The organism is Flavobacterium sp. MEB061, from assembly GCF_000834715.1.
GTDB classification, from domain to species: domain Bacteria; phylum Bacteroidota; class Bacteroidia; order Flavobacteriales; family Flavobacteriaceae; genus Flavobacterium; species Flavobacterium pectinovorum.
On the sequence record NZ_JXQR01000013.1, the window covers coordinates 1 to 46,477 of the forward strand.

Annotated in this window: 36 protein-coding genes and 1 pseudogene; 17 read left to right on the plus strand and 20 right to left on the minus strand. The window is 34.0% G+C overall.

Annotated elements, in window-relative coordinates; genetic code table 11:
* Positions 1 to 180: 180 nt before the first annotated feature.
* A complete protein-coding gene (locus tag RT99_RS25785) occupies positions 181 to 315 on the minus strand; it encodes a hypothetical protein (RefSeq protein WP_256365459.1) in 135 nt (44 codons plus the stop codon).
* A gap of 189 nt (positions 316 to 504) precedes the next feature.
* On the opposite strand from RT99_RS25785, the gene RT99_RS05330 reads away from it, so the two are divergent.
* The 9 genes from RT99_RS05330 to RT99_RS05370 all read left to right on the plus strand — a co-directional run bounded on the left by RT99_RS05330 (position 505) and on the right by RT99_RS05370 (position 11,470).
* Positions 505 to 1,128: a response regulator transcription factor gene (locus tag RT99_RS05330; protein WP_042563709.1), complete on the plus strand. Its 624-nt coding sequence runs from the start codon at positions 505 to 507 to the stop codon at positions 1,126 to 1,128.
* A 172-nt stretch (positions 1,129 to 1,300) separates the two neighbouring features.
* Entirely contained in the window at positions 1,301 to 2,836 is a 1,536-nt protein-coding gene (locus RT99_RS05335; protein ID WP_042563710.1) for an aspartate aminotransferase family protein, read from the plus strand.
* A 7-nt stretch (positions 2,837 to 2,843) separates the two neighbouring features.
* Complete coding sequence (locus RT99_RS05340) at positions 2,844 to 4,175, plus strand: lysine N(6)-hydroxylase/L-ornithine N(5)-oxygenase family protein (RefSeq protein ID WP_042563711.1); 1,332 nt, start codon at positions 2,844 to 2,846, stop codon at positions 4,173 to 4,175.
* Between the two features lie 2 nt (positions 4,176 to 4,177).
* On the plus strand, positions 4,178 to 5,287 hold the full coding sequence (locus RT99_RS05345) for a heparan-alpha-glucosaminide N-acetyltransferase domain-containing protein (protein ID WP_042563712.1): 1,110 nt from the start codon (positions 4,178 to 4,180) through the stop codon (positions 5,285 to 5,287).
* A 191-nt stretch (positions 5,288 to 5,478) separates the two neighbouring features.
* Positions 5,479 to 7,878 carry a GNAT family N-acetyltransferase gene (locus RT99_RS05350; protein WP_042563713.1) on the plus strand — a complete coding sequence of 800 codons (2,400 nt, stop codon included), beginning with the start codon at positions 5,479 to 5,481 and terminating at the stop codon, positions 7,876 to 7,878.
* Between the two features lie 11 nt (positions 7,879 to 7,889).
* Positions 7,890 to 8,486 (plus strand): GNAT family N-acetyltransferase, encoded by a 597-nt coding sequence (locus RT99_RS05355; protein WP_042563714.1) that lies wholly within the window; start codon positions 7,890 to 7,892, stop codon positions 8,484 to 8,486.
* A gap of 9 nt (positions 8,487 to 8,495) precedes the next feature.
* On the plus strand, positions 8,496 to 10,280 hold the full coding sequence (locus tag RT99_RS05360; protein WP_242607167.1) for an IucA/IucC family siderophore biosynthesis protein: 1,785 nt from the start codon (positions 8,496 to 8,498) through the stop codon (positions 10,278 to 10,280).
* A 72-nt stretch (positions 10,281 to 10,352) separates the two neighbouring features.
* Positions 10,353 to 10,817 carry a plasmid maintenance system antidote protein gene (locus tag RT99_RS05365; protein ID WP_042563716.1) on the plus strand — a complete coding sequence of 155 codons (465 nt, stop codon included), beginning with the start codon at positions 10,353 to 10,355 and terminating at the stop codon, positions 10,815 to 10,817.
* Positions 10,818 to 10,819: 2 nt separating this feature from the next.
* Complete coding sequence (locus RT99_RS05370) at positions 10,820 to 11,470, plus strand: nucleotidyl transferase AbiEii/AbiGii toxin family protein (RefSeq protein ID WP_042563717.1); 651 nt, start codon at positions 10,820 to 10,822, stop codon at positions 11,468 to 11,470.
* A gap of 366 nt (positions 11,471 to 11,836) precedes the next feature.
* Here the strand turns inward: RT99_RS05370 and RT99_RS05375 are convergent, their stop codons facing one another.
* The 19 genes from RT99_RS05375 to RT99_RS05470 form a co-directional block, all read right to left on the minus strand.
* Positions 11,837 to 12,226 carry a RidA family protein gene (locus tag RT99_RS05375; protein ID WP_042563744.1) on the minus strand — a complete coding sequence of 130 codons (390 nt, stop codon included), beginning with the start codon at positions 12,224 to 12,226 and terminating at the stop codon, positions 11,837 to 11,839.
* A gap of 535 nt (positions 12,227 to 12,761) precedes the next feature.
* Positions 12,762 to 13,325 (minus strand): Crp/Fnr family transcriptional regulator, encoded by a 564-nt coding sequence (locus tag RT99_RS05380; RefSeq protein ID WP_042563718.1) that lies wholly within the window; start codon positions 13,323 to 13,325, stop codon positions 12,762 to 12,764.
* 186 nt (positions 13,326 to 13,511) lie between these two features.
* Positions 13,512 to 14,015 (minus strand): hypothetical protein, encoded by a 504-nt coding sequence (locus RT99_RS05385; RefSeq protein ID WP_042563719.1) that lies wholly within the window; start codon positions 14,013 to 14,015, stop codon positions 13,512 to 13,514.
* The gene (locus RT99_RS05390) at positions 14,015 to 14,458 is read right to left on the minus strand and encodes a hypothetical protein (RefSeq protein WP_042563720.1); all 444 of its coding nucleotides are present in this window, start codon (positions 14,456 to 14,458) and stop codon (positions 14,015 to 14,017) included. Before RT99_RS05390 ends, RT99_RS05385 begins: the two co-directional genes overlap by 1 nt.
* 60 nt (positions 14,459 to 14,518) lie before the next feature.
* Positions 14,519 to 15,424, minus strand: coding sequence for a DNA adenine methylase (locus tag RT99_RS05395; protein ID WP_042563721.1), 906 nt, complete (start codon positions 15,422 to 15,424; stop codon positions 14,519 to 14,521).
* 5 nt (positions 15,425 to 15,429) lie between these two features.
* On the minus strand, positions 15,430 to 16,935 hold the full coding sequence (locus RT99_RS05400) for a hypothetical protein (RefSeq protein ID WP_042563722.1): 1,506 nt from the start codon (positions 16,933 to 16,935) through the stop codon (positions 15,430 to 15,432).
* Between the two features lie 305 nt (positions 16,936 to 17,240).
* A complete protein-coding gene (locus tag RT99_RS05405; protein WP_042563723.1) occupies positions 17,241 to 18,395 on the minus strand; it encodes an acyltransferase in 1,155 nt (384 codons plus the stop codon).
* A 102-nt stretch (positions 18,396 to 18,497) separates the two neighbouring features.
* Entirely contained in the window at positions 18,498 to 19,400 is a 903-nt protein-coding gene (locus RT99_RS05410) for a LytTR family DNA-binding domain-containing protein (RefSeq protein WP_042563724.1), read from the minus strand.
* A 241-nt stretch (positions 19,401 to 19,641) separates the two neighbouring features.
* A complete protein-coding gene (locus RT99_RS24605) occupies positions 19,642 to 22,800 on the minus strand; it encodes a T9SS type A sorting domain-containing protein (RefSeq protein ID WP_052483573.1) in 3,159 nt (1,052 codons plus the stop codon).
* A 47-nt stretch (positions 22,801 to 22,847) separates the two neighbouring features.
* A complete protein-coding gene (locus RT99_RS05420) occupies positions 22,848 to 23,609 on the minus strand; it encodes a LytTR family DNA-binding domain-containing protein (RefSeq protein ID WP_042563725.1) in 762 nt (253 codons plus the stop codon).
* A gap of 94 nt (positions 23,610 to 23,703) precedes the next feature.
* Positions 23,704 to 25,638 (minus strand): tetratricopeptide repeat protein, encoded by a 1,935-nt coding sequence (locus RT99_RS05425; RefSeq protein ID WP_165587178.1) that lies wholly within the window; start codon positions 25,636 to 25,638, stop codon positions 23,704 to 23,706.
* A gap of 684 nt (positions 25,639 to 26,322) precedes the next feature.
* On the minus strand, positions 26,323 to 26,730 hold the full coding sequence (locus tag RT99_RS05435) for a response regulator (protein WP_042563728.1): 408 nt from the start codon (positions 26,728 to 26,730) through the stop codon (positions 26,323 to 26,325).
* A gap of 1 nt (position 26,731) precedes the next feature.
* Positions 26,732 to 27,970: an ATP-binding protein gene (locus RT99_RS05440; protein WP_042563729.1), complete on the minus strand. Its 1,239-nt coding sequence runs from the start codon at positions 27,968 to 27,970 to the stop codon at positions 26,732 to 26,734.
* Positions 27,967 to 28,272 (minus strand): circadian clock KaiB family protein, encoded by a 306-nt coding sequence (locus tag RT99_RS05445; RefSeq protein ID WP_042563730.1) that lies wholly within the window; start codon positions 28,270 to 28,272, stop codon positions 27,967 to 27,969. Before RT99_RS05445 ends, RT99_RS05440 begins: the two co-directional genes overlap by 4 nt.
* On the minus strand, positions 28,272 to 28,571 hold the full coding sequence (locus RT99_RS05450; RefSeq protein WP_042563731.1) for a circadian clock KaiB family protein: 300 nt from the start codon (positions 28,569 to 28,571) through the stop codon (positions 28,272 to 28,274). Before RT99_RS05450 ends, RT99_RS05445 begins: the two co-directional genes overlap by 1 nt.
* Before the next feature lie 7 nt (positions 28,572 to 28,578).
* Positions 28,579 to 30,252 carry a circadian clock protein KaiC gene (kaiC, locus tag RT99_RS05455; RefSeq protein ID WP_042563732.1) on the minus strand — a complete coding sequence of 558 codons (1,674 nt, stop codon included), beginning with the start codon at positions 30,250 to 30,252 and terminating at the stop codon, positions 28,579 to 28,581.
* Between the two features lie 188 nt (positions 30,253 to 30,440).
* On the minus strand, positions 30,441 to 31,679 hold the full coding sequence (locus RT99_RS05460) for an RNA polymerase sigma factor (RefSeq protein WP_042563733.1): 1,239 nt from the start codon (positions 31,677 to 31,679) through the stop codon (positions 30,441 to 30,443).
* 162 nt (positions 31,680 to 31,841) lie between these two features.
* The gene (locus tag RT99_RS05465; protein ID WP_042563734.1) at positions 31,842 to 32,186 is read right to left on the minus strand and encodes a YciI family protein; all 345 of its coding nucleotides are present in this window, start codon (positions 32,184 to 32,186) and stop codon (positions 31,842 to 31,844) included.
* Between the two features lie 386 nt (positions 32,187 to 32,572).
* Positions 32,573 to 33,025, minus strand: coding sequence for a carboxymuconolactone decarboxylase family protein (locus tag RT99_RS05470; RefSeq protein WP_042563735.1), 453 nt, complete (start codon positions 33,023 to 33,025; stop codon positions 32,573 to 32,575).
* Positions 33,026 to 33,381: 356 nt separating this feature from the next.
* Between RT99_RS05470 and RT99_RS05475 the strand changes: the two genes are divergently transcribed.
* The 8 genes and pseudogenes from RT99_RS05475 to RT99_RS05510 all read left to right on the plus strand — a co-directional run bounded on the left by RT99_RS05475 (position 33,382) and on the right by RT99_RS05510 (position 46,405).
* Complete coding sequence (locus RT99_RS05475; RefSeq protein ID WP_042563736.1) at positions 33,382 to 34,845, plus strand: glycosyltransferase family 2 protein; 1,464 nt, start codon at positions 33,382 to 33,384, stop codon at positions 34,843 to 34,845.
* A gap of 232 nt (positions 34,846 to 35,077) precedes the next feature.
* Entirely contained in the window at positions 35,078 to 35,455 is a 378-nt protein-coding gene (locus RT99_RS05480; RefSeq protein WP_042563737.1) for a hypothetical protein, read from the plus strand.
* A gap of 131 nt (positions 35,456 to 35,586) precedes the next feature.
* Positions 35,587 to 35,968: pseudogene (locus RT99_RS05485) on the plus strand (IS1595 family transposase); the annotation flags it as partial.
* Positions 35,969 to 36,314: 346 nt separating this feature from the next.
* On the plus strand, positions 36,315 to 36,707 hold the full coding sequence (locus RT99_RS05490) for a response regulator (protein WP_042563739.1): 393 nt from the start codon (positions 36,315 to 36,317) through the stop codon (positions 36,705 to 36,707).
* Between the two features lie 138 nt (positions 36,708 to 36,845).
* Positions 36,846 to 38,288, plus strand: a complete 1,443-nt coding sequence (locus RT99_RS05495) for an ATP-binding protein (protein WP_042563740.1) — start codon at positions 36,846 to 36,848, stop codon at positions 38,286 to 38,288.
* A gap of 4 nt (positions 38,289 to 38,292) precedes the next feature.
* Positions 38,293 to 38,721, plus strand: coding sequence for a response regulator (locus RT99_RS05500; protein ID WP_042563741.1), 429 nt, complete (start codon positions 38,293 to 38,295; stop codon positions 38,719 to 38,721).
* A 167-nt stretch (positions 38,722 to 38,888) separates the two neighbouring features.
* Positions 38,889 to 45,164 carry a HAMP domain-containing protein gene (locus RT99_RS05505; RefSeq protein ID WP_042563742.1) on the plus strand — a complete coding sequence of 2,092 codons (6,276 nt, stop codon included), beginning with the start codon at positions 38,889 to 38,891 and terminating at the stop codon, positions 45,162 to 45,164.
* Between the two features lie 8 nt (positions 45,165 to 45,172).
* Positions 45,173 to 46,405 (plus strand): response regulator, encoded by a 1,233-nt coding sequence (locus RT99_RS05510; protein ID WP_042563743.1) that lies wholly within the window; start codon positions 45,173 to 45,175, stop codon positions 46,403 to 46,405.
* Positions 46,406 to 46,477: the final 72 nt, after the last annotated feature.

Genomic DNA, 46,477 nt, shown 5'->3' on the forward strand with positions numbered 1-46,477 from the left:
AGGAGCTAATCCCGCTATCCGTTCCAATCTTTTATTTTTTTAAAGAAAAAAAATAAAAGGATTTCCTCTTCTATCGGGGCTAGGGCAATCATTTTCAAAAGAATGTTTTCGTCTAGTTTGTCATTTCGACGCAGGAGAAATCTCCGCGAGAAACTCCGCATAGTTATTCATTTATCGGGCTTAAATTGTAAATTCAAAACGCATTGTCTTCAATTCTTCTAATTTATTTGATGTAGTTTTTACAGTTTTGACAATATCTAATTTTTTGTCGATAGAATATTTTGCACCAGTTTTGGCATCTCTAAGTTGCTTCATTTTATTTATAAGATTTTATTTACGAAATTAATATTTAATTTTAAATAAATCCCTTTTGCATTCCCTCATTTTTCTTCCATTTTTTACTATTGGTCACAATGATTATAAGAAAATAACTATTTTTTCACTATAAATTATTATATAAATCAATTTAATTATTAATTTTGTTTAGAACAAATCTAAATAGTAATGAAAAATTTCCTGATTGCCGATTCTGAAAACCTACATATAATTGGATTGAGGCACACACTAAAAAAGATGGTTAAAACACCAAATTTGAGAGTAGTAAATTCAAGAGAAGAATTGTTTAAAAGCTTGGAAAAAAATGATGTCGATTGCCTGATTATCGACCCCAACAATATCTTTTTGTTTTATGATGATGATTTGAAAATTATCAAAACCAATTTTCCTAAATGTAAAATCATTATTCTGTCTTATTTTAAAAACAAACAAACCATTGATAGTTTTTTAAAAGATAATATAAATGGCTTTATATCAAAAGATTGCAAAGAGCAAACCATTTATGATGCGTTGTATAAAATTCAAAACGGAGAACGTTATTTATGTCCCAAAACATTAAATGCGCTTATGGATGTTTTAGTTTTGCCTTCAGCAGATGATGAAAAACTAACGCTTAGAGAATTCGAAATCCTGAAACAAATAGCACAGGGAAACAATGGTAAAAACATCGCTTCTGATCTTTTTATAAGCATTCATACCTTTCGTACGCATCGTAAAAACATTATGAAAAAAACAGGCAGACACACCACTTCTGAATTGATTCTCTATGCTTTAGAAAAGAAAATAGCTTAATTTTCGTATAATTTAAAAATATTTTACGCTTTATTTCCTACTATATATGAGGTATTTTATCTACCTCATATATAGAAACAATTTTCGCTTTTTTGTGGTATTGATTTAATTTTCTGACAAATATACATTTGCTAAAATTATTCTTTAGAATCAATCTAAATAAATACCACAAATGGAAGCACAAGAAAAAGTAATAACATTACCTCAGGAAATTGTAATTGATAATGTGCATGTAAAGCATGTTTTTTCGAACAATAATAAATCGATCGGGATTTATAGAAAAAGCATGAAAAAGGCCATTAAAACAATTGGAAATCACTTAAAAGAGAGAAATACCCCATTTACCGGCACAAGTATTTCTATTATAAAAAGAAAAATTGACAACATTTATCTCGAAGAAAACAAAAAAGGCAAAAGTCTGGATTATGTTTTAGACGAATTAAAAGATATTTATCTCGACGATTGTATTCATTTTCATAATCCCAAGTACATTGCGCATCTTAATTGTCCAATTCTTACGCCAACACTTGTGGCAGAAGCTTTTATATCTTCCCTGAATTCTTCAATGGATACCTGGGACCAAAGTACAGGCGCAACTTTTATCGAATTGAAACTGGTAGAATGGACGCTTGAAAAATTAGGTTATCCAAAAAATGCCGATGGAATTTTTACCAGCGGAGGAACGCAATCGAACATGATGGGGTTGCTTTTGGCAAGAGATCATTACATCAAAAAACATTACGGAATTGACCCAAAAATGGATGGATTACCACCTGAAGCCTCAAAATTCAGGGTTTTATGTTCCGAGGTAAGTCATTTTAGTTTGAAGAAGAACCTGAGTTTGCTTGGTTTAGGACAAAATGCTGTAATTCCGGTTGCGGTAGATCCTGATTTCAGGATGAATACCAATGCATTAAAAAAAGTAATTCAACAGCAAAAAGATTTAGGGAATATTCCGATCGCCATTGTGGGAACGGCCGGAACAACTGATTTTGGTTCGATTGATCCGTTAACTGAAATTGCTTCAGTTGCCAACGAAAACGACATTTGGTTTCACGTTGATGCAGCCTACGGCGGCGGATTATTAATCAGCGAAGCTCACAAACATAAACTCGACGGAATCCAATTATCAGATTCAGCTACAATAGATTACCACAAAACTTTTTATCAGCCAGTAAGTTCAAGCGGATTTTTTATGAGAGACAAATCATTTGTTGATTATATAAAATACCACGCTGATTATCTGAATTCTAAAGAACAGGAAGACGAAGGAATTCCAAACATGGTAAAAAAATCAATCCAGACAACACGTCGTTTTGATGCCTTAAAATTGTGGTTTACACTACGAATGATAGGAACAAAAGGTTTAAGCTCTTATATGGATAAAGCGATTGAAAATGCGCAATTTACAGCCAACTTACTGCGCCACAGAGACGATTTTGAAATCATTCATAAACCAGAAATAAGCGCTGTAGTATTTCGCTACACACCATTCGAAAACGGAACAGAAACTTCGTATTGCGGCGTAAACAGTTACATCCGCAAAGCGATTTTTAATGAAGGAAAAGCCATCATTACAAGTACAAAAGTCTACAATGAAGTATTCCTGAAATTCACCCTTTTAAATCCGCTAACAACGCCTCAGGATATCGAAGAAGTTATCGATTTGATTGTACACCACGGAAACGAATATTCATTAAAAAATTAAAATTATCATGACAAATAAAACATACGATTTCATAGCTGTTGGAGTAGGACCTTTTAATCTTGGTTTAGCCTGTTTGACAGCACCAATCGAAAATCTCGACGGTTTATTTTTTGATAAAAACGAATCGTTCAACTGGCATCCCGGAATGTTGTTGCAGGACACAACATTGCAGATTCCGTTCATGGCCGATTTAGTGACTTTGGCAGACCCGACCAGTCCGTTTAGTTTCTTGAATTATATCAAAGAACAAGGCAAAATGTATTCGTTTTACATTCGTGAAAACTTTTTATTGTTAAGAAACGAATACAATCAATATTGCCAATGGGCTATTAGAAAATTACCAAACGTATTTTTTAATACCGAAGTTACGGCAATAGAATACGATGAAAACCTGGAACTTTATATCGTAAATACCGTTTGTACAAAAACAGATGTAACGACAATTTACAAAACAAAAAGGATTGTTTTAGGAACCGGAACTGCACCGCACATTCCGAAATCCTGTCAAAATTTAAAAGGAAAAGCAATTCATTCTTCGACTTATATTCAGAATAAAGCAGAACTTCAAAAACAAAAATCAATCACGGTTTTAGGAAGCGGACAAAGCGCTGCGGAAGTTTTTAATGATCTTTTGCAGGAAATTGATGTTTACGGATATCAGTTGAATTGGATTACAAGATCATCTCGCTTTTTTCCGATGGATTACAGCAAGTTAACACTCGAAATGACGTCTCCGGAATATGTGGATTATTTCTACAACCTTCCTTCAGACAAAAGAGATCATCTGCTGAAAAATCAAAAATTATTGTACAAAGGAATCAATAAAGATTTGATTGCAACGATTTTTGATACCATTTACAACAAAAAAGTAATCACAGAAATTGATGTAAACCTTAGAACAAATGCAGCTTGTACAAAAGCTTCTTTTGACGAAAACAACCAGTCTTTTGAATTGGAATTACATCAGGTTGAACAGGATAAAAGATACCGTCATAAAACCGATGCATTAGTTTTGGCAACTGGTTACGGTTATAAATTACCCCAGTTTTTGGAGGGAATTGCCAACAGAATTCAATGGGACGAAAAAGGACGTTTTGCCGCCAACAGAAATTACAGCATTGACAATAATGCCAGTGAAGTTTTTGTTCAGAATGCCGAGTTACACACACACGGTTTTGTTACGCCCGATTTAGGAATGGCGTGCTACAGAAATTCTTATATAATCAAAGAAATTACAGGAGTTGAACATTACGCGATAGAAACCAAAATTGCTTTTCAGGAATTTGGTGTTCCAGTGTCAGAAGTTATCGAATCTCCAGTATTTGAAACAATCGAATAATTATGGAAACAATTCAGAGAAAAAAGAGAGTTTTAGCGATCGATATTGCCAGAGGTACAAGTGTTATTTTAATGATGATGATTCATACCATGCTGATTTACGGCACAATTGCGACCCAGACAAATACTGTTTTAGGAGAAATTATCCTGTGGTTAGGCCGCGGAACTACGATGTTTTTGGTTAGTATGGGAATTTCTTTTGTGTTATCAAGACGACAAAGTTTTCTGGCTGTTTGCAAAAGAGGCTTATACATTCTGGCAGTTGGTTACGGAATGAATTTTTTAAAATTCCTCGTTCCCGAATTCATTTTTGGCGGGCTTCCCGAAGCTTTTGTTTCGGCTTACGGCTTAAAATCAGGGACTTTAGAAACAGGAATTTTCTTTTTGCTATTGGGCGATATCTTGCAATTGGCCGGAATCACTTTGTTTATCATGGGATTGATCAATCATTTTAGTAAAAGTAAATACGTGCCACTTGCTGTCGCCTTATTAATCATTTCCGTTTCGAAAGAATTAAGCGGATTTAGAATTGGCATTACAGGTTTGGATTACATCTGCGATTTGTTTTTTAGCAATCAATTTAATGTCTATTTTCCTGTTTTTCCGTGGAGTGCGTTTATTTTAATCGGAATGTTTTTGGGAAGATGGTACAAAGAACTAAACGAAAATCAGGAAGTATTTTTTAAGAAAATGTTATTTGTCGGACTTGGTTTTATGGCTGTTGGCGGAATTTTAAATTTCTCTAATCCTGAATATCATTTTGGAGATTATTACCATTTAGGACCAGGCGGAAGTATTTTATTACTTGGATTAAATCTGGTTTTATATTGGTTTGTTAACATCGTTGTTCATCTGTTTAAAGAAAATAATAATGTATTTAATGTGCTGATTTTCTGCAGTAAAAATGTTACGAGTTTATATGTAATTCAATGGGTTTTGATCAATTGGGGAATGTATGTTTTTGGTTTCTGGCAACACGATCAATGGATTGTTTTAGGTTTATTTCCGGTTGTTATCGGAACCAGTCTTACTGTTCAATTGGTTTACAACGAAATCAAAACACAATTACGCTCTAAACGAAAAAATCGTAATGAAGTGCTTGTAAATAGTTGAAATCATTTTATTAATATGTAAAAAGGTTTTATCGTAGAGGCGCACAGCAGTGCGTCTACGCAAAGTATTTCTGCCACGAATTTCACCAATTACCACAAATCGTTACGCTTAATTAATTAGTGAAAATTAGTGTAATTCGTGGCAAACTTCATTTACGAATGAAGTAAATATTAATTTAAATAGTATAAAAAATGAATACATATAATCCTATTTATAGCACCACAATTCCGGATTTCGGTACGATAGATTTTCGTCCGTTGCAATTGGAAACTGATGCAAGGATAATTCATGATTGGGTCAATCGTGATTATGCCCAATATTGGGGCATGCAGGGAAAAAAATTAGAAGAAGTTCAGTTAGAATATGAAAAAATAACCAAAGAATCGGATGTTTTTATCGGATTGGTAAATGGTGAAGTTTCCTTTTTACTGGAACGTTACAATCCAAAACAAGATATAATCAGAAATTATTATGCCGTTCAGGAATATGATTGCGGTATGCATGTAATTGTAGCGCCGTCAACAAAACCTGTGCATCAGTTTACGTGGCATATTTTTTCGAGCATTATGAAATTTGTTTTCAGGGATTTAACCATTCAGCGTATTGTGGTTGAGCCGGATATCAGAAACAAAAAAATGTTCGACATCTGCCACCGCGTAGGTTTTGAAGATGCACATGTTGTCAATTTACCACATAAAACGGCCTTGCTTGCTTTTTGTACGCGAGAACAATTCATCAAAAAAATAGATTCATTTAACCTTAATTATACCGAAATGAATACCGAAAATCAATTAGAATTTCCCGAAAAAGCCATTATACATATACAGCCCGAAGTTTGGGATAAAGCCAATCGTTTATTGATTAAAAAAGCCATCTGTGAGTTTTCGCACGAGCTTTTAATCGAACCCGTTTTAGAATTTGGTGTACAAAATACAAACAAATATTCGTTGGTTTCTGATGATACTTCGGTGAAATATACGTTTAAGGCGCAAGAGCTTGCTATGAATCATTTAAATATAGAAGTAAATTCTATTTTAAAATACAAAAATGAAAAAAAGGAAGCTTTGGATGCCGTTGATTTTATTCAGGAATTCAAAAACAGTTTAGGAATTTCAGAACAATTATTGCCGTCGTATATCGAAGAAATTATCAGTACACTTTACGGAAGCTGTTATAAGTTATTAAAGGAAAATTCTACTTCAAAATCATTGGCTAATTCTGATTTTCAAACCATTGAACAAGCTATGATGGAAGGTCATCCTGGGTTTGTGGCCAACAACGGAAGAATTGGCTACAACAGCATGGATTACAAAGCCTACGCGCCCGAAGCCGGAAACCCGTTTAAGATTTTATGGCTTGCCGGACATCGCGACAGAACGGTTTATGCGGGAACAAAAAAACTGGATTACGATACTTTGATTCAACAGGAATTAGGCACAGAAACCATTTCAAAATTTAATACTACAATCAAGGAAAAAGGACAAAATCCGAATGATTATTTCTTTATTCCTGTGCATCCATGGCAATGGTTCAATAAACTGGCCAATTTATTTTCGCCGGAAATTGCCAAAGGAAAATTGATTTGTGTGGGTTACGGACCAGATTTATATCAGGCACAACAATCGATCAGGACCTTATTCAACTTAAGTAATCCGAAGAAATTCTATACCAAAACATCACTTTCAATCCTGAATATGGGCTTTATGCGTGGTTTACCGGTATTTTATTTAGGAACTGCGCCGGAAATGGCCGAATGGTTAGATCAGCTTTTAAGCGGTGACGAATATCTGCAAAAAGTAGGTTTTGGAATGTTGGGAGAAGTGGCTTCTGTAAGTTACATCAATCCGTATTTTGAAAGCTTTGGAAAACACAATCCGTACAACAAAATGATTGCTTCATTATGGAGAGAAAGTCCGGTTGCGAAACTCAAAAACGACGAGCAATTAATGACAATGGCGGCGTTTTTACATTTAGATAAAGATGGCAATTCGTTATTGTCAGAAATTATAAAAGCTTCCTCATTATCAATAGATTCATGGCTTGCAGAATATTTTAAAGTTTATTTGAGTCCGTTATTACATTGTTTCTACCAATACGATTTGGTTTTTATGCCACATGGCGAAAACCTGATTTTAGGATTAGAAAATCACGTTCCGGTGCGTTCTTTCATGAAAGATATTACCGAAGAAGCTGTGATTTTAAATCCAGACGTAGAAATCCCGAAAAACATAGACAGAATTTATGCTGAAGTTCCCGAAGACGTAAAACTATTATCGATTTTTATTGATGTTTTTGATGGATTTTTCCGTTTCATGTCTGCCATTTTGGTTACGAGTGATAATTATTCTGAAGATCGTTATTGGGAATTGGTGGCAGAATGTATCTCTGATTATCAGGAAGCTAATCCGCATTTGGAAGCAAAATTTGAGAAATACGATTTGTTTGCCAATGAATTTCAGTTGTCTTGCCTAAACCGTTTACAATTAAACAATAACAAAACCATGATTGATCTTGACGATCCTGTGGCGTTGTTACAATTTCAGGGAAAACTGCAAAACCCAATTGCTCCGTATAAAAAAATAATCGCTTAAAACCTTAACAGATGAATAGTATAATAACGCATCCGGAAAATGATGTCGCGACAGATGTTGTTTTTGTAAAAACGATTCCCGGTTTAGGTGTTTTTGAGCTGCGACCAATTGATATGGAAAACGATATTCCGTTGATTCACAATTGGGTCAATCGCAATTATGCCGTTTATTGGGAAATGAATGGTTTTTCTGTAGAAGAAGTAAAAAACACGTATTACAATATTCTTGAAAAAACGCAGGTTTATATCGGCGTTTTTAATAAGGAAGTGGCTTTTTTATTAGAATGTTACGATCCTCAAAATGATATTGTAGGTAAATATTACGAATCGCAAAAAGGCGATAAAGGTATGCACATACTGGTCGCGCCGTCAGAAAAAGTAATCCCGAATTTTACCTGGAATATTTTTACCGTAATTCTAGACTTCATTTTTTCAGATTCAAAAAGCCAGCGCATTGTGGTTGAACCCGACGCAAGAAATCATAAAATTCATTTACTGAACAAAAGAGCAGGTTTTGTATTTCAACACGTTTTAGAATTACCACACAAAAAAGCGCACTTAGAGTTTTGCACCCGTGAAGATTATTACAAGGCATTACAATCGGTTTAATTTATGAAAATGGAAATACCAACCCAGAATATACAGCACTTAACAAAACAAAATTGGGACAAAGCGAATGCGCTTTTGCTCAAAAAAACGTTAAGTGAATTTGCACACGAATTATTGATTGTTCCTGTTTTAAAAAGCGATAATTTATATAGTATTTCTTCGCCTGATAAAACTGTTGAATATACTTTTAAAGCTTCAATTTTAGCCTTAAATCATTGGTCAATTGCCATTGAATCAATTAAAAAGACAAAAAACGGGATTGAATCTCCATTGCGTTTATTAGAATTTATAATTGAATTTAAAGATCATTTGGGTATCGGCGAAAGCCTTTTACCAACGTACTTAGAAGAAATTACAAGTACGTTGTACAGCACTGCATATAAAATTGCGAACGAAAAATACAATTCAAAAGATTTATTAGATATTGATTACCAAATCATTGAACATGCGATGACAGAAGGGCATCCGTGTTTTGTGGCCAACAGCGGTAAAAACGGTTTTAATATTGATGATTTTACGGCTTTTTCTCCGGAAGCCAATGCGCCTGTACAATTGTTGTGGTTGGCAGGGCATAGGAGCAAGGCTACTTTTACGGCAATTGAAACTTTAGATTACCAAAAAGTATTGCAGCAGGAATTAGATGCTGAAACGATTTTACGATTCGAAAATGTATTAGAATCTCAAAATTTAAATGTTGAAGATTATTATTTCTTTCCCGTTCATCCGTGGCAATGGTTCAATAAACTGGTTTTGATTTTTGCTCCGGATGTTGCTGAAGCACATTTGATTTGTCTGGGTTATGGAGAAGACGAATATTCTGCACAGCAATCGATTAGAACGTTTTTTAATATTTCTTCGCCGGAGAAATTTTACGCAAAAACAGCACTTTCTGTTATCAATATGGGTTTCATGCGCGGACTTTCGCCATATTATATGGAAAGTACGCCTGCAATTACCGAATGGGTGGCGAATCTGGTTGAAAATGATGCGTATCTGCAACAAAAAGGATTTACATTATTAGGCGAAGTCGCAACGCTTGGCTATCGCAATTTTTTATACGAGCCTTTGGGCCGAAGTATTCCGCATAACAAGATGCTGGCCACATTATGGCGCGAAAGTCCGATGCCGAAATTGTCTAAAAATCAAAAGATTATGACAATGGCTGCTCTGTTGCATGTGGATCAGTCAGGGAATTCTTTTGTTAGTGAGTTGATAAAAGAATCGGGAATTAGCGCCAAATTGTGGGTTAAAAGTTATCTCAACGCTTATCTGTCGCCATTATTGCATTGTTTTTACCAGCACGAAATGGTTTTTATGCCACATGGCGAAAACCTGATTTTGGTTTTAGAAAATCACGTTCCCTTAAAAGCAATCATGAAAGATATTACCGAAGAAGTAATGGTTTTTAATGGAGAAATTCCGTTACCGGAAAAAGTAAAACGCATTCAGATCAACATGAAAGAACCGTTGAAAATCTTATGCATTTTTAATGATGTTTTTCAGTTTTATTTCCGTTTTCTTTCGGCCATTTTAGCAGAATCAAAAACACTTTCTGAAGAAGATTTCTGGTCGTGCGTTGCAGATTGTATAACGCAATATCAGGAAGATCAGCCACATTTAAAAGAGCAATTCAAAAAATACAATTTGTTTGTTTCTGAGTTTGATGCTTGTTGTTTAAACCGTTTGCAATTGCGAAATAATAAACAAATGTTAGACTTGGCAGATCCTATTGACAGTCTTCAGTTTGTTGGGAAATTAAAGAATCCTGTGGCGGCTTTTATTCCGGTTGTTTAAAATTATCATGAGTAAAGATGCTAATTCAATTTTTAACATTTTTGTGTAAACAAAATTGTTTATTTTTGTATTATGAAAACAGATATAAATACCATAAAAGGAATTCATCCCGGATTTGTTTTGGAAAGAGAATTGGAAAAGCGTCAACTTCGAAAAGGACAGTTTGCACTTTCTCTTGGAGAATTCCCACAGACTCTCACGGCTATTACAAAAGGTAAGCGAAAAATGAACACATCTTTAGCGCTTAAGATTGAAAATTTGCTTGGAATAGAAGAGGGTTATTTTATGGTATTACAGGTTTATTATGACATTGAACTTGAGAAAAAGAAACAAAATATAACTCAGAAGAATATATCTCCTAATATTGAATTGCTTCGCCCGATATTATTTTGGGATACTGATATGAATAAAATAGATTGGCAAAAACAAAAAAGAGCCATTATAAAAAGAATTTTTGAACGTGGAAATGATATGGAAAAAAAAGAAATTACGCGTTTTTATGGCACTGAAACCATTAATAGTATTTTAAATAACTAAAAATGTCATTGTATTTTAATACCGTCACACCACTTCTTAAAAGTATTTTAGAAGATTTGATGCTTGCTGAAGAATTCTCCTCTTTTCGGCTTGTTGGCGGAACTGCGCTTAGTCTTTATTACGGACATCGTATGTCTGTAGATATTGATTTGTTTAGTGATGCAGAATATGGGAGTTTAGATTTTAAAGCTATTGACAGCTATCTTCAATCTCAATACACTTATGTGGACAGTTTGAATATTGAACCCATAGGAATGGGGAAATCATATTATGTTGGTAACAATGATAAAGATAATATTAAGCTTGACCTTTTTTATACAGATCCTTTTATTGATGATGTACAACAATTTGGAATATTAAGATTAGCCAGTAAAGCAGAAATTACTGCTATGAAACTCGATGTAATTCAAAGAACCGGGAGAAAGAAAGATTTCTGGGATATCGATCAGCTTTGCCAGGATTTCAATATTAATGAAATGTTTGCATTACATGAAAAAAGATATCCTTATATACATGACAGTAAATTTTTGAAAGAAAAATTTACTGATTTTACTTTGGCAGATGATGATTTTGAGCCAATATGTCTCAGAGGTAAACATTGGGAACTTATTAAACTCGATATGATTGATCTTATTGAAACTTTAGAAAATTAATAAGATTTAAACCTGACAATTATTCTCAACTATATCCTTATATACTTTTAATAAAAGTCTTCGTGGGTCTTAGTTTTATAATCTTCTTCATAATTGAATAAAAAATAAGACGACAATTCAGGGATAAGATAAATTTCAATGTCTTTCCAAAAAACGTGACAATATTGAACTTTATCTCGTTATTGATTTTATCTCATTCAGAAACGTCGTCTTACCCTTACATACGATCAAATCGTGAAGTTGGTTTTTGCTTTATCGAAAATTTTTAAAATTTTAAGTTTTATTAAGAACGAAGGGAAATTTAAAACAAAAAATAAGCTGTGTCTTTTCATTAGAAACACAGCTTATTTATCTTTCAGAAAATAATTATTTCACTACAGTAGCTTCAAATTCTACTTTCAGGGTTTCAAACAGGCTTTTTACTTCCATTAAGCTTGTAGCTTGCTGAACACCGTGTTTGGCAATCCAATCCTGAATGATATTGAAATGGGGCCAAAGTTCATTGGTAGCGGTTGTATAAATAGTTAACCTGACAATTCCTTTAGGTTCATATCCGGCTTTGGCGATTACCGTTTCAAGATTATTCAGGGCCAATTTTATTTGCGATTCCATGTTTTCATTGCTTGAAGTTCCATCGGCGTTCACGGCTGCTTGTCCTGATACGTACAATGTTCCTTCCGGATTTTTAACTTCTACGGCCTGGTTATAACTACGTTCATTTTGCCATTCCCAGGGATTGATGATTCTTTTTTCCATTTGTTTAGCTTTTTGTGCGAATATTGGCATCGCGGTTAATAGTAGTAATGCTAAAATTTTTGATGTTTTTTTCACGATTACAGTTTAAAATTAATACTGCAAAGTTGGGTATAACATCAGGAAAAAGCTCTTGACATTTCTCACTATTATGAAGTGAGATATGTCACATTTTGAGAGAATAGAGAATAGAGAATAGAGAATAGAGAATAGAGAATAGAGAATAGAGAATAGAGAATAGAGAATAGAGGATAGAGGATAGAGGATAGAGGATAGAGGATAGAGGATAGAGGATAGAGGATAGAGGATAGAGAATAGAGGATAGAGGATAGAGGATAGAGGATAGAGGATAGAGAATAGAGAATAGAGAATAGAGAATAGAAAAAAGAGAAAAGAAGAAAGAGAAAAGAAGAAAGAGAAAAGAAGAAAGAAAAAGAGAAAAGTATTAATGAAATCTGTGAAATCTGCAAAATCTGCGTGAAACCAATTTTTCAGCCCAATTATAACTGAGACTGAGACTGAAAACGGAAACTAAACTTTAAGAAGATAAACGGCTCAACGTTTCGCGGGAAACGCCAAGATATGAAGCAATCAGGCTTTTTGGAACACGCTGAAAAAGTAAAGGATATTGTTTAAGAAGCTGTTCGTATCTTTCTTTAGAATTTGAAGTTTGCCAGGAAATAATGCGGCGCTGCGATCCCAGAAAACCAGAAGTAGCTTTTTCGAGAAAAAAGCGTTCCATTTTTTGCAAGCCGTCGCAAAGCTTTTTATAATCTTCGAGCGTACAGCAAAGAACTTCTGTATCTTCCAGACATTCGAGGGACATTGTGGCTTCGGTTTGTGTAAAATAGGCATAATAATCGCTTTCCCACCAATCTTCCATAGCAAAAGAAACAATGTGCTGCTTGGCCGAATTATCGGTATAAACCAACTTTAAAAGCCCCGAAATAACAAAATAAGAATATTTAACCGGATCGCCTTCCTGAATAAGAAATTGATGTTTCTTAAACTTTTTAGTGGTAAAATGAGAAGCTACAAACGCAAACTCATCATCGGTAAGCGGAATTATTTTTTCGATATGTTCTCTGAGGTTTGCCTGCATAAGTTGTGGGCAAAGTTATTGAAATTTTTTGGGAATTGGAAGATTTGAAATCATGTTTGATAGCGCTCATTTGTAATCCGTGCTCGCAACGATTGTAAAAATTTAGTATTTTAGAATACTTTGCGGGCACGAATTATAAATCCTTGCTATCGTTATCTATAAATACATCCGAGAGATCGGGATTTATTATATATTTTTAAATAATTCAAATTTATCATATTCTTTTCCCATGATGGAATCAATTATATTATTTTGAATATTTTGTTCAATTTTATTTGAAATATACCTTGGAGTTTCAATAGGAATTATATTTTTAATGTTTAGAAATCCAATATTATCGTGTGGATATGCCACTAAATGATAAAAAGGATCATTACAATCTTCTACTACTGTTTTATCAAATGTTATAATTCCTTTAGATGCAATTCTTTTAAAATCTATAAGATATAAATCCTTTTCTCTTTTATTTTTGAATTGCATAAGTTCATCTAAATAGGGATTAATTAAAATATCAGTCTTATGATCTATATCATATATGATCGATTTATTTTCTATTAATAACTTATCTAGTTGTGATAGTTCATTTGGTAAAATTGCACCAGCAGAAGCAATATGAATTATGTGATGATTATGAATTTTTAAAAATATATCAATGTCATGATCTAGTTGGTAAGATAAACTGTAAGCCATTATTGCCCGAATATATTTAAACAATTATTACATCTTTTGATAACTCTAGCAGTTCGAGGTCTATAAGCCTTTGTAAATTTTATATTTTCGATTTTTTTTGCTTTTTTGAAAAGTAGCAAATAGTTAGCAGTTTGATTTTCGGCACATCTTCCAATAACATTTATTCCATTATCTGTACCTATTTTACCAAGTTTATTTGTCAATTTTGATTTAAGTGATGGATCAATAGGTTCGTTTAAAGTTCTACTTTCGTCAATTTTATAATGTCTATTATAGATAGCTCCAATTATTGTTGCTGGTAGATCTCTTTCTGGAATTTTTATTTTTTTCCCAATATTTCTTATTGATTTACATCGATTAATTATTTCCTTGTCGAGGGTTTCGATATTCGGTTTACACTTAATTCGTAAAATTTGTTTATATAACCGTATATGTTTTTTCATGGTTTTGGACACCTTTTGATTAAATTGTTTTTCTAAAAATTTTATTCTTAATTAATTCAATTAGATATGTTTGTATATAATTTCCTTTCGACTTTTATTTATTTTAATTTTAAAATTAACAGGATTATAATCTTTTACATTAGGTTGTTTTAAATCATTACTAAAAAACATAATTTCTTTTCCAGACTTTGATACTCCGGCGGAATGATTAAATGAATATTTCTTAGTAGGTAGATCTAAATATAATTTTTCAATATTGATATTATCATCATATGAAACTACCCAATGTATATTTTGAATTGCTTTTATCTTATCACTTACACCTTTATGGTGTTCATCCATATAATGATTCATATATAATTGATCTGCTTTAAGATAATATGGAGGGTCAAAATAAAAAATTGTTCCTTCATTTATAGCTTGTAGTTGGATTTTATCTATTAAATCAATAGCATCATCATTTAAGACTTCTATGTTTTCACTATATTTTGCAATAAACTTTATTCTTTGTTTAATTTCGTCTTTATTAAATCGGCAATCAATTTTATAATCTCCATCTTGTTTGATACCACCAATTACGCCACCTTTTATAATACCAGATCTATTAGTTCTATTTAAAAATAATGTTGAAAAGCCAAGTGTTAGTAAATCAATATCCTCTTTTTGTTTTTGAATTTCTTTTTGTTTGTACCAATTTTCTATAGTAATTTCGGTGTCATCAATAAGGTTACAAAGTTCTATACAATTGTTCTTTATTGAATGCCAAAAAGCAAAAATGGAACGATCTTTATCATTAATAGTGATCTTACTAACATAACCTTCTAATAACAGAAACAAAGCAACAGAAGCGCCACCTGCATAAGGTTCTACATAGTGCCCATGTATGTTATTATCAATACAAATTTTAGCTAGGAAAGCAGAAAGCCTGTTCTTTCCCCCAGGATATCTTAATGGTGAGTAGAACATAAATATTATAATTTAGTTAGGTCTAGCGAAAGTAGTAAATCGGCTTCATCTTTGAGCATGAATTCTACTAATTCGATTAAATTCGAACTTACTTGGTCTCCTACTGTACTAATTCCATTTACTTTGTAGTTATGTACAACTTGATGTAAATGATCTAGATCAAAAGATAAAATTGCATTTCTATCTTTTGTTGAAGTAATTAAATCAATAAATTTATGCTTCATTTTTCTGAAATCAGTAAATTTTGTATCACTATAAACTGTATTGAAATAATTAGATTTCGACATTAAAGTTCGACCATTATATTTTGTTTCTTCGATAACAAACTTCATTATACATTCGAATAAAACTCTTCCCATTGCTATTTTTGCATTCGGTGCAGTGATACTATCTAAATTTTTAAAATACTCGTCAATCCTATCTTTTAAACCTGGAGGCAATTGTTTTCGTTTAATATCAGGATATTTTTTAACAGTTCCACGTTTGGAAGATACTATTGGAACTACATTGGATGAAGGTATAGCAGAATTTGAAATGGGTGTTACACTATTGTCCATTGAAGTGTCGGATGTTATTGCATTTGAAGATTGCACATTTAATGCTTGGACAGCGGTAGGTACTTGAGAACTGTTGTTAGATGACTCTTCGCTTGGATAAACTACACTACTTTGATTTGAAAGCATAGGTTTTGCATAAGCATCAAATCCATAATCTTTTAATTTTTTTATAAAAAGTTTATCTTTATCAATGTCAGAAGTTTTAACATCAGGATTTTCCTTAATATATTTAACTAATGCTATAATGTAAGATTTAAATGTATTGTTATCAATTATCTCAATTTTAAATGAGGGTGAGTTTTTGAATTTATATCCACAGAGTTTACTGTCCCTAAATAGGCGTTCATAAATAATAGTTTTGCCTCCGGTTTTACCTCGACCTCTTCTTATTTGCTTTCTAAACTCTTCATCACCATGTGTGACTGCTTCCTTATAAAATGACCCTAATTTTATAAAATCCCCAGGTTTTGAATCTAATGAACTCATTTCTTCATTTTTACCATTATCAGCCAGATCCAATATTTGCAATGCCTTTGCTATTCGTTCCCAACTACGAAATAGAGATGCTGCATGTTCCTCGCTAATCCTTGATTTTAACTCATCTTCATTCTCGTAAATATATACTGGCAATTCTTTAATAATCATTTTATTTCCAGCGAGTAAATATTTTCCAGGTAATTGTAAAGCTTTAACCGCAGCACAACGACGATTTCCATCTCTAACGGAATATCTACCATCAATATCTTTAATTACCCAAAGAGCCTTATCTTCATAAAATTCATTTTTTCTAGCTATGGCCTTTGCAATTTCTTCTGCAGCTTCTTCATTTAATAAGTAAAAAATTAAATCTTCTTCTTCTGTACTTCCTTTATATAATTCAGCAAATCTTGGATTATTGATATCAAGTTTTAAATCTTCCAATTTTATATATTCTAATTTAGATCTTTTTTCCATAAATGATTATTTGTTATTAAATAATTTGATTACTTTTAGTTTAATTGATTATTTGTTTTATAAATTATTTTAAAGAAACCATTACTATAATAATAAAATATAAAAACAAAGGTTAATAATTAATAATCAACCACTTTACGGAAAACCATAATCAACTAAAATTTGTTCTCAACAAGTGTAGTAATAAATAAAAACGCAACGCCAAGTATTTATACCCGTTTTACAAAACACCAAACAAAAAAAGCCCAACCAATATAAGTTGAGCTTTCCACAATTAACAAATCCGTTTTCTGATTAATAATTTTTTAAATAATCTTCCTAACCCCAGGAATCAATATCAACAATCCCCCAAAAACAAAACTCCCCACAACTATCAACGGAGAAACTACAAGAAGTTTTAAAGCAGGATCTACCCCCCAATTTCTTACGGCCAGGGTAAAAGCGACAATAACCACGGGATGAAAAATATAAGTCGCAAAACTGTAACGGGATATTTTAGCTAGCAATGGAGTTGATTGGTTCCATTTTGTTCTTCCTTTAATGAGAATAACGGTTAAGATGGAAAGTCCTATCCATTGTTCCCAGATGGCGTAGAGTAGTTGTTGCCAGTGAAAACCTCCTGAATACCATTCTACAGGCATTTTTACGGTGAGTCTGATTACGAAAAATGCAAGGAAAAAGACCAAACACAACCATGAAGAAAGGGTAAGACGTTTTCTGGTTTTTTCAGAAAGCTGTTGGAACCAATTGTTTTTGGAAGCCAATAATCCGATAATGAAAAAGGCGATGTATTGCGGGAAATGTCCCAATTGAAATCCGAATGGTTTGAGCACCCAGCCTACAGGAAATATAATTCTAACGGCAAAACTTACAAGTCCTAATACGAGTGCAAATAAAAGTATGGTTCGTGATGTGGGAACGGGCAATGTGTTTTCGAAACTGATTTTGAAAACTGTTTTTGCGATTACATAAATAAAGGTAAACACAAGCAAAGCCAATACAAACCACATTACGCCAACATCGATCCAGGTATCGTAACCGCTTAAATACTGCAAAAAGGTAATATGATGTTCCTGAGCAAAATAATACACGAGATAACTCGTAAAAGGTGAAATAACAAGAGAATAAAATACTAACGGAATTCCTAATCGGATTAAACGATCGGTAATGAATTTAAAAGTGCCTTTTTTGGTAAAAGACGAATCGGTAAAATAGGCGGCCAGCATAAAGAAAAAGCCCATAAAAAAAGACTGGTTCACGCTGATAAACATTTTTACGGGAATGAGCACGCCAAAAATAGTAGTGGGTTCTGTATAATACCAGCCGTCTGAATTGCTGTACGCTATAAAAGTATGGTGCAAAATAACCAATATGGTCAATAGTATTTTGATGTTGCTGATGTAAATGAGCTGATTTGGCTCTTGTAAATCTTTAGATAAAGTTGCGTTTTGGTTTGTCATAACAGATTTAATTTAGTGTTTCTGAGGACAAACCTACAACAAGAAAATACGGTTGTAAGCGGCCTTGTTATCACTAACAAGCTTTTGTGACGAACGACAAGCTTAGGCTATCTGTAGGTTTCGGAGTTGGTTGTAACAATTGTTGAAACTCTCAATCTGGTTTCGGGAAACGGGAACTTTTGCATCGGTATTGTGAAAAGATAAAAGGTAACCCTGAGAATTTCCGTTTACTTTTTCGATCTTAAACATATTGACTAAATAAGTTCTGTGGCATCTGAAAAAATGCGGATAATCGGCGATTTGTTTTTCGAATTGTGTGAGCGAAATTCGTTTGAGTTCTACAGTCGCTTCTTCGTTATTTGAATTTGTGAGTTCGATATAATTTCCATCGGCTTTTACAAATAACAAATCTTCTAAGTTTAAAGTAAAATCGTCTTGTTTGACTTGCGTATTGATGAAAAGGGTAGGAGATACTGCTGTTTTTTGTATTTTGATTTCAAGTGGAGTAAACTGAAGTATAAAAGGAGATCCTTTTTTTGACTTAAAATAAAAACCTGCCATTCTGAGGAAAAAATAAAAAAGGATTCCTGCGAGAAAACAGTTTCGTATTTCTTCATACAAATAACGCCATGACCAATTATTTGGATTGTTATATATTAAATCGCGCATTAAAAAACTGGCAATTCCGGACAAAAGCAAAAATAGGCCAACGTGAATATATTCATGTAGTAATGTCCAATTTTTGAGTTTGTTATGCTTGATGTAATTGTAGGTTCCGAAATATAAAAACAAAATCAATGCAGGCGAAAAAGCGTGAAAGAAACAAATCAGGAAATAATTAAGTCTGAATTCAGGCTCATAAACGCCAAATGGTGCAAATAATAAAAGAAACACAAAAATCGCAGCAAATACAATCGCAGAACTTTTCAGGAGATTTTCTGCCTGATATCGGGTTGGATATTCAATTTCGTTTAATAAATGCTCTTTATTGATGTAAAATGGCATGGAATATTTGGCTTTGTTTGGGATTAAAAGTACAAAAATAGTTGTTATGAAAACGGGTGTCATAGCCCTGATAGAAGTGGAAATCCTTTTATTTTTTTTCTTTAAAAAAATAAAAGATTGAAACGGATAGCAGGAAATAGGTCCTAAAATTTTTCCTGAACTTAATTGATATACTTAAAAAGCCTCCCAAAATCTCTCGATTTCAGAAGGCTTTTTAAATGAAATACCTAAATTTATTTCTTTATTCTTTTATTACTTTTTCGACTTTCATGCCGTTTTCAGTTGTGATTCTGATGAAATAAAGTCCGTTTGCTTTGTTTGAAATATCAAGTGTTGTATTGTTGTTGCTTTCTATTTTTGTTTGCAGGATTCTTCCCTGAACGTCAAATAATTCGATGAGTTTTATAGTGTTGTCGCTATTAATATTGATATTTCCTTTTGTAGGATTAGGATATAATGCCACACTTTTATCAACTTCAAGATCTTTGGTTCCTAGATTTTTAAAAATAGTTTCGGCTTTATTGGTTTCAATTGGCGCGTTATAATCAAAGAAAATATCGGCTTGTTTTTCAACCTTGTCATTGGTAATCAGATCGTCCAGTGTTTTAATTTTAAATAAAATATTGCCATGATTGTTAACAGGCGGATCCTTTGCTGTAAGTTTTGCTTTTTTAGCCGTACCTAAATTGATGTTGGTAAAAATAAATTCAGCAACATTGCCGTGAATGTTTATTTGAGACGGATGTGAAGTATCTAATAATTGCAGCGAATTAATATCGTATTTGGTTGGATCGATCGTTACTTTTACCACTACATTCTCTGCAGGAGCCGTTCCTGTGTTCTCAAAATTGATTACATAATGTAAATACTCGCCAATGGTGCTCGGAGAAACATTTTTTCCTTCAAGACATTCAATATCATTAGGATCATAAGAACCTATCACAACCTGATTGTAATTAAATGTATTATCTGCGGGATTAAGATCGCCTGCAATTGGGTTTATTGTCGCTGTAAAATTCAATACATCATCTATATTTACGGGAGGCGTTTGTACGGGTGTGTTTACATTCAGTCCAAAATAATTACTTCTGCTTTCAAATGGAAGTAAGTTGTTGTAATTCCAGCCCAATAATCCCGGACTTTGCACATTTGGAGCCAAAGTTGCCAAACCATAATGCATTAAGTTTTGATTGTAGTTAAAATTAAAACTTCCGCTTGCGGTTTGATTTCCTTTGTTTCGAATCACGATTTCATACCAAGCAATAAAACCGGGCCTTGCAGGTACAATTGGCACAATAACAATTTCGATATCGCTTTGAGATCCGTTTGCGGTAATACAAAAATCCTGAGTTGCAACATGATTGTTACTATCTGCAAAAGAAAGCAACGGATTAATCGGAGAAATACTGAAAAGTGTTGGGTTTTCAAGATGTGGTGTTAGTGAAAAATTTCCTGCACCGGTATAAAAAACATATTTTCCGCTAGCTTTGGTAAAGGTTTCATTTTGCGTCGTGCCGTCATGAAGTCCAACTTTCAAATTTGGCTGTTTGGCATCTGAGGCATCACAACCATTGTTGTCAAGGTCAAAAGCAATTGTTCCTGTAATTGTATTGTAATTTCCGCCCGGCGTAAAAGAGCAATACGAGTTTACTTCTACATTTGATAAGCCTACGGTTAATAAATAGTTTTTTGTTGCAATAATATCTGCTTCGTCCTGACAAACAAAAGCCAGATTGGTATTGGCATTGCCTAAAAATAAAGTTTCCGTTTTTCCGTTTTTGGCAAAAATCATTTTAAGATTTGGATTACTGCTTGCAGATAAAGTCTGGAAATTTGTAAAACCAGAAAGATCAATGTTTTCTAAAGCACTTCCGTTTACGTTTAGCGTCATAATATTTGGCGAATCAGAGAAATCGATGGCTGTAATTGGTGTTTCAATACAAAAAACAGACGTTAAGGCACTGCAGCCCGAAAGGTTAAGAGAAGAAACAGTATTATAACTGCAATCGAGGCTTTTTAAATTGGTTAAACCAGCAACATTCAACGATGTTAACGGTGCTTTTTCAAGCGGTTTTCCACTTATAGAAAGTGTTTCAAGAGCTGTACAGCCCTGAACATTTATTGATGTTAATGCGGTACTAATATTACCAATATACTTTAGTGAACTGCAATTGGAAAAATCGGCAGCAGCAAGATTCGTATCAACTAATGAAACATTATTTAATGCCGTACAACCCGAAAGATTTAGATTTGTGGTTGGGTTTTCGCTTAAATCCAGAATTTCTAAATTTGTATTTCCGGAAAGATTTAACGACGGAATTTGATTTGATTTTAAAAAGGCATTTTTCAAATTTGTTGTTCCTGTTAAGTTTAAATTCGAAATAGCATTTGTCGAAGCCTGAACCTGTACAAGGTTTGGCGATGTACTTAAATTAAGTGCCGTTAATTGATTGTTGTTACAATTTAAATTGGTTAATGCGGTACAACCCGTAAGTGATAATGTTGTTAAGGCATTATTTGACACATTTATATCTTTTAAAGCACTACAGCCTGAGAGATTTAAGGAAGTAAGCGTATTATCCGGAAACAAGATATATTCTAAACTTGAACAGTTTGAAAAATCTGCGGTTGTTAATACTTTCGTTGAATTAAAGGCAGATTGCGGAAAATTAAGCAACGTACAACCCGCTGCATTTATTGAAGAAAGAGTGGTATTGTCTTCGATTAAAAAAGTAGTCAGTTTTGTTAAACCCGAAACGTTCATCGATGTTAACTGATTGTTTACGGCGTTGAAATATTCTACATTCGGACAGCCTGTTATATCCAGAGCTGTCAAAACATTATCTGCCACATAAAACTCTTTTAAAAGAGGAAGATTGCTGACATTAAAAGTAGAAAAATCTGGATTTTGCTGTGCGAGAATAGTCGTTTGCAAAGGATTATTTGAAATGTTTAAAGTTTCAAGTAAAGGATTTTCCATAAAAGATGCGCCTGTTAAAGCATTCATTCCGGAAACGGTTGCTGTTACTAAAGTTGGACTTTTTACAAAAAGCGTTTTTAAATTCGGCATTCCGCTTAAGTTAATCGATGTCACGCTGATTTCCCTAAAACCTAATTCGGTCACATTGGTAAAACCTTCAATTCCCTGAATGTTTGTTACTTGCGGAGCATTGGCGCCTTCTATCCAAAGTTTGTCAATTAAAGCCGCTTCAGAAACTTCGATCTCATTATTAAAATTAGTGTCTATTCTCGTAACGGGAACACCGCCAGAAGATGCTGTAAAATTATTTGCACCGCCATTTACCAGCATGGCCTTAAATGTAGTATCTGTAAAAGTAAGTATCTGGGCATTTACCAGACCGGTAAAAAGCAAGATCAGTAAGAGTAATTTTTTTCTCATAATTATTATGGTTTGAGTTGTTCGTTAGAAAATTTTGGGGATGATTTTTAAAGTGAATTGATTAATTCCTGCAGCTTTTCTTTTTTGCTTTGTGCAATCGGAATATTGGCATTATCCGCCATAATCACATATCCACCATCTGTTTTGATGTACGATTTGAGATACGATAAATTGATTAAATGCGATTGATGAATGCGTTCAAAACCGTGTTCTGCCAATAATTCTTCATATTCCTTAAGTGTTTTTGATATCAAAACAGGTTTGTGATTTTTGATGAAGAATTGGGTGTAATTTATTTTGGCTTCGCATCGAATAATATCCGAAACCTCAAATAAATGAATTCCGTCGCTTGTTGATAAGGCAATTCTCTTAAAATTATCGACTTTTTTACGGATGTTTTCCAATAATAAATCAATGTTTTCAAACGAATTATTTTTTCCCACTGCTTCTTTTATTTTGGCCATTGTAAGCTGCAGTTCTTCGGGATCAACAGGTTTTAGAATAAAGTCTAAAGCACTAAACTTAAAAGCTTTAAGGGCATATTGTTCGTGTGCGGTAATAAAAACAACATGCGATTTCAGTTTTCCGTTTGCTTTAGAAAGACGTTCCAGAATATCAAAACCGGTTCCGTCTGTTAAATGAATATCCAGAAAAATAACCTGCGGATTCAGTTTTTCTATTGCAGCGATTCCGGTTTTTACACTTTCGGCTTCGCCAACAATAAAAATATCATTTGTGTATCGTTCTAAAAGCGCTTTTAGTCCGGTTCGTAAATGCTTGTCATCGTCGATTAATAGTGCTGTTATCATGGTCGGTTATTTATGCTTTTTGAAATTGATTTTGAAATTGAAAATTGAAATTGCAATTGCCTTTTTGATATTGATATTGATATTGTTTTTCGAATTAAGACATATACTGAATTGGCAGGTATAAAGTAACTTTTGTCCCTGTTTTTTGTTGTGCCGAATTAAGTTCGATAATCTCTATTTTAGCCGATTTGGAAGTGATCGATTCCATAATCTTCAAACGCTTTTTTGTAATTTCCAACGCCATAGACTGATGTGCCGTAACGGAGTTTTCTTTTAAAAGTTTGGATTCTGATAAACCAATTCCGTCATCTGTAATCGTGCAGATTAATTGCTCTTTTTGAACATCAAAATTCACACTGATTTTTCCTTTTCCTTCTTTGGGAACCATGCCGTGCAAAATCGCATTTTCGACAAAAGGCTGAATCAATAAAGGAGGTAACCCCATATTAAACTCTACATTTTCTGTGGATTGAATTTCAAATTCAAACTTATCATGAAACCTAAGCTGTTCGAGTTCGAGATAATTCTGTAAACTTTCGATTTCTTTATCAATTGGAATCAATGAACCTTTTGAATATTCGAGCGTGAGACGCATTAATTTTGAAAATTTAGACAGATATTTTAAAGCGGAATCAGTTCCGTTCTGGACAATAAAACTCGAAATCGAACTCAGACAATTAAAAACAAAATGCGGATTCATTTGTAAATGCAGTGCTTTCTGTTCGTATTCGGCTACTTCTTTTTTAAGTGTGAGCTGTCGTTTAACCTGCATTCTGTTATAAATTACAATACTTAAAACAATTAATAACAATATTGCCAAGATAGAAAAGATAACGAATTGCGTTTCTCTTTTATGTTTTTCAAAAAGTAAAGCTTCTTTTTTCTTAAACTCGTAATTCATTTCTGCACGGGCAAACTTCATGTTAATTTCTTGATTTTGAATGCTGTCACGTGAGCTTACGTAATTTTTGTAATGAGTTAACGCTAATTTTGTTTCATTTAATGATTCATACAATTCGCTTAGCAGCTTTTCGGTATGATAGGTTTGATCTTGTACGCCAATTTCTTTTGCATACTTTAATGATTTAAGTGCGAAAGAAAGTGCTTCGTTATATTTTTTCTGTTTTTGTAATAATAAACCAATATTGTACAGAGCAAGCGAAGCCCCAAATTTATTCTGAATTTCCTCGTATAATGTTAGTGATTCCTGATAATAACCAAGTCCCACAGAAAGATTATTTTGTTTGGTATAATAATCTCCCAAATAATTATTTAAAAGTGCAGATCCGCGTTTGTTATTGTTTTTTTCGAAACCTTTTTCTGCTTTTTGATAATATTCAATGGCATTTTTGTAGTTGCCCAATTCAAAATAAATTACACCAATATTAGTCAGCGTCATGGGCGCATTTTGCTCGCCAAGAGCGATTTGTATTTTAGAAGCTTCTTTGAGATAATGCAAAGCTTTAGGATAAATTTGCTGTGATTTATAAAGGACTCCCATGTTATTGAGAACTTTAGAAATGCTTTGCTCTTCCTTAATTTCCTGATATAGTAACAAAGCCTGTTCGTAATTTTTCAACGATAAGAGATAATTGCTTTGTTCTGAATATACTACACCAGAACTTGCATAAGCTCTTGCCAGACCTTTTTTATATTGTTTTTGATCAGGATTTTGGTTGAGACATTTTTGAAATTCGGTTTGCGCTTTTTTAAAATATTGTAGGGCAGCAGGATAATTGCCCAGAATGATAGAGGCATTTCCTTTGTTGTTATAAGCAGTTGCAAGACCAAAATTATATCCTGTTTTAGTACTTAAAAAGGCTGCTTTTTGAGCATAAAATAAAGTGGAATCAGTATCAATTTCCTTATATAAATCAGCGATTGCATTATAATGATTAACTTTTGAAGTATCTATTTTGGTAACACGCAAAATGCGCTGCAAACTATCGATCTGACTATTTTGAGCATTTGTAATACCGCCAATAAAACTGAGCAATAAGAAAATGGTTAAACGTAATTTTAGATTCACCTGGTTTGGTTTTTTGGTTGTTGTGAGACAAATGTATAATTTGTTTTCAACTATCATAACACCAATTATTATTTACACCGTTTTGATTATTATTTGAATGTTTTGGATTATTTGAATGTTTAAGGAAGATGAGAAATGTTTTAAAAACATATAGAGTTTATAAATTTGGGTGTAAATTTTACTCCAAAGTTCGCTATCCTGAAGCCTCGGGATACGCAAGGTGCACAAAGTTTATTTATTTCACGCAGATTTAAAAAGATTAAAGCAGATTGTACAGATTCAAGAAGATAATTTTAAAATTAAATCTGCTCAAATCTGTAGAATCTGTGTGAAAAAAAATCATTTTAATCTTTTAATCTGTGGCTTTAGATATTATTTCAAAGTAGTTTTAATCGCACTACAGCTTGCAAAATTGAATTTTTGGGGAAGATGAGAAATAATTTAAAACTTGTGAGTATAAAATTGAGCTTAATTTTATCGCAAAGTGCGCTAAGGTTTGCGCAAAATCAGGCCAACTTATTTCTCGCGAAGTCGCAAAGTTTATTTATTTCACGCAGATTTAAAAAGATTAAAGCAGATTGTACAGATTCAAGAAGATAATTTTAAAATTAAATCTGCTCAAATCTGTAGAATCTGTGTGAAAAAAAATCATTTTAATTTTTTAATCTGTGGCTTTAGATATTACTATTGCTGTTCGATAATTTTAATAATTTGTTTGGGAATTTCTTCAAAACCTTCAATAGAATAGGGTTTAATGAGGTAACCTTTTATACCAAGTAAATCGCATTTTTCCTTATAAGCAGGATTTATACTCGTCGAATAGATAAAACACGGAATACTTTTTAATGTTTCGGTATTTAAAATTTGCTGTAGCGCTTCAATACCATCGATTATAGGCATATTGATATCGGTAAGAATAACGTCGGGAGTTTCGTTGGAAGTGTTTTTTAAATAATTTAAAAGTTCTTCGCCATTTGACACTAAGCTAACTTTATCAAAATCAGGGTTTTTATTAAAGATTTCAGAGATTACATCGGCGTCATCTTCGTCATCTTCGGCAATAATAATATGTAGATTGTTCAATTTTGTCATTTTATATTGGAAAATAAAGATTAAATGTGGTGCCTTGATTGAGAGTACTTTCTACAGTTATATTCCCGGAGTGATTTTCCATGATCTTTTTGCAAATGGCAAGGCCAATACCATTTCCGGAATATTCATTCTTAGCATGTAAACGCTGGAATATTGTAAAAATTTTGAGCAGATGATTTTTTTCCATTCCAATCCCGTTATCCTTTATTTGAATTTTTACAAATTTATCAGCAGATTCAAAATCCTCAATTTGAAAAATTTGTATAACAGGAGGAATATCTTCTTTACTGTATTTAATTGCGTTTGAGATTAAATTAGAAAAAAGTTGTCGCATTTGCACTTTTGAAGCTTGCAATACAGGCAGTTTTCCTATCTCAAAATTAGCTTTTTTATCATTAATAATAATTTCCAAATCCTCATTAACTTCAGTAATTATTTCAACCAGGTTTACCTGTGTACGCTCTTCCTGTTTAGTATGTGAGGAATAATTTACCAAATCATCCACGAGAGAATTTAATCTTAAAGCAGATAATTTCATTACGTTCAGATATTTAGTGTCTGTTTCTGAAAGATCTGTTTTGTTGATTCTTTCATTATACATTACTATTTTTCTAAGCGGTTCTTTAAGATCATGAGATATTACATGAATAAACTCTTCAAGATTTTTATTGATGCGGTTTAATTCGTTGATTTTTTCCTCAAGATCTTTTTGATGCTGTATTAAAGCATTTTCATGTTTTTTCTTTTCAGTTAAATCTGTTACTACAATACCAAGTCCCTGTACAGAAGGCTCAAGATCAGTAACTGATATGGAGGCAGGAAAAGTCTTTGTGCTATAATTGGTTTTAAATAAAATTTCATGCGTCGAAATACCATATTTCAGTGCTTCAATAAGAGAAACTAAGTGGTCAGGATTATTAAAATATTCCTGTAAATAGTTACCAATTATTTTTTCTGAAGGCACGCCTACAAGTTCAGAAAAATAATCATTACAGTACAAGATCAAACCATTACGTGAAATACTCAAAGCACCCTGCCTGAATTTTTCAATTAAAAGCCTGAAAGTGTAATCTGCAGTTTCAAGAGAATAAAGCTGCGGAATCCCGTTAGTATTAACGACTAATGCATCAACATCTCCTACTTTTATGGCCTCAACAATACTATTAGACTCATGAAGTTCTTCTTTTAATGCTGCTATCTCTTTTAATAAAGATTCGATATGTTTGTTGTTATCGCTCAAATTTGTTCCCTTAAGTTTAGTATTTGTAATACTTTTTCCCTGTCTGACAAATCACCTAAAATGATTCTTCTTGGTGCAGGACCTATCTTAATCAATGTTGGTATGGCTACAATTTGATGTATTACGGCCTGTTCTGTATCCCGACTTATATCTATAATTTCCAGTTCGAAATTACCGGCGAGATATTTATCACATATTATTCGTAAATTTTCAATTGCATGCCCTGATTTTACAGACATACCCGAAACAAAAAGCATAAACTTATGTTTTTCCGGTTTTGTAACATCAGATGAGTTGCTCATTATAACACTTTTAAAGGTTTAATATTGAGCCCCACCAAAACTCTTTCTTCATTAGAAAGATCCCCAATTATTTTACGAATTGGTTCAGGAAATTTTCTGACCAACGTAGGAACGGCGAGGATTTGATCTCCTTCGGCCAACTGCGGACTTTTAAGTAAGTCTATAATTTCGATACTATATTTACCCGCCAAATATTCTTCGGCGTATTTTTTTATATTTTCGAGTGCTTTAATCGACTTTGGTGTCTGACCTGCGATATATAGCAACAATTGCCATTCGGCTACAGTTTCTTTTTTCATTTTATTGCTATTTTTTTTTAGGATTCAGTTTTTCCTGCAATTCTTCTGTTGCTTTTAAGATACTTAATTCTTCTTCTGCCGATTCAAATTCGTTTCGAAGTGCTTCAATATTAGCTTGAAGTACTTTGCGTTTACGCTCAATTTCACGGTCTTTTCTGCTTATTTCGTTTTGCAGTTTAATATCTGAAATTGTTTTTTTGAACAAATATGATTTTCTCGCTGATCCTGTCAATATTCCCTGCGGACCTAATTCTATATCAAGCAGTTCAATTCCTTTATTTGTAATAACAAATTCTCTAACCTGATTAGAATGTCCCATTCCTCTGGCTTTTACAATAAAAATTCCTCGGTTTCTTTCGCCAATTCCTTCCATGTCGCGCACCGTAATCCAGGTATCGACTAAAGACGATACAGATTCTTCGGCAAGATCAGGTCTGAAATTGTCTGTTTGTTTGTTTAAAGAAGTAAAAAGTGCCGTAATATTATTTGCTTTTAGCATATCTATGAGCCTCACCAGCATCGAACGAACTTCCTGCTCGCTGCCAACATTAATAAGATTACTTATAGGATCGATTACTATTGTAGTTGGTTTAAAATCTTTGATAAGTTTTCGTAGTGTAAGCAAATGCAGCTCAAGACCATTTAAGGATGGGCGGGAAGAATGAATTTGCAGATTGCCTTTTTTGATATATTTTCCAAGATCAACACCTATAGATTTCATATTACGAACCAATTGCTGTGGTGATTCTTCAAAGGCAAAATAGATAACACGCTCGTTATTTTCACATTGTTTATTGGCAAAATAACATCCAACCGTTGTTTTTGCTGTACCTGCAGTTCCGGAAACCAATATATTGCTTCCTCTATAAAATCCACCACCCTGAAACATACTGTCTAATCCGGGCACTCCCGTAGGAATTACATCCGAAGAAACTTCATTATTCAGTTTTAATGATGTGATAGGCAATACCGAAATTCCGTCCTCATCAATTAAAAAAGGATATTCATTGGTACCATGTGTAGATCCGCGGTATTTTACAATTCGCATTCTTCTGGTCGAAACCTGTTCGATAACACGATGGTCTAAAACGATAACACAATCCGAAACATATTCTTCCAGTCCCTGACGTGTAAGTGTTGCTTCTCCGCGTTCACCTGTAATAATTGCTGTTACGCCTTTGGTTTTAAGCCAATGAAATAATCTTCGTAACTCAGCTCTAAGAATCCCCTGATTGTCAAGACCTGCAAATAAGGATTCGATCGTATCCAAAACCACTCGGGTTGCTTTTATCGAATCGATGGCATGTCCTAATCTTATAAATAAACCGTCGAGATCATATTCTCCGGCTTCTTCAATTTCCGATCTTTCAACTCTTACATAATCCACTACAAGCTTTTTATCTGCTTTTAGTTTTTCGAGGTCAAAACCAAGTGATTTGACATTTAATGTAAGATCATCCGAAGGCTCTTCAAAAGACATGAAAACTCCGGGTTCGTTATATTCTGTAATCCCTTTAATAAGGAACTGCATAGATAACAATGTTTTTCCGCAACCCGCACCACCGCAGACTAAAGTTGGTCGTCCTTTAGGAAATCCACCATCAGTAATCTCATCCAGGCCATCTATTCCTGAAGGAGTTTTTGGGAAAATAAAACTATGTGATTTTGTTTGTTTTTGCACGATATAAAATATTCTGTTTACTCAAATATACGTTTTCCTACAATATTTAACATTAACATTTATTAAAGATTTAACAGCTGTTTAAATAATTTTGAGGTCATTATTTTAAAAAAAACTGTCATATTCACGAACAATAAATGATAATGCAAATACTCTCGAATTACTATTGAAATTAAGAATTTTTTGAATCAAAAAAAAGAAAGCTGAAGAATATTTTTATTGATGATATTTTTTTCGGTAATTGTTTTGGCTAAGCTAAGAGCAGTTTCAAAATGCTGATGCGCTTTTTTATTGTCAACATCAGTATATAAATTTCCCAGTAAAGAATAATAGAAATGATTATCGGTTAAATTGAGTTTTTCGGCTTCAATAATTGCTTCTTTTTTACCATTTACTTTTGATAAGGCAAAAGTGCGGTTTAAAGCCACAATTGGTGAATATTCTAAAATAATCAGATTATTGTACAATTCCAGAATATGCTGCCATTTTTCGGGAGAATCTTTTTTCTGTGTATGCCAGTAGGCAATTCCGGCTTCGAGATGGTATTTAGAAAGTTTGTTTCCTGACGAAGATTTGCTCAAAAAATAAGTTCCTTTATCGATCAGTTCCTGATTCCAAAGTAATTCATCCTGATCCTGATATAAAATAATTTCTCCATTTTCTGAAGTTCGCGCTTCAAATCTTGAAGAATGAAAACACATCAAAGCCATTAAAGCATTCGTTGCAGGTAAATTGGTACTTTCATTCTGAATCAATAAATAGGTGAGGCGCATCGCTTCGGCACAAAGATCTTTGCGTAAAGTAGTATTTTGCGATGTAGAATAATAACCTTCAGAATACAGCAGATAAATCGTTTTTAAGACCGTCTCAATTCGTTCGTTAATTTCTGCCGAATTGGGATGCTGAATTTTAATGTTTTCTTCTTTGAGTTTTTCCTTGGCACGATTGATTCTTTTGTAAATTACTTCTTTATTAGATAAAAAAGCATCTGATATTTCATTGATTCCAAAACCGCATAATAAGTTTAGCGCCAATGCAATTTGAGCTTCATTTGAATTACAAGGATTACAAACTGTAAAAATCATTGCCAATTGGCTATCGGCAATATTTTGTTCCGATAAATCAATTTCTGTTTCCGGATTATTAAGAGGTGTGTTGTATTTTATTTCGGTTGCAATTTTCTTTTCAAAAACATCATTTCGTTTAAAATAATTCTTGGTTTTATTTTTCGCAACCGTATAAAGCCAGGCAGTCGGATTATCCGGAATTCCTTTTATTGCCCAGGTTTCTGTTGCGGCCAGAAAAGTATCGCTCACAATATCTTCGGCAATTTCGATATGATGAATACCAAACAGATTACTAAGTACCGAAACTATTTTCTGATATTCTGTTCTGAATAAATTTGGTATGAGTTCTTTTTCCATCATAAATATAAAATTTCAAATTTTTTAAATCCCAAATTCCAACATAAACTGCGGTTATTGTAACCGTAAATCTTTGTCAAAGTTTAAAACTTTGACAAAGATGCCTAAACTCTTAAAAAAATTCCAGTCTTCTATAATTGGAATTTGGAATTTAAAATTTGGAATTTAACTATTCACCGCCATTCTAATCTCCACATTTCCGCCTAAATTCAAAACAGGGCAATTTTGTGCGATTTCGGCAGCTTCGTCATAATCCTTTGCTTTTACAGTAATCATTCCGCCAATAGATTCTTTGATTTCTACGTACGGACCATTTGTTACGTTTTTGTTATTGGTTACAATTTTCCCTTGTCCGTCCCAGCGTTGTAAGGGTCTTGCCAGTTTATCTTGTGCAGCCAGACTTCCGAACCAATTTTGCCATTGCTGAAAATGCTGTTGCATTTCTTCCGGAGAAGGCTGTATTTCTTTAGTTGTAAAATCTCTTCTGAAAATTAATAAAAACTCGTTCATTGTTTTATGTTTTTAAATTAAAAATTTAGAATTCAATATTAAAAATCTTTTTAATAACTATGTATTGAATATTTTTTCACGCAGATTTAAAAAGGATTTAAGCAGATTCAGGCAAATAATTTTCCAAACTTAAATCTGCTTAATCTACCAAATCTGCGTGAAATATTTTTTTTCAACGTAATCTTTGGCTTATATTTTTTATGCAGATTTAAAAAGGATTTAAGCAGATCTACTCAGATAATTATCCAATTTAAATCTGCTTAAATCTGCAGAATCTGCGTGAAATAAAATTTTTATTTATGTTTGAATAATTTAGACAAAGACTGTTTTTACATTGAAGACATAAATTTACTATTTTACCTCATATAAAAAACAGCTTGATTTATTTATCCAAATTGCCCAACTCTGTAAGAACCTACATTGTTTGGAAAAGCAAGATTTAAACGGTTCCATGTATTGATTGTTGTAATAGCCAAAGTAAGATCGATCAATTCTTCATCAGAAAAGTGTGCTTTTGCATCATTATAAACATCATCAGATACATGACAAGCGGTTACGGCTTCTGCATAGGCAAGAGCGGCTCTTTCTTTATCTGTATAAAAAGGAGTTTCTCTCCATGCACTTAAACCAAACAAACGTTGTGGGGTTTCGCCTGCCGCCAAAGCTTCTTTTGAATGCATATCCAGACAATAAGCACAACTATTGATTTGTGATACTCTAAAATCTACTAAATCGATAAGTGATTTTTCAAGACCTGATTTTTTTAAATAAACAGTAATTCCAAATAAAGGAGTTAATGCTTTTTGACCTTTTTCGAATAAATTAATTCTAGTTTCCATTGTGTATAATTTTAAATGTTATACCCTAATGACAACCGAGCTTTCAGAATTGGACAAATTTTCAGAAAAAAAATAAAAAAATATTTCAAACGACATTTTTGATAGGAACAAAATACGGTTTTAATTCTAAAATTACCTGTGTTTACTAGTGTGTAAAGTGTATACTGTACCCTGATTTGTGTAAAATTTACACACAAGCTTTTATCGCGAAACCAGGTAAACAGCTCTATAACAGCGAAAAAGCATAATGGCATAAGGGTTGCTTACTGAGATAATGTGATTCTGTATACAATTTTAATAAAACAGGGTACAATTTAATTAAAAGCCATTTCAGATAAAAAATAAAGTAGACAAACATGGAAAGTGAAACAATTATCTCAAAACAATTTTATTCTTCAAGTGACACCAGTAATGTAGAACAAACTTTAAAAAGTTCCATTTTTCGCATTAATAACGACACTACCACTAAAAATATTGCACGAACATCAAACCCATTAAATTTATTTGTACTTGCGGGTACTTTTATCTTAATGTTTGCAGGTGCTTTTGCAGTTTATCTATTACAAGACGACTTTGATCAGTTTCAATTAGACAGAATCAATTCAACATGGGGTTATCCTTTTTTAATTGTAACCATATTATTGTTTTTCTTTCAAATAGGAGCTTTTCTTTATAATGTATATTTATTTTTCAAATACAAACCAATCGAATCAGTTAGTGATGAATTATTGCCAACAACTACCATAATTGTTCCTGCCTACAACGAAGGAAAATTAGTTTGGGATACTTTATTGAGTTTAGCAAACAGCGATTATCCAGAAGAGAAAATGCAGTTATTGGCTATCGATGATGGTAGTAAAGATGATACATGGTATTGGATGCAGCAGGCAAAAATTAAATTGGGAGATCGTTTAACCATTTTTCAACAGCCTGAAAACAGAGGAAAACGTCACGCACTTCACCGTGGGTTTGAATTAGGAACAGGAGAAATCTTTGTAACTGTAGACAGCGATTCTATCGTAAAAACAGATACTTTACGAAATTTAGTGAGTCCGTTTGTTAAAAATGAAAAATGTGGGGCAGTTGCAGGAAACGTTCAGGTTTTGAATAATAAAAAAGCGATTCTTCCTAAAATGTTAAACGTAAGTTTCGTAATGAGTTTTGAATTCATGCGTTCTGCAGAAAGTATGTTAGGATCTGTACTTTGTACTCCTGGTGCTGCTGCAGCTTATCGTAAAACAGCTGTTTTTGGATGTCTTGACGAATGGATCAACCAAACTTTTATGGGACAGCCTTCGGATATTGGAGAAGACCGCGCTATGACAAACATGATTTTAAAACAAGGTCACCACGTATTATTTCAGCGTAATGCTACGGTTTTAACAAATGTTCCCGAAGAATACACAGGTTTATACAAAATGTTCATTAGATGGGCAAGAAGTAATGTGCGTGAGAATATCATGATGTCGAAATTTGTTTTTACAGATTTTAGAAAAGGATCAAAATTCGGGTCAAGATTATTATTTGTAAGCCAATCAACAAAAATGTTAATGTCTTATCCATTTTTAGCCTTCATGTTCTTTTTTATTGCCATTCACCCGGTATTGTTTTTGAGCTCTACATTATTAAGTATATTAATCGTATCTAGTTTTCCGGTGTTCTTTTATGCAAAAAGATATAATTTAAGAGAATCACTTTGGGCATATTCATATAGTCTTTTTTATACCTTCAGTTTATTCTGGATCACACCATATGCAATTGCAACAGCAAATAAAAGAGGCTGGTTAACACGTGGTTTAACCGAACAAAAAATAAAATAAAAACTCTAAATAAAAACTGCATTAAAATTAGAATAGATTATTTGTTTGAAAGACTCCTGCTGATAAAGTAGGAGTTTTTTTATGGAGTTAAAGTATTACAATAGAATTATGAATTATTGAATAAAAAAAATAACCCAAGGTACGTAAAGCGGATAATTATATAGGAATGGATCTATAATTTTGCATCAAATCCTAACAAAAGGTTTCAAATACCCAATCTAAAAAAAATACCATGTCTGATTTTTTAAAACAATTTGGAGCAGATCTTCAAAAAAATGTACCAGGTTTTATTGCAGTCTCTGTAGCTGAAATTAAAAGCGGAATATCATATCACTCACAATCTGTAGTGGCTGATTTTGATCCTGAATTAGCATCTGCCTATAATCTTGAAGTAGTTAAAGCAAAGATGAATGCCATAAAAGCACTAAGTCTGGAAGGACAAACAATTGATAATGTAATGATCACCCTAACATCTCAAATTCATATTATTGATGTATCAGATAATGGAGATTATTTTATCTATCTGGCAGTAGATTCTACAAAGGCAAATTTAGGAATGACAAAATCTATTCTGAATAAATACAAAAAAGAAATTGAAGAAAAATTGTAATACTATTTTTTAGTATTGAAAAGGGAATATCAGTTGGCGTATTCCCTTTTTTTTGCCTAAAATTCAAATATTAATAATGCTGCTTTATTCGGATTGATTTATATTTAATGCGTAAAACATAAATTGTATAAATGGAGTTACGTAAGTTTTTTGAAAAATATCCTGATGAAGAAACCTGTATCGAAGAATTTAAAAACAAACGTCTAGAAAGCGGTTTGGGTTGTAAAAAATGCGAACATAACCAACACACTTTTCGAAGAACTGATTTAAAATTTCAGTGCAGAAAATGTGGCACTCGAATAGGACTTCGTTCTGGAACCGTGATGGAAAATTCAAATTTACCATTTAGGCACTGGATGATTTGTATTGAATTGATGACACTTTCAAAACGAAAATTTTCGGCATTACAAATTCAATATTTATTAGGGCACAAACGCTATGAACCAATTTGGTTAATGGTTCAGAAAATTCATCTCGTCATGCGCTCAAGAGATAAAAAATACAGATTAAAAGCTTATGCTGATTTTGACAGCGAATTTTTGAAAGAAATAGAAAAAAACAGCATTCTTCAAAAAAGAAAGAACAGCGATATTTAGTAAAAAACCAAAAAAAACTATAAAATTTATTCTTTTAGTAAAATCAGGAATTATTTACAACTAAATGTTCTGTGGAGATATTTATTTCGCCCGTTAATAGTTGTATTAATAATTAAATTATTACATTTGGTAAGAGGCAATAAGCATAAAACGTTATTTATTGGCATCATGAATTTTTTATAAAGTAATGCTTAAGTAATACCACAAAATATTAGGAAAAAACATTAGAATGTTGTCTAATAAATTCCAAAAATTTAAAACCAATGGCATATAAAAAGTTTCTCCAAATCGATGACGATTTAGATGATTGCGAATTGTTTATGGAAGCACTTAATGCGGTTTCTCATTCCTCATACACAGGAATAAATGATCCTGTAGAAGCTTACCAAAAGCTTTTAATGATGGAAATAAAACCAGACGTAATTTTTCTTGATCTCAATATGCCTGTTATGTCCGGTTTAGAACTTTTGACCGAAATAAAAAAACAGGACGTACTACAGCAAATTCCAATTATTATTTTTTCGACTTCACAGCTTGAAGATATTAAACGAGAAGCAAAACAGCTTGGGGCACATGATTATATTTCGAAACCAAATAATTTTAACGACTTAAAACAAATTTTAAGAAAGTATGCTTACGAATCAAAGCATTCCTGAATTTTTAGTTTCTTCGAATTATATGATTTTACTCAAAACAGATAACTTAAAAAACTAAGTACAGCTATCTGTTTTTTTTTACTATTTTTATTTACAGAAATAAGTCAAGAGTAATCTATGTATGTTTAATTTTCGAAAATGAAATTATCCACCCAAATCCTTTTAGCATTTACACTCATAATTTTGCTCTCTGTTGCAGACTCATATACCAATTATATGATGTCAAAAAAAGTGCAGTTAAACTCTCATTTTCTATCCAGGTCAGAAGAAATAATCCGTACTTCAAACAAAACCCATAAAGCGATTATAGAAATGCAAAGTGCCTTTAGAGGTTATTTGCTTACAGATGATCGTGTTTTTTTAGATTCTTATTTTAGAGGTCTTAAAATTGTACCGCTTTTAGTAAATGAGCAAAATTTGCGTATTGGTAATGATAATTCGCAGCGCGTTATTTTTGATTCGATTAATACGCTCCATAATAATTGGCTTCATTATTCTGAAAAACTCATTCAGGCCAGAAAACAAAATCCTAATTCTTTTAATAATTTCTTCGAAAATTCACTAAAAAAACACATCGGTAAAAATATCAACGATGAAATCTCCAAAAAGTTCACAAGATTCGACCGAATAGAATATAAAAGAAGAAAACATCATAGTGAAGAGTTACTTATTTCTCTCAGGCACACCCGAATTTTTTCTCTCATTTTCCTCACTTTGACTATTATAGTAGGGATTTCCAGCACGCTTTATATCATGGAAATTACGACCAAACGAATTTCTTCGATGGTTAGTCTCGCCGAAAATATTTCTAAGGGAAAATTCACAAGTATTGAAGATACCAGAAATGATGAATTAACGGCTTTGGCATCATCATTAAACAGTATGTCCGGCAAACTTGATAAAAACATCCACGAACTTAAAAACAGAAACGCCGAACTTAATAAGTTTGCTTATGTCGTTTCTCACGATTTAAAAGCGCCCATACGCGGAATTCATAACGTAATAACCTGGATTGAAGAAGATTTGGATGGAGAACTTTCTCCCGAGTTAAAAAGATATTTAGCTATTATTCCGCAGAAAACCAGAAGAATGGAAGCCCTAATTAATGGTTTGTTAGATTATGCACGACTAAATATTAAAGTTCCGCCAGAACACATTGATACCAACAATCTGGTGCATGAAATTGCAGATTCGATTGTGCCAAGGAATTTCAAATTAGAAATAGGGCATTTGCCTGAATTATTTACAGAACGAATAAAACTCGAACAGGTTTTTGCTAATCTAATTAGTAATGCCGTAAAATATACCACCCGCGAAGATGCCGTAATTGAAATTAGCTGCAGAAAATATTCTCATTTTTATGAGTTTTCGGTAAAAGATAACGGGATTGGTATTGCAATAGAATACCATCAAAAAATATTTGAAATATTCCAGACACTTCGCGAACAAAACGAGCAGGAAAGCACAGGCGTGGGACTTGCAATTGTTAAAAAAATTATCGACGATCAACAAGAACATATTATTGTGATCTCTAAAGTTGGAGAAGGTACAGAATTTATTTTTACCTGGAGAAATAGTTAGAATTATGAAAAAGCCGACCATTTTATTAGTAGAAGATGATGAACTCGACATTATTAGCGTAGAAAGATCATTAAAAAAATTAGAAATTGAGTATGAACTTCATTCCGCTTACAACGGTATCGAAGCCTTAAAACTGTTGCGCGATCCGGACTTAAACCTGAATCCGCAAGTGATTCTTTTGGATATTAACATGCCCAGAATGAACGGAATAGAGTTTTTGAAAGTGCTTCGGGAAGATGAAAAACTGAAAAATTTGAAAGTTTTTATAATGACCACTTCTTCTGAAGGAGAAGATCGGTTTGCGGCAGAAAAACTGGGAATTTCTGGTTATATCATAAAACCTCTAAATTATAATGACAATACCAAAAGATCAGATTCTATGGATGCTTTTGTGCAATTTCATTTAAGGAAGATTTTGATTGAAAGCATGTGAGGAGTTCGATGTTAGGCGTTAGAAGAAAGAAGCAAGATTTTAGAAGAAAGATTTTAGAACAAAGAAGCAAGATTTTAGAGAATAGTTATAAGCTATAAACAATAGATTACAAACTATAAACAATAAACTATTCAGCCAAAAGATAAATTTAATTCATTTTAAGAATTATGAAAAAAACAAATGAAGAGTTCGAAGAATCTGTTTTAACAGATGCTGAATTTTTAAAAATTTTAATTAAAGTTAAAAACGGAAATTTTACACAGCGTTTTCCAACAGATCAAAGCGGTGTAAAACGTTCTATTTGTGATACTTTAAATGAAATTATCGACCTTAACGAACGAATGGTTTTTGAGTTTCAAAAAGTGGGAAAAAGCATTGGTAAACAAGGAAAACTAACCAATCGTGTAGCACTTGATGGCGCCAGAGGTTCCTGGAGTTCTTGTGTAGATTCTGTAAATACGCTAATCTCAGATTTGGTGCATCCAACTATTGAGATTGCGCACGTAATTACATCGGTTGCAAAAGGAAATTTGTCTCAGGAAATGCCGCTTTCTATCGAAGGAAACCCGCTTCAGGGAGAGTTCCTCAGAATTGCAAAAGAGGTAAACGGAATGGTAAAACAGCTGAACTTATTCTCAATGGAGGTGACCCGTGTGGCACGTGAGGTAGGTACAGAAGGAAAACTGGGAGGTCAGGCAAAAGTGCGAGGAGTGGGTGGAGTTTGGAAAGATTTGACCGACTCAGTAAATAAAATGGCATCTAACTTAACGGGTCAGGTACGTAATATCGCCGACGTAACAACCGCCGTGGCAAAAGGAGATTTATCTAAAAAAATTACCGTAGACGTAAAAGGAGAAATCCTCGAACTTAAAAATACGATCAATACGATGGTGGATCAGCTGAACTCATTTTCATCTGAGGTAACCCGTGTGGCGAGAGAGGTAGGAACCGAAGGAAAACTGGGAGGTCAGGCACAGGTAAAAGGAGTTGGGGGAACCTGGAAAGATTTGACCGATTCGGTTAATCAGATGGCATCCAACTTGACAGGTCAGGTGCGTAATATTGCTGACGTAACAACGGCGGTAGCAAAAGGAGATCTTTCGAAAAAAATTACCGTAGACGTAAAAGGAGAAATCCTCGAGCTTAAAAATACGATCAACACCATGGTGGATCAGCTGAATTCATTTTCATCTGAAGTTACCCGTGTGGCGGTAGAGGTAGGATCTGAAGGAAAACTGGGAGGTCAGGCGCGAGTGCGAGGTGTTGGTGGAGTTTGGAAAGATTTGACCGACTCTGTAAATCAAATGGCATCCAACTTAACAGGTCAGGTGCGTAACATTGCCGAGGTAACAACCGCCGTGGCAAAAGGAGATTTATCTAAAAAAATTACAGTAAACGTTGCAGGAGAAATTCTGGAACTTAAAAATACGATCAACACCATGGTGGATCAGCTGAACTCCTTTGGTGCCGAGGTAACTCGTGTGGCACGTGAGGTAGGTTCAGAAGGAAAACTGGGAGGTCAGGCAAAAGTAAAAGGAGTTGGTGGAACCTGGAAAGATTTAACCGATTCGGTGAATCAGATGGCATCGAATTTAACGGGTCAGGTACGTAATATTGCCGAGGTAACAACGGCCGTAGCAAATGGAGATTTATCTAAAAAAATTACAGCCGTAGCCGAAGGGGAAATTCTGGAGCTGAAAAAAACCATTAATACGATGGTGGATCAGCTCAACTCGTTTTCATCTGAGGTAACGCGTGTGGCACTTGAGGTTGGTACAGAAGGAAAGCTCGGAGGTCAGGCAAAAGTAAAAGGTGTCGGCGGAACGTGGAAAGATTTAACAGATTCCGTTAACCAAATGGCATCCAACTTAACCGGTCAGGTGCGTAATATTGCCGAGGTAACGACGGCGGTAGCAAAAGGAGATTTATCACGCCAGATTACCGTAGATACAAAAGGAGAAATTTTGGAGTTGAAAAATACCATTAATACGATGGTGGGGCAGTTGAATTCCTTTGCATCCGAGGTAACCCGTGTGGCGCGTGAGGTAGGTACCGAAGGAAAGCTGGGAGGTCAGGCGCAGGTAGAAGGTGTTGGTGGAACCTGGAAAGATTTAACAGACTCCGTAAACCAAATGGCATCCAACTTAACGGGTCAGGTGCGTAACATTGCCGAAGTAACAACCGCGGTAGCAAAAGGGGATTTATCGCTCCAGATTACCGTTGACGTAAAAGGAGAAATTTTAGAGTTAAAAAATACAATTAATACCATGGTGGATCAGCTGCGAGGATTTGCATCTGAGGTTACAAGGGTATCGCGTGAGGTAGGAACAGAAGGAAAGCTTGGAGGTCAGGCGAATGTACCGGGAGTTGCCGGAACGTGGAAAGATTTAACAGATTCCGTTAACCAGATGGCGGGTAACTTAACCGCTCAGGTACGTAATATTGCCGATGTGGCGATTGCAGTAGCCAACGGAGATATGTCCCGAAAAATTACCGTAGACGTTCGTGGGGAAATCCTTCAATTAAAAGAAACCCTGAATACGATGGTGGATCAGCTTCGTGAGTTTGCATCCGAGGTAACTCGTGTGGCGCGTGAGGTAGGTACCGAAGGAAAACTGGGAGGTCAGGCGAATGTACCGGGAGTTGCAGGAACCTGGAAAGATTTAACGGATTCGGTGAATCAAATGGCAGGTAACCTAACAACTCAGGTACGTAATATTGCCGAGGTTACGATTGCCGTTGCCAACGGGGATATGTCCAAAAAAATTACGGCCGACGTTCGTGGAGAGATTCTTCAATTAAAGGAAACCGTAAATACAATGGTGGATCAGCTTCGTGCCTTCGCATCCGAGGTAACTCGTGTGGCGCGTGAGGTGGGTACAGATGGTAAACTGGGCGGACAAGCGTTCGTTCCCGGAGTTGCCGGAACGTGGAAAGATTTAACGGATTCGGTGAATCAGATGGCATCCAACTTAACCGATCAGGTGCGTAATATTGCCGATGTAACCAAAGCCGTGGCAAATGGCGACCTTTCTAAACAAATTACCGTAGACGTAAAAGGGGAAATTCTGGATTTGAAAAACACCTTCAACACGATGGTAGAACAGCTAAACTCGTTTGCATCCGAGGTAACTCGTGTGGCGCGTGAGGTAGGTACCGAAGGAAAACTGGGAGGACAATCAGAAGTAAAAGGGGTTGCCGGAACCTGGAAAGATTTAACAGACTCGGTTAACGTAATGGCTTCGAACTTAACGGGTCAGGTACGTGGAATCGCAAAAGTTGTAACATCGGTAGCAAAAGGAAACCTAAAACAAAAATTATCTATTGATGCCAAAGGAGAGGTAGCTCAACTTACGGATACAATCAACGAAATGATTGATACACTGGCAACTTTCTCTGATCAGGTAACCACTGTGGCACGTGAGGTTGGGGCAGAAGGAAAACTGGGAGGTCAGGCGAATGTGCCGGGAGCATCAGGAACGTGGAAAAACTTAACAGAAAATGTAAATCAGCTTGCAGCAAATTTAACGACTCAGGTACGTGCAATTTCTGAGGTAGCATCGGCGGTAACGCAAGGGGATTTAACGCGAACTATTGGTGTTGAGGCAAAAGGTGAAGTTGAGGCCCTAAAAGATACAATCAACCAGATGATTTCGAACCTGAAAGCAACAACATTACGTAATCAGGAACAAGACTGGCTGAAATCGAATTTAGCGAAATTTACCCAAATGCTTCAGGGGCAAAAAGAATTGAATTCGGTTACCAAAAAAATCCTTTCGGAGCTGGCAACGGTTGTAACCGCACAACACGGACTTTTTTATATTCTGCAGGAAGATGAAAATTTTGATGATTCAAAATTGAATTTGATCGCTTCATACGCTTACATCAAAAGAAAAAATTCGCCAACGCAATACGCAATGGGCGAAGGATTGATTGGTCAGGTTGCGGTTGAAAAAGAAAGAATTATTCTGAGTAATGTTCCTAAAGATTACATCAAAATAAACTCCGGACTTGGAGACGCAAAACCAAAAGACGTTATCATTTTACCGGTATTGTTTGAAGGACAATTAAAAGCCGTAATCGAACTGGCTTCGCTGGATACTTTTAGCGAAACCCACTTAGATTTCCTTGAAGGATTAACAGAAAGTATTGGTATTGTATTGAATACGATCGAATCAAATTCTAGAACCGAAGAGTTATTGGTACAATCACAATCGTTGGCAAGCGAGCTGAAAAGCCAGCAGGAAGTATTGAAAAATACGAATGAGGAACTGGAAGAAAAAGCATTCTTATTAGCGAATCAAAAAGAAGAAGTAGAGCTTAAAAACCAGGAAGTCGAAGTGGCGAGAAAAGCGTTGGAAGAAAAAGCCGATCAGCTTACTTTGACATCCAAATATAAATCAGAATTCTTAGCAAATATGTCGCACGAGTTAAGAACTCCGCTGAACAGTTTGCAGATTTTGGCGAATGAATTAATTGCGAATCGCGACGGAAATTTATCCGAAAAACAAATTCAGTTTGCCAAAACGATCAACTCTTGCGGAGATGACCTTATTCAGTTAATTAACGATATTCTGGATCTGTCAAAAATCGAATCAGGTTATATTTCGGTTGATTATAACCCAATTAGTTTTGATGAAATCAGTCACTTTGTGGCTTCTACTTTCAACCCGATTTCAGAAGCAAAACATTTACGTTTCAATATTATTATGGATGAAAATCTTCCTGAATTGATTGAAACAGATTCGCAGCGATTGAACCAGATTTTGAAAAATTTACTTTCAAACTCATTCAAATTCACCGAAAAAGGAGAAGTAAAACTGAAAATTTACAAAGCAGATAACAACTGGAAAACGAGTAATATAAATCTAGAAAATGCAGAATCGGTAGTTGCTTTCGAAATTTCGGATACAGGAATTGGTATCTCTAAAGAAAAACAAAACATAATATTCGAAGCTTTCCAACAGGCGGAAGGTTCAACAAGCCGTAAATACGGTGGTACAGGTTTAGGATTATCCATTAGCCGTGGACTTTCTGATTTATTAGGCGGAAGTATCGAATTGGAAAGTGAAACCAACATTGGTAGTAAATTTACCTTATTCCTTCCGTTGAAATACGTTCATATTGCCGAAATTGAAAACATTGACGTTACAGAAGAAACAGATCTAAAAGGCCGCATTAAATCGTTGCCGTCAGAAAGATTTAATCGATCTGATATTGATTTGTTTTTTGTCGATGAAGTGGGTGATGACAGAACCGACATTAAACCGGACGATAAAGTATTGCTGATTGCAGAAGATAACTTAACTTTTGCCAAAATCATGCTCGAACAAGCACACAATAACGGCATAAAAGCTATTGTTACCACAAAAGGAAACGATGTTATTGATTTTATCAATCAGTTTCATCCGCACGCCATTACGATGGATTTGAATATGCCGGATACGAGCGGCTGGAAAATTCTGGACAGACTGAAGACTGATTTTAATTTGCGTCATATTCCGGTTTATATTATTTCCGGTGAAGATGAAAGAAACAAAGGCCTTAAACGTGGTGCAAGAAACTTCCTTCTTAAACCCGTTAAAAATGATTCATTAACTAATTTGTTTAATGATATTCACGACTTTAAAAACAGAAAAACAAAAAACCTGTTAGTGGTTGATGACAATGAAGACGACCTTAACCGAATACTCGAAGCTGTAAGCGGTAACGACATTAAAGTTTTAAGCGCAAAAACAGCCAAAGAAGCCGTTGCATTAATAAGCGAAAAATCATTTGATTGTATTATCTTAGATTTGGTTTTACCGGATGCAGACGGTTTAGATCTTATTACTGACCTGGAGAATAACATTGCAGGGCAGGAAACCGCCATTATTATACACTCAGCAGGAGATGTAAATAATAAACAAAGAGCCAGATTAAACAGGTTTGCACATAGTATCATTTTAAAAAGTTTCGATTCTCTGGATGAACTTGTAGATCAAACGGCGTTATTTATGCATCGTGTTCATAAGGAACTTCCGGACGAAATGCGTGAAAGAATCGAGTCTTTCTATTTGAAAGAAGATGTATTACAGGGCAAAAAAGTGCTTTTGGTTGATGATGATGTTCGAAATTTATTTGCGTTAACCACGGCCCTGGAGCGTTACGGCCTTGATGTAATAAGTGCAGAAAGCGGTCAGGAAGCAATTGATATACTAAACAATGACGAAGCGATAGATATTGTTTTGATGGATATTATGATGCCGGAAATGGACGGTTACGAGACCATGAAACGCATTAGAAAAGACGAAAAACATAAAGATCTGACCATTATTGCAGTAACGGCAAAAGCGATGAAAGGCGATAGACAAAGATGTATCGAATCCGGAGCTTCAGATTATATGACAAAACCTGTAAATGTTGAACAATTATCCACGTTGATGCGTGTGTGGCTTAAATAAGATATTCAATGAAAAGTAACATTGCAGATAATCCAATCAAAATTTTGATTGTAGATGACAAAAAAGAAAATCTGCTTTCATTACAGGTAATTCTCGCCGACAGAGGTTACAAATTTGTCGAGGCATCTTCTGGAAAAGATGCCTTGAGAATTCTATTGAAAAATCAGGACTTTGCAATTATATTAATGGACGTGCAAATGCCCCTGATGGATGGTTTTGAAACCGCTGAGCTCATTCGCCAGAGCGATAAATTAAAACATGTTCCGATTATATTCCTGACTGCCAATATGAACGCCAACGAGTATATTTTTAAAGGATATCAATCTGGTGCGGTAGATTATATGATTAAACCGTTATCTCCAGAAATTTTGCAGGCCAAAGTAATGGTTTTTACAGAATTATTCAGAAAAAATCAGGAACTACGTGCCAAAGAAGAAGAAACCAGAACCTTAAACGAAATCATTTTAAAAGCCAATACAAAACTTGAAGCTCAATATGCGGCGATAGAAAAACATGCCGAAGAACTCAAAAAGAAAAATACAGAATTGGATGCTTTTACCTACATTTCAAGTCACGATCTTCAGGAACCATTACGAAAAATACAGACGTTTACAAATCTGATACTTTCAAATGAATATCCAAATTTATCTGAAGACGGGAAAGCAAAATTCAACCGAATTTTGTATTCTACAAACAGAATGAGAGAATTAATCAATAGTTTGCTTACTTTTTCCCGCACCACTATTGTCGACAGGAGTTTTGAAACTATTGATCTGAATAAAATTGTTGCAGATATTCAGGAAGCTTTACAGGAAAATATTGCAGAAAAAAATGCTGTAATTGAAACCGATTTGCATGGATTGGCGTGTATTATTCCATTTCAGTTTATACAGTTATTGGAAAATTTAATTTACAATTCGATTAAATTTGCCAAAGAAGACGAATCTTTAATTATAAAAATTAGCAGCCGTGTAGCAGATGGCTCAGAGTTGGATGAAAAATTAGTACCAAATAAAAAATACTGTCATATCTCTTTTTCCGATAACGGAATTGGCTTTGATCCTCAGCACAATGAAAAAATATTTGGTGTTTTCCAGAAATTGCACAGCAAAGATGTCTACGAAGGAACCGGAATTGGCCTTGCCATTGTAAAGAAGATAGTTGAAAATCACAACGGTTTTATCACAGCAAGCGGAGAACCAATGAAAGGGGCGACGTTTAATATTTATATTCCGCATTGATTATAATTTTTTTCAGGAGCTAATCCCGCTATCCGTTCCAATCTTTTATTTTTTTAAAGAAAAAAAATAAAA

Excerpts from the sequence above, each read along its gene's own strand:
- RT99_RS25785 (WP_256365459.1), bottom strand. The coding sequence starts at position 315 with ATGAAGCAACTTAGAGATGCCAAAACTGGTGCAAAATATTCTATCGAC.
- RT99_RS05330 (WP_042563709.1), top strand. The coding sequence starts at position 505 with ATGAAAAATTTCCTGATTGCCGATTCTGAAAACCTACATATAATTGGA.
- RT99_RS05335 (WP_042563710.1), top strand. The coding sequence starts at position 1,301 with ATGGAAGCACAAGAAAAAGTAATAACATTACCTCAGGAAATTGTAATT.
- RT99_RS05340 (WP_042563711.1), top strand. The coding sequence starts at position 2,844 with ATGACAAATAAAACATACGATTTCATAGCTGTTGGAGTAGGACCTTTT.
- RT99_RS05345 (WP_042563712.1), top strand. The coding sequence starts at position 4,178 with ATGGAAACAATTCAGAGAAAAAAGAGAGTTTTAGCGATCGATATTGCC.
- RT99_RS05350 (WP_042563713.1), top strand. The coding sequence starts at position 5,479 with ATGAATACATATAATCCTATTTATAGCACCACAATTCCGGATTTCGGT.
- RT99_RS05355 (WP_042563714.1), top strand. The coding sequence starts at position 7,890 with ATGAATAGTATAATAACGCATCCGGAAAATGATGTCGCGACAGATGTT.
- RT99_RS05360 (WP_242607167.1), top strand. The coding sequence starts at position 8,496 with ATGGAAATACCAACCCAGAATATACAGCACTTAACAAAACAAAATTGG.
- RT99_RS05365 (WP_042563716.1), top strand. The coding sequence starts at position 10,353 with ATGAAAACAGATATAAATACCATAAAAGGAATTCATCCCGGATTTGTT.
- RT99_RS05370 (WP_042563717.1), top strand. The coding sequence starts at position 10,820 with ATGTCATTGTATTTTAATACCGTCACACCACTTCTTAAAAGTATTTTA.
- RT99_RS05375 (WP_042563744.1), bottom strand. The coding sequence starts at position 12,226 with ATGGAAAAAAGAATCATCAATCCCTGGGAATGGCAAAATGAACGTAGT.
- RT99_RS05380 (WP_042563718.1), bottom strand. The coding sequence starts at position 13,325 with ATGCAGGCAAACCTCAGAGAACATATCGAAAAAATAATTCCGCTTACC.
- RT99_RS05385 (WP_042563719.1), bottom strand. The coding sequence starts at position 14,015 with ATGGCTTACAGTTTATCTTACCAACTAGATCATGACATTGATATATTT.
- RT99_RS05390 (WP_042563720.1), bottom strand. The coding sequence starts at position 14,458 with ATGAAAAAACATATACGGTTATATAAACAAATTTTACGAATTAAGTGT.
- RT99_RS05395 (WP_042563721.1), bottom strand. The coding sequence starts at position 15,424 with ATGTTCTACTCACCATTAAGATATCCTGGGGGAAAGAACAGGCTTTCT.
- RT99_RS05400 (WP_042563722.1), bottom strand. The coding sequence starts at position 16,935 with ATGGAAAAAAGATCTAAATTAGAATATATAAAATTGGAAGATTTAAAA.
- RT99_RS05405 (WP_042563723.1), bottom strand. The coding sequence starts at position 18,395 with ATGACAAACCAAAACGCAACTTTATCTAAAGATTTACAAGAGCCAAAT.
- RT99_RS05410 (WP_042563724.1), bottom strand. The coding sequence starts at position 19,400 with ATGCCATTTTACATCAATAAAGAGCATTTATTAAACGAAATTGAATAT.
- RT99_RS24605 (WP_052483573.1), bottom strand. The coding sequence starts at position 22,800 with ATGAGAAAAAAATTACTCTTACTGATCTTGCTTTTTACCGGTCTGGTA.
- RT99_RS05420 (WP_042563725.1), bottom strand. The coding sequence starts at position 23,609 with ATGATAACAGCACTATTAATCGACGATGACAAGCATTTACGAACCGGA.
- RT99_RS05435 (WP_042563728.1), bottom strand. The coding sequence starts at position 26,730 with ATGACAAAATTGAACAATCTACATATTATTATTGCCGAAGATGACGAA.
- RT99_RS05445 (WP_042563730.1), bottom strand. The coding sequence starts at position 28,272 with ATGAGCAACTCATCTGATGTTACAAAACCGGAAAAACATAAGTTTATG.
- RT99_RS05450 (WP_042563731.1), bottom strand. The coding sequence starts at position 28,571 with ATGAAAAAAGAAACTGTAGCCGAATGGCAATTGTTGCTATATATCGCA.
- RT99_RS05460 (WP_042563733.1), bottom strand. The coding sequence starts at position 31,679 with ATGATGGAAAAAGAACTCATACCAAATTTATTCAGAACAGAATATCAG.
- RT99_RS05465 (WP_042563734.1), bottom strand. The coding sequence starts at position 32,186 with ATGAACGAGTTTTTATTAATTTTCAGAAGAGATTTTACAACTAAAGAA.
- RT99_RS05470 (WP_042563735.1), bottom strand. The coding sequence starts at position 33,025 with ATGGAAACTAGAATTAATTTATTCGAAAAAGGTCAAAAAGCATTAACT.
- RT99_RS05475 (WP_042563736.1), top strand. The coding sequence starts at position 33,382 with ATGGAAAGTGAAACAATTATCTCAAAACAATTTTATTCTTCAAGTGAC.
- RT99_RS05480 (WP_042563737.1), top strand. The coding sequence starts at position 35,078 with ATGTCTGATTTTTTAAAACAATTTGGAGCAGATCTTCAAAAAAATGTA.
- RT99_RS05490 (WP_042563739.1), top strand. The coding sequence starts at position 36,315 with ATGGCATATAAAAAGTTTCTCCAAATCGATGACGATTTAGATGATTGC.
- RT99_RS05495 (WP_042563740.1), top strand. The coding sequence starts at position 36,846 with ATGAAATTATCCACCCAAATCCTTTTAGCATTTACACTCATAATTTTG.
- RT99_RS05500 (WP_042563741.1), top strand. The coding sequence starts at position 38,293 with ATGAAAAAGCCGACCATTTTATTAGTAGAAGATGATGAACTCGACATT.
- RT99_RS05505 (WP_042563742.1), top strand. The coding sequence starts at position 38,889 with ATGAAAAAAACAAATGAAGAGTTCGAAGAATCTGTTTTAACAGATGCT.
- RT99_RS05510 (WP_042563743.1), top strand. The coding sequence starts at position 45,173 with ATGAAAAGTAACATTGCAGATAATCCAATCAAAATTTTGATTGTAGAT.